A 57,277-nucleotide genomic window follows, 5' to 3' on the forward strand; every position below is an offset into this window, starting at 1 on the left:
GCCCTCGTAGCGGAGCTACTAGGGCATTTCGGCAACGCCGCGAGCGTGCGTGCCACGCCCCGCGAGCCCAGATCACAACCCCACACAGGCCCTAGACGCGGTCCCGCCCCTTCCCTTCCACACCCGCATCAGGAGACACACGTGGCCCGGCGACCACTCCCCCGCATCCTCACCAGCGGCAGCGTCCAGATCGCTCGCGGTCGCGATATGGCCCGCACGGCCGCCGACGGCGCCACCGATGTGCTCCATCCGCTGATCACGGTCTCCCGTGGTCTGCGGATGCTCGCCGGCGCCGGCCGCCGGCGGTGGGCCGGGACGCCCAAGGACCGGCGCGGTCCCGCGCTGTTCCTGGTCGCGGCCTGCGTGCTGGTGATCGCGCTCGTCCCGTACGGGCCGCTGCTGGCCCTGATCGGGGTGATGGCCGTGGCCGGCTGGAAGGGGCGGGACCGTACGCCCGTGAGCACCGGGCCCGACGAGGCGGAGGTGCGGCGTCTCCAGTCCCTCTACGAGGCGCTCGTACCGTACTTCTCCGTGCCGGAGGACCCGAGCCCGCTCTTCGCGCACGGCGGCGAGTGGAGTACGGCCTTCGACGGATACGCCTTCGACGACGGGGGCCGGCTCACCCGGCTCCGGCTGACCTACCCCCCGTACTTCCCGGACGGTGAGCCCGACGCGCGCGCCCGCGTCGAGCATCTGCTGCACGCCAAGTCCGGGCGGGGCCGCGAGTACCTCTTCGACTGGGACGAGGAGGCCAATCAGCTCGTGATGACGGTGCTGTCCCCGCTCCCCACCGCCATCGCGGCCCAGCACTTCGTGACCGGTCCCGGGGAGAGCGTGCTCGGCTTCACCGACGAGGGCGCGGTACGGCGCACCGTGCCGGTCGTGGCGGGCGGCGAGGCGCTGGACGCCTCTCCGGTGCTCTGGCGGACCGGCCCGCGCTCCACCGCGCCGCATCTGCTGGTCCTCGGCCGGCCGGGCAGCGGCGCCACCGCTCTGCTGCGCTCGCTCGCGCTCCAGGCGCTCCGCGACGGCGACGGCGACGTGCTGATCGTGGAGGGCAGCGGGACCGGTGAGTTCGCCTGCCTGACCGGGCGCGAGGGCGTCCTGGCCGTGGAGTGCGGGCTGTCCGGCGCGCTGGCGGGCCTTGAGTGGGCCGCGCACGAGACGCAGCGCCGGCTGATCGCCGCCAACCGGGCCCGGCAGTCCGGCCTTCCCGCGCCCCAGGACACCCGCAGACCGCTGTGGATCCTGCTGGACCGGCCGAGCGTCTTCGGCCATCTCGCGGCGGCCGACGGGCGGCCCGATCCGCAGGAGCTGCTCCAGATCCCGCTGCGGCACGGCGGGGCCGTGCACGTGACCGTGGTCGTGGCCGACCAGCTGGACGCGCCCGCCGCGGTCGCCGAGACGGTGCGGTCGCACACCCACGCCCGGGTCGTCCTCGGACCCGTCTCCCCCGCGCAGGCGGAGGCGGTGCTCGGGGCGCCGCCGCACACCACGCCCGTCCCTGACGTCCCGCCGGGGCGGGGTTACGCGCGCCTCGGCGGCGGCCCGGTGCTCAGGCTCCAGGTCCCGGCCACGCCCGACCCGTACGACGAGGCGACGAGCGAGGCGCACCGGCGCGCGGTCCTGGACCTGCTGCCGCCCCGGTCCGCGCCGCCCGCGCCGGTGTCACCGCCGGTTCCGGTGGCGGACGCCGTACCGGACGCGCATGTGGAGCAGGCGCAGGCGCCGGTGGGTGCGCCGGCCGAGGGCTGATCCGTACGGGACCGTCCGGGCACCGCGCCGTTACGCGACGAAGGTGCGCGGCGCGTCCGTGCCGGTGGTCGCGCCGGTCGCCACCAGGCGCGCCGCCGTCGCCAGCCGGGCCGCCGCCTCGACGGCGACCGGGCCGCCGACGGTGAACGGCAGCCGTACGTACCCCTCGAAGGCCCCGTCCACGCCGAAGCGCGGCCCGGACGGCACCCTTACCCCGACCCGCTCCCCCACCTCGGCCAGCCGCGAGCCGGACAGCCCGCCCGTGCGCACCCACAGGGTCAGCCCGCCGTGCGGCACGTGGAACTCCCAGTCGGGCAGCTGGTCCCGTACGGCGGCGACCAGCGCGTCCCGGTTCTCCCGCGCCTGCGCCCGGCGCAGCGCGACGGCCTCCTCCCAGCCGCCGGTCCGCATGAGCCAGTTGACGGAGAGCTGTTCGAGGACCGGGGTGCCGAGGTCGGCGTACGCGCGCGCGGAGACCAGGGAGCGGATCACATCGGGGGCCGCGCGCACCCAGCCGATGCGCATCCCCGCCCAGAATGCCTTGCTCGCCGAACCGACCGTCAGGACCGTGCTGCCGGCCGGGTCGAAGGCGCAGACCCGGCGGGGCATCGCGACATCCGCGTCGAGCGGCAGCTCCGACATGGTCTCGTCGACGACGAGCACGGTGCCCGCGGAGCGCGCCGCGTCGACCAGCTGCCGGCGCTGGTCCTCGTCGGCCAGCGCGCCGGTCGGGTTGTGGAAGTCGGCGACGACGTAGGCGAGCCGGGGCGCGGCGTCGCGCAGCACCTGGCGCCAGCGCGGCAGGTCCCAGCCGGTCAGCCCCTCCGCCATGGCGATCGGGACCAGCCGGGCGCCCGCCTCGCGCATCAGCTGGAGGATGTTGGCGTACGACGGCGACTCGACCGCGATCCGCTCGCCCCGGCCCGCGAAGAGATGGCAGATGGCGTCCATCGCGCCCATCGCGCCGGTGGTGACCATGATCTGTTCCGGCATGGTCGGGATGCCGAGGTCCGTGTAGCGGTCGGCGAGCATCCGACGCAGCGCGGGCAGTCCTGCCGGGTAGTCGCCGTGGGTGTGCGCGTACGGTGCCAGCTCCTCCAGCGCGCCGTGGACGCCCCGGGTGAGCCAGGGTTCGGGGGCCGGCAGGGCGGCGGTGCCGAGGTCGATCATGGAGCCGAGCGACTCGGGGGGCAGCGGTTCGAGGCCGCGCGCGGGCAGCGGGTTCCCCGCAGGTACGGCGGTCCAGCTGCCGGCGCCCCTGCGCGACTCCAGGAATCCCTCGGTGCGCAGCGCCTCGTAGGCGGCGGCGACCGTCGTACGGCTCATGGAGAGGGAGAGCGCCAGTTCGCGTTCGGCGGGCAGCCGGGCGGCGACGGGGACGCGGCCCTCCAGCACGAGCAGCCGGATACCGTCGGCGAGGGCGCGGTAGGCGGGCGGGCGCCGGGTGCCGGCTCCGGGAGGCCCGGTCCGCTGGGCCTGGAGCTGCCGCGCGAGCTGCGCGGCGCCGACCGCGGAAGTCCACTGAGCCATGGAAATCAGTCCACCTTCCCCGGATTGGCCATGGTTGGCGGAGACCGGCCAGCCACAGAGTGGTTTCTACCAGTCCACCATGGATCGGTCCAGGGGGATCGGTCCGGCGTGGAAAGGTCCGCACGGTCCCGCCACCGCACCGGTCCCGCACCGATCCCATCAGGGGGCAGTCTCATGTCCATCACCTCCGGCCCACGGAGTCCGTACCTCGCCCGGCGGCTCGCCCAGCTGTACATCGGGCTCTCGCTGTACGGGGCGAGCGCGGCGCTGATCGTGCGCGGCGGCCTCGGGCTCGAACCGTGGGGCGTGCTGGGGCAGGGGCTGGCCAAGCTGACCGGGCTGTCCCTGGGCGTGGTGTCGATCGTCGTGGGCGCCGTCGTGCTGCTGCTCTGGATACCCCTGCGGCAGCGGCCGGGGCTGGGCACGGTCTCCAATGTGTTCGTGGTCGGCATCACGATGGACGCGACGCTGGCGCTGGTCCCCGACGGCCACGGCCCGGCCGCCCGGATCCCGCTGCTGGTCGCGGGGATCGCTCTGAACGGGGTGGCGACCGGGCTGTACATCACGGCGCGGTTCGGTCCCGGTCCGCGCGACGGGCTGATGACCGGGCTGCACCGGGTGACCGGCCGTTCGGTGCGGCTGGTCCGTACGCTGATCGAGGTGGCCGTCGTCGCCGTGGGCTTCGCGCTGGGCGGTTCCGTGGGCATCGGCACGGTGGCGTACGCGCTGGCCATCGGGCCGCTGGCGCAGTTCTTCCTGCGCCTGTTCGCCATCCCGGAGGCGGCCGGTGGTGGCACGGCCGTCGCCACGGGGTCACCGGAGGGGGCGATACTGCCGCGGTGACCCGACTCCACCATCCCTATCTCGACCGGCCGGGCGCCGTCCGGCCAGGACCGATCGCGTTCGCCCACCGCGGCGGCGCGGCGGACGGCCTGGAGAACACGGCCGCCGCGTTCCGCCGCGCCGCCGCTCTCGGCTACCGCCACTTCGAGACCGACGTGCACGCCACCGCGGACGGCCGGCTGGTCGCCTTCCACGATCCGACGCTGGACCGGGTGACGGACGCGCGGGGCCGGATCGCGGACCTGCCGTGGGCCGAGGTCCGGCGCGCGTCGGTGGCCGGGCGGGAGCCGCTGCCGCTCTTCGAGGAGCTGCTGGAGGAGTTCCCCGAGGCGCGCTGGAACGTGGACATCAAGGCGGCGCCCGCGCTGGAGCCGCTGGTCGGGCTGATCCGCAGGACGGACAGCTGGGACCGGGTCTGCGCCGGCTCGTTCTCGGAGGCCAGGGTGGCGCGGGCGGCCCGTCTCGCCGGCCCCCGGCTGGCCACCTCGTACGGCGTACGGGGCGTGCTGGGCCTGCGGCTGCGCTCGTACGGGATCCCCGCGCCGGTCCGTCCCGGCGCGGTGTGCGCCCAGGTCCCCGAGGCGCAGAGCGGCATCCCGGTGGTGGACGAGCGCTTCGTCCGTACGGCGCACGCGCGCGGTCTCCAGGTCCATGTCTGGACGGTCAATGACGCGGACCGGATGGAGGCGCTCCTCGATCTCGGTGTCGATGGCATCATGACTGATCAACTGGAGACGTTGCGCACCGTGTTGACCGCGCGGAACGCCTGGGACTGAAGGTACGGGGAGGACACGCGGGTGAGCGCCGACACCATCGATACGGCCGGGGAGACGGCGGCCCGCAGACGCGAGCAGCGCGGCTGGTACTTCTACGACTTCGCGTGCTCGGTCTACTCGACGAGCGTGCTGACCGTGTTCCTCGGCCCGTATCTGACCTCGGTGGCGAAGGCCGCGGCGGACGCCGAGGGGTATGTCCATCCGCTGGGCGTGCCGGTCCGGGCGGGCTCGGTCTTCGCGTACACGGTCTCGCTCTCGCTGGTGGTGGCCATCCTGGCGATGCCGCTGGCGGGCGCGGCGGCGGACCGTACGGGGCGGAAGAAGCCGCTGCTGGCGGTCTCCGCGTATCTGGGCGCGAGCGCCACGGCGGGGATGTTCTTCCTGGACGGCGACCGCTATCTGCTGGGCGCGCTGCTGCTGATCGTGGCGAACGCCTCGCTGGCGGTCTCGATGGTGCTCTACAACGCCTATCTGCCGCAGATCGCCGGGCCCGACGAGCGGGACGCGGTCTCGTCCCGGGGCTGGGCGTTCGGCTACACGTCGGGCGCGCTGGTGCTGCTGCTCGATCTGGCGCTGTACACGGGCCACGAGTCGTTCGGGGTGTCGGAGTCGGTGGCGGTACGGATCTGTCTGGCGACCGCCGGGGTCTGGTGGGGTGCCTTCACGATCGTTCCGCTGCGCCGGCTGCGCGACCGCCGGGTGGAGCGCACGGCCGGCGAGGGGGCGGTGGGGACCGGCTGGCGGCAGCTGCTGGCCACGCTGCGGGACATGCGCCGCCATCCGCTGACGCTCTCCTTCCTGCTCGCGTATCTCATCTACAACGACGGCATCCAGACGGTGATCTCCCAGGCGTCGATCTACGGCTCTGAGGAGCTGGGTCTCGACCAGACGACCCTGATCACGGCCGTGCTGCTGGTGCAGATCCTGGCGGTGGCCGGGGCGCTCGGGATGGGCCGGCTGGCCCGGTCGTACGGGGCCAAGCGGACGATTCTGGGCTCGCTGGCGGTCTGGACGCTCATCCTGGCGGCGGGGTACTTCCTGCCGGCCGGCGCGCCCGTCGCGTTCTACGGGCTGGCCGCGGCGATCGGGCTGGTGCTGGGCGGCAGCCAGGCGCTGTCGCGGTCGCTCTTCTCGCATCTGGTGCCCAGCGGCAAGGAGGCCGAGTACTTCTCCGCGTACGAGATGAGCGACCGGGGGCTGAGCTGGCTGGGACCGCTCGTCTTCGGGGTGGCTTTTCAGCTCACCGGGAGCTACCGCGACGCGATCATCTCCCTTGTGGTCTTCTTCGCGCTAGGGTTCGGCCTGCTGGCAAGGGTCCCGATCGGACGGGCGATCGCGGCCGCGGGAAACCCCGTACCGGAGCGTATTTAGACGTTGAACTCAAAGGGCGGTAGTGTACGCGTTTGGCCTGCCAGGCGGACCGTTACTGCGTACTCGACAAACGAAATCGCTGGGTGACATCTCCTGTTAGATGTGACAAACCGGGCGCTGGTGGGTACGCAATCCTTGAAATAGCAACGGCACGACGGGCGACGCAGACCCGCAACGGGAATCTTTACCGCCGACCGGACGTTGACCGGATGACGACGACAGCGACACCTGTCCTGTGGGCGACAAGCCCGGGAGGCACGATTCATGAGTGAGCGAGCTCTCCGCGGCACGCGACTCGTGGTTACCAGCTACGAGACGGACCGCGGCATCGATCTGGCCCCGCGCCAGGCGGTGGAGTACGCATGCCAGAACGGTCATCGATTTGAGATGCCCTTCTCGGTAGAGGCAGAGATTCCGCCGGAGTGGGAGTGCAAGGCGTGCGGCGCCCTGGCACTCCTGGTGGACGGGGATGGCCCCGAAGAGAAGAAGGGCAAGCCCGCACGTACGCACTGGGACATGCTCATGGAGCGACGCACGCGTGAGGAGCTGGAGGAGGTGCTGGCCGAGAGGCTGGCCGTCCTGCGCTCCGGCGCCATGAACATCGCCGTGCACCCGCGGGACAGCCGAAAGTCCGCCTGACCGCGTACAACGCCAGTACCCAGCACAACGCCATACGCACAACAGCACAGAGCCGCGGGCCGCACCACACCTGATGTGGGCGGCCCGCGGCTCGTGCTGTCCCGCCGCTTTCCCGCCGCGGTCAGCGGCCCGGGTGGAGGCCCAGCCGGCCCGGCGACGGGCGGCCCCGGACCTCGCCGAAGTAGAGCGTCATGGTCTGCCGCAGCCGCTCGGCGCCCGCCCGGTCCTCCATGAACGACACGAATCCGTCCAGATGGGCGTTGGGGTACTCCCAGATCGGCTTGAGTCCGCCGGTCGGAGCGACATCGGTGCGTACGTTCCAGCCACCGCCGGCGCTCTGCACCTCCCGGGAGACCGCCCAGTTCAGATAGAGCCTGGCCGCGTGGGGGTGCTTGGCGCCCTTGAGGATCGCCGCCCGCTGGCCCCACGCCATGAACGGCTCGCCGTTCTTCGGCACGATCCAGGTCGCCTTCGCGCCGGGCGTCCGTACGGGTGAGCCGCCGGTCGCCAGCCCCACCGCGCTGGTCCCGGCGTCGACCGCGTCCGCCGGCGTATTGGAGCCGCGTCTGAAGCGCAGGTCCTGCTTGGCCAGCGCGGCCAGCCACTTCCAGCCGTAGGTGTCGACGTACTTCTTGTAGAGGAAGAGCGCGGCGTCGTCGTCATTGGGGTACGTCGAGGCGATCCGGCCCTTCCACTTCGGGTCGGTCAGCTCCCGGGCCGACCCGGGGGCGGCGGCGCCCACCTGGGCGTTGTTGTGGACGAGGCTGAAGGAGTACGCGCCGATGGCGGTCCAGGCCCCGTCCTTGTCCTTGAACTTCTCGTGGACCCGGGCGAACCCGGCGGGCTTGTAGGGCAGGAGCTTGCCCTCTGCCTTCCAGCGGGTGAAGTCCTGGAGGGTCTGGAGCTGCGTCACGTCCGGGACGAGGGTGTCCGTCGCCAGCTGGTTGTCGATCCGGGCGTCGTGGTACTTGCTGTAGTCCACGACCATGTTCAGCTTGATGTCCGGGAACCGCTTGGTGAAGGCGGCCTTCGTGGCGTTCTGCTGCGTCGGGGTGTCACCGCCCGCGTAGATGGTCAGCCGGCCGCCCTCGGCCTTCGCCGCCCGGTACAGCTCGTCCAGCGACCTGGTCTCCTCGCGGACGGCCGGGGCCTTCCCGCCGCTCCCGGTGTCCCCGCCGGTACGGGCCTTGGCCTCGGCACCCGGGGTATCCGCCGCCCCGCCGCCGGCACGGGCCCCGGCACAGGCGGTCGCGGCGAGGGCGAGTGCGGCGACGGCCGCGGTGGCGGTGAGCGCGGGCCGGGAACGGGGGGTGCGGGATATCGCGGGCATACGGGGGACTCCTGCCGGTCACGGTCGGGGAGCCGGCCCGGGGCGCCCGGGCCGGCTCCCCCAGTACCCCTTGAACCGCCCGGCCGGGCGACCTCGGCCGGGCGAACGGGTGACGGGACGGTGACCGTACGCGAGGTGCGTGGGTGGTACGTGGAGTTACGTGGAGTACGTGAGTCCGCTGCCGTCGGAGGGGTCAGGGAGTCAGCGGCGGGCGCGGGCCCTCGTCACCGGGGCGCTGGCCGCTCTGCCGCTCGTCGTTCTTGATGACCTCGCCCTGGACGACCTTGCCGTCGGGCTGGTGCATCCGCGCCTGCTGGTAGGCGTCGGTGAAGCTGCCGGGCACCGCCGCCGCCCTGACCCGCCGCTCCAGCGACTTCTCCGCGTAGCGGCCGAGCATCACCCGGACGAACGGGATCAGCAGGAGCAGGCCCAGGACGTCCGTGAGCACGCCCGGCACGATCATCAGCAGGCCGCCGAGCATCAGGAACCCGTTGCCGGTGGTCGGGGTGGCGCCGCCGACCTCCGGGGTGCCCTGCTGCTGGCGCTGCTGACGCTGGATGGTCTCGGTCAGATTCCGGAAGGCACGGCGTCCGGCGCTCTTGATCACGACGGCGCCGAGCACGATCGAGCCGGCGATCAGCATCAGGAGGGCCAGTGCGCCGGCGGTGTCGGCCACCACGGTGAGCAGCCAGATCTCCAGCACCAGCCAGGCGGCGATGGCCAGGGGAATCAGACTGCGGGCGCGGGAGCGCTTCGGACGGGGGCTGTGCGGCTGGGCGGTCGTCATACGTCCAGTGTGCCCGGTGCCGGATCCGGACGGCGTAAACGCGGGATCAGCCGGATTCAGGGGGATCGGGCGGGGGATCAGGGGCGGGCGGGGCCGGGCGGTCCCGCGGGCTTCCGGCCGAGGAGGCGGTTGGCGCGGGACTCGACGCCCCAGGCGGTGACCCGCCAGAGCGCCTCCACGAGGATGTCCTTGCTCATCTTCGAGTCGCCCAGCTCGCGCTCGACGAAGGTGATGGGCACCTCGACCACATGGCAGCCCGCCGCGACCGCGCGCCGGGCCAGATCGACCTGGAAGCAGTATCCCTGGGAGGCGACGGCGTCGAGGCCGAGGTTCTCCAGGGTCTCGCGGCGGAAGGCGCGGTAGCCGCCGGTGACGTCGCGGATCGAGACCCCGAGCAGGACCCGGGAGTACGTGGAGCCGCCGCGCGAGATCATCTTGCGGGTGGTGGGCCAGTTGACGACCCGGCCGCCAGGCACCCAGCGCGAGCCGAGGACGAGATCGGCGCTCTTGAGGGCGGTCAGCAGGCGGGGCAGCTCCTCCGGCTGGTGCGAGCCGTCCGCGTCCATCTCCACGAGCACGCCGTAGTCACGCTCGATGCCCCAGCGGAATCCGGCCAGATAGGCGGCGCCGAGCCCCTCCTTGCCCTTCCGGTGCAGGACATTGACCTGACTGTCCGCGGCGGCCAGCTCGTCGGCGATCTTTCCGGTGCCGTCGGGGCTGTTGTCGTCGGCGACGAGGATGTCGGCGGCCGGCACGGCGGCCCGCACGCGGGAGACGATCGACGCGATGTTCTCGGCCTCGTTGAAGGTCGGGATGATCACCAAGGCCGTGCCGAGGGGGCCGTACCGCCTCTGGTCACCGTCGTTCACTGCTGCCCCTATTGGATCGCCGTACGCAGAGCCGTACGCAGATGCACCAGCTTAGCGAGCACGCCGGGCCCGCCGACCACCTCGGCGGCAGGGTGTCGAGGGGGCGGTGAGCCCATTGGGGCGGCATTGGGCGGGCATGTCCGGAGATGGGCTGCGGATCGGGACCCGGCGTCCTTCGGGCCGACCTGGGACCCGCTGGCTGCGGGTCGACCGAAAGCCGTTGTCTACTGAACGCCGGGGCCCCATCCGGGTCGCACCCGCCGGCCGGCCGAATCCTTCCTTCGCCGACGAGACGCGGGCGCTGGACCTGGCTCCCAGTGGTGGTGCGCCGGTGCGGCACACCACCCCATGACCCAGCGGCGTTCGAGACTGCAGGGAAGTTGCCGGACGGACATCCATGGTGGACGCGGCCGAACCTACCCGCCGGTGGCGGCTCACTGTCAATAGCCGTTTGACCTGCGTTGTTGACCCGAATCACCAGGTCAGCGGGGAAGATCCGCAGGTCGTGGCGGAGGGTGGCGGACATCGAGCGGCGGTGCGAAATGTCCGTACGTCACTCGTTCGGTCCCACAAATACCGTTTGTCCGGAGACGACGGTCCGCAGGGCCTGGGGCAGCGGGCGTCCCGGCGTGAGATCGGGCAGTCCCGGTGTGCCGGAGCGCGGGTCGGTGGACCAGCGGGCCACCCGGTCGTCCGGCGCCTGGACCACCAGCTCCTCCGTCCGCCAGACCGCGTAGTCGGCGGGGGCGCCGGGCACCAGCGTCCCCGCGTCGTCCCGGCCGATGGCGCGCCAGCCGCCCCGGGTGTGCGCGGTGAACGCGGCGCGTACCGAGATGCGGTGCGCGGGCGTGCGGTGGAAGGCGGCGGCCCTGACCGTGCCCCACGGGTCCAGCGGGGTGACCGGGGCGTCCGAGCCGAAGGCCAGCGGCACACCGGCGCGCAGCAGCGCGGCGTACGGGTTGAGCGTCGCGGCGCGCCCGTCGCCGAGCCGGCGCGCGTACATGCCGTCAGGACCGCCCCAGGCCGCGTCGAAGGCGGGCTGGACGGAGGCGGTGAGCCCCAGGTCGGCGAAGGCGGCGAGGGTGGCGGGGGTGAGCATCTCGGCGTGTTCGACGCGGTGCCTGGCGGCCCGGACGCGGGCGATGCCGAGGCGCTCGGCCGCCGCCCGTACCCCGGCGGCGACGGCGGCGGTCGCCGCGTCGCCGATCGCGTGGAAGCCGGCCTGGAGTCCGGCCTCGGTGCAGGCCACGACATGGGCCTCGATCGCGGCGGCGTCCAGGTGGAGGGTGCCGGTACGGTCCGCGCCGGCGTCGGCGCGGTCGGCGTACGGGGCGCACAGGGCGGCCGTGTGGGAGCCGAGCGAGCCGTCGACGAAGAGATCACCCGCGGCGCCCTTCGCGCCCAGCTCACGGACGCGCAGGGCGCCCTTCGCGTCGCTGATGTGCTCGGCCCAGTAGCCGTGGATCCGGGGTCCTGGCTCGGCCGCCGCCAGGGCGAGCAGCGCGGTGAAGTCGTCCTCGTCGGAGATGTCGGGCCCGGCGCACTCGTGGAGCGTGCCGATGCCGAGCGAGGCCGCCCGCCGCCTGGCCGCCCGCTGCGCCTCGGCGCGCTGCCCGGGGGAGAGCGCGCGGTGGGCGGCGGCGCGTACGGCGTGATGGGCGACGTCGGTCAGCGGGGCGTCCTGGCGGTAGCCGGGCAGTCCGGTCACGCCGGGGACCAGGTCGAGCAGCGCGGTGGTCACCACGGCGCTGTGCACGTCGACGCGCGGCAGGTAGAGCGGCCGGCCGCCCGCGGCGTCGTCGAGTTCGGCGCGGGTCGGGGGGCGGCGCTCGGGCCAGCTGTCGGAGTCCCAGCCGTGACCGAGCAGCACGCCGCCCCCGGTGGCGGGGCGGGCTTCCCGGTGGGCCCGTACGAGGGCGAGCGCCTCCGGCAGGCTCCGCGCGCCGGACAGGTCGAGGCCGGTCAGCGCGAGGCCGGTGGCCGTGGTGTGGACGTGCGCGTCGGTGAACGCGGGGGTGACCAGGGCGCCTTCGAGGTCCATGACCTCGTCCACCCCTTCGGCGAACGAGTCGGCGGCGCCCTCCGAGCCGACCCAGGCGATGTGGCCGCGTTCGACGACCATCGCGGTGGCGAAGGGGTCGGCGGGGCTGTGGACTTCTCCCCCGCGGAGCAGAACGGTGCGGTCGCTGTCGCCGGGGGTGGTGTGCGAGGTCATGGGGACCAGTGTCGTGGGTACGCACACCCGGCGGCCGGGCGGGGCCGGGCAGACGCCGGGCGGAGGTCAGAAGGACGGGGGCCGGGACTCGTACGGTGTCGAGAGCACCACCGTCGTACGGGTGGAGACGCCCGCCAGGGAGCGGATGCGGGTCAGCAGGTGCTCCAGCTCCAGGGGGGTCGCGACACGGACCTTGAGGATGTAGTTCTCGTCCCCCGCCACGCTGTGGCACGCCTCGATCTCCGGCACCACCGCCAGCCGTTCCGCGATGTCGTCCGGCGCGCTCGGGTCGAACGGCTTCGCCGAGATGAACGCCGTCAGGGGCAGCCCCACGGCCTCCGGGTCGACGACCGCCGCGTACCCCCTGATGACCCCGCGCTGCTCCAGCCGCCGCACCCGCTGGTGCACCGCCGAGGTGGACAGGCCGGTGGCCTTGCCCAGGTCGGTGTAGCTCGTCCGGCCGTCCTTGACGAGCAACTCCACGATCTGTCGATCCAACTCCTCCATGCGCATCAACCTATTGCCCCGGGTCGCCTCCGGCACAGTCGGCGGGCGTGCGCGGGGGCACCTGCGGCGGGCATGTGACGAAGACCACAGGCCGCCGGCCGGGTCCGTCGAGACCTTACGGTTACCTGGCGTGCGCGACGGGAATTGCTTGCTGTGGTCGAGACCACAGCAGCCTGGTCGGCCCACCCGAGGGGGAATGTCTCCATGCAGAGCCTGAAGCACGAGTCCGCCGAGCCCGTCGAGTCCCTCGACGACCACGAGGCCGACGAGTACGACACTTACGAGATGTACCGGGTCGTCTGCCCGGACTGCGCGCAGCCGATCGCGCTGCTGGCGGACGAGGACACCCTGCCGGAGCACGCGCTGTGCCCGTCCCCGTGGAATCCGTTCGTGCTCTCGGTCTGCGCCGGTACGGGCCGCGCGGCGGCGGACGCCACGCCCGCCGACGAGGCGCCGGGCGTCCAGGAGCAGGACACCGCCCTGCTCCTGACGCTCCCTCAGGGTCTCGACTGGCGCACCCAGCCGTTCTCCCATGTCGGCGGCCCCGGCTCGCGGCCGGTCAAGGTCCCGAAGGTGCCGGCGCAGCGCCGGCACGCGGCCTGACCGGCCGGTCGCCTCAGCGGCTCTCCGGGCCCACCAGATGGCGCGCGATCACCATGCGCTGGATCTGGTTGGTGCCCTCGACGATCTGGAGCACCTTCGCCTCGCGGAGGTAGCGCTCCGCCGGGAAGTCGGCGGTGTAGCCGTATCCGCCGAGCACCTGGACCGCGTCGACGGCCACCTGCATCGCGATGTCCGTGCAGAACAGCTTGGCCATGGCGGCCTGCGGGGAGAACGGCCGGCCCGCGTCGCGCAGCCGCGCGGCGGCGAGGTAGAGCGAGCGGCCCGCCTCGATCCGGGTGGCCATGTCCGCGAGCAGGAAGCGCAGCCCCTGGAAGTCGGCGACGGGCCGGCCGAACTGGCTGCGCCCGGTGGCGTATTCGACCGCCGTGTCCAGCGCCGCCCGGGCCAGTCCGACGGCGCAGGCGGCGATGCCGAGGCGTCCCGAGTCCAGCGCGGACAGGGCGATGGCGAAGCCCTGTCCCTCGTCGCCGAGACGGCGGCTGTCGGCCACCCGTACGCCGTCGAAGTGGAGTTGGGCGGTGGGCGAGCCGTTCATGCCCATCTTCCGCTCGGGCGGGGCCGCGGTGAGTCCGGGGGCGTCGCCCGGGACGAGGAAGGCGGTGATGCCGCGCCCGCCGGGGCCGCCGGTGCGGGCGAGCACCGTGAGGAAGTCCGCGATCCCGCCGTGGGTGATCCACGCCTTGGTGCCGGTGATCACCCAGTCCTCGCCGTCCCGTACGGCCCTGGTGCTCAGTGAGGCCGCGTCGGAGCCCGAGGCGGGCTCGGAGAGGCAGTACGCGCCGAGCAGGCCGCCGCCCAGCATGGCGGGGAGGTGCTCGGCGCGCTGGGCCTTGGTGCCGTACCCGGCGAGCGCGTGGCAGGCGAGCGAGTGCACGCTGACGCCGAGGCCGACGGTGAGCCGGGCGGCGGCCAGCTCTTCGAGCACCTGGAGGTAGACCTCGTACGGCTGGTCCCCGCCGCCGTACGCGGAGTCGTAGGGAAGCCCGAGGAGGCCCGACTCCGAGAGCAGGGCGAAGAGTTCGCGCGGGAAGCGGCCCGCTTCCTCCTCCTCGGCTGCCGCCGGGACGATCTCCCGGCGGGCGATGTCGTGCACGAGCGCGAGGAGGTCCTCGGACTCCTCGGTGGGCAGCTGACGTTCCACCGGTCGCGGGGCGCGGTCGGACATGGCGGCGCTCTCCTCCCTGTCGGTCGCTACGGCGGTCGCGCGCGCAGGGTGAGGCGGCGCCGCCCACTGAAGTCCGGGGATGTCCCCGGACTGCGATTCTGCCCACTCGACGCCGGCTCCCGGATCACGGGAGCGCTTGATCGAATGGACAGTGGCGTCGAGTATGCCCGATGGGGCCCGGGCCGACCCGACGGATGCCCGGCCGTCGTCAGACACCGTCCGGGAGGCCGGTGAACGGCTTCCAGTCCGGATCCTGCGGCGGCGCCGGGCATTCCGGGGCGAACTCCTCGATCGTGTTCAGCGTGTGCCGCAGCATCCGTACCAGCAGGTCACGCGGGATCTCCCGGCGCAGCTCGTCCCGGTGCGCCAGCCATTCGAGGGTGAGCCACTCGACGCTGCTGAGCCAGCCGAGCAGCGCGAGCCGGGCGATCGGCGGAATGTCGTGGTGGCCGTAGGCGCCGTCGGCGACGGTCGAGACCAGGCCGGTGCGTACGGCGTCGCGGATCTCCTGCACCTGGGTGTCGAAGCCGACTCCCCCGGTGACGATCGTGCGGTACGCGGCCTCGTTGAACTGGGCGAAGCGCAGATACGCCTCGACGGTGCGCTGCACACGCTGGGCGCGCGGGAGGTCGGCGCCGCCGGAGGCGAGCGAGACGAGCTCCATGACCGAGTCCTCGACAATGGCGAGGTAGTAGCCGCGCTTGTTCTTGAAGTAGTAGTAGATCAGCCCTTTGGCGACCCCGGCGTGCTGGGCGATGTCATCGACCGACAGCGCGTCGTAGGAGGTGTTGGCGAACAACTTCCGCCCGGTCGCGATGAGTTCGGAGCGCCTCACCTGCGATCGTATGGATGAGCCACGCTGTTGAGCGCTCTTTAAATTCAACGTCCTGGTCTCCGGCCGCAACGGAATTCCGCAAGAATTCCCGCAGTATCGCAGAGACCCCAGGAGCGTTCGCGCGGTGGCCGCGGAAGCGGCTACAGCAGCCCTGCGTGGGACACGAACACCGCGAGCAGGACGACCAGCGTCCAGCCGAGCAGGTGCTCAAGCAGCTGCGGTTCGTCGTCCTTGGGGCCTCCGGTACGGGCCCGGTCGCGGACGCGGTCGAGCGCGCCGGTGACGGTGGTGAGTGCGGCGGTGGCGGTCATGGGCGTCCGTTCGCTCGTCGGTGACTGGTCCTCCCACGGTGCCAGCGTCCCGGGCCGCCGGGTAGAGACCTACGTCACGGACGCGCGGGCCGGTCGGGCCGGGGCCGGTGAATACGGGGGCGTACGGCACGAAATGTGCCGTACACCACACCGTGTCCGGTCAGAGCAGCCCCACCGACCGCAGTGCCCGGCGCTGGGCGGCGGACGGCTCGGCGGGCCAGTAGACGTAGCAGACGCCGCCGGTGCCCGACACGACCCGGCCCGAGGCGTTGTACCGCTTGGTGCGCAGCCAGATCGTCTCCCACTCGGCGCGGCGGTAGACGCGGCGGACGGACGGATTGTCGGGCGCGGCGGGGTCGTTGGCGATCACGTCGCCGTCGGCGGTGAAGCCGATCAGTGTCATCAGATGGCCCGCCGTGCCGTATCCGGCGCCGGTCAGCTCCTCCTGGAGGAAGGACTGCGAGGTGATGAGGGGGATTCCGGCGCGGACGAGGGTCTCCGCCTCGGTGAGCGAGCCGAGCCGGGTGACGGCGGCGGACATCTCCCGGTAGGTCGCGGCGTACGCGGCGTTGAACGGCCAGTTGCCGCAGCCCTCGTACTGGTGGTCGTAGGTGAACCGGGCCGCGTGGCAGACCTGCGGGTCGGCGAAGTCCGGGTTGACCCAGGCGAGTTCGGCGGCGGTGGGCCCGCGCCCCCAGTACTCGACGATCATCTGCGAGGAGGTGGGGCTGCACCACGCCTCTCCCCCGTTGTCGTACTCCGGGTACTGCCCGAGGTGGGTGTGCTGCGAGTAGCGCGGCACGGTCAGCTCACGGGCGGGCCCCGGCACGGAGGCCGGGACGGTGAACCGGTCGGGGATGTCGGAGGCCATCGCGCCGATCCGGTACACCGTGGGCGTGAGCCCGCTGCCGGGTCTGCGGTGGAGGGTGAGCCGCAGCCGGTACGAGACGATCCGCGTCCCGCTCGCCGTGTCGTCCACCGCGAGGGTGTCGGTCCAGACGCTGCTGCGCCCGTCGCCCTGTCCGTCGACGGAGGTGCGCCGGATGTCGCCGTCGCCGTCCCCGGCGGTCCAGCGGCCCATCACGTACCAGGGGGTGTCGGTGCCGTCCTCGTAACGGCCGCGCAGCTCGATCAGGAGCCAGGTGCCGGCCGGGGTGGCGGCGTTCCAGGAGGCGATCAGCTCGGTGGCGGGGACCCGGGAGCGGTGGGCGGGGCCGGTCCAGGTCGCGTACTCCCAGGTGGTGACCGTCCCGGTGTGCGGATCCTGGTAGTCGGTGGTGCCCGCCGGGGTGCCGATCACCAGCGCGGGACGGGGGCCGGGGACGGCCCGGGTGCCGCGGCCGGTGCCGGCGCGCCAGTCGGCGTACGAGGCCCAGAAGGCGTTCTCCACGAGGGGCTCGGCGAGGGGCTCGGCAAGCGGCTGGGCAAGCGGCTCGGCGCCGGCCGTTCCCGCGCCCGCGCCCGCGGTGACGGCTGCTGCGAGGGCGGCGGTGAGTACGGTCCTGCGCGAAGTGGGACTGGTCATGAGACCTCCGGATCGACAGCGGGGGCGGAAACGGCGGTGCGTGACAGTCGTCCACTATCGCGGCTCCCGTCCGGCGACGGGGGCGATTCGCGCCGCGTCGTGCGGCGAATACCGGGCTCGTAGGGTGGACGGTATGGACGACCTGCCCGATCTCGCCGCCGCGCTGCGCGCCCTGCCGCCCTCCTGCGGTCCCGTCCGGCTGATCGCCGTCGACGGCCACGCGGGCTCGGGCAAGAGCACCTTCGCGGTCCGGCTCGCGGCGGCGCTGGGCGGCGCGCCCGTACTGCGGCTCGACGATCTGGCCAGCCACGAGGAGCTCTTCGCGTGGACGCGGCGGCTGACGGAGCAGGTCGTGGAGCCACTCGCGCGGGGCGCGTGGGCGCACTACGGCGTGTACGACTGGACCGCGCGCCGGTTCGGTGCCTCACGCGCTCTGGAGCCGGCGCCCGTGGTCGTCGTGGAGGGCGTGGGGGCCGGGCGGCGGGCGCTGCGTCCCCGGCTCGCCCGGCTGTTCTGGATGGACCGGGGCGCCGAGGAGTCCTGGGAGCGGGGGCGCCGGCGCGACGGACCCGCGCAGTCGGCGTTCTGGGACGGCTGGACAGTGGCGGAGACTCGCCATTTCGCGACGGACCCCTCCCGGCCCTTCGCCGACGCGCTGGTACGGGAGGGACGCATGGGATACGAGGTGCTGCCGGGCCCCCGGAACACCCCCGGCCCCGACCGATTCATCACGCACGGTGATCACCGGCGACCGACGCGTTGAGCGGAAACAGCCGACTCCGAGTGTGTCCCCAACTCGGCTTGACCCAGGGGCCGTACAGGTCTTACGTTCTCAATGTGCGGCTTTTCGGAGCCGCCGCGGACGCGAAGCCCCCGATTGTTCCCCCGTGATCGGGGGCTTCGTTCTGCCCTTTTCGCGGTTTTTCGCGCGCCCGCGCGTCCGCTCCCGCTCACGGTGGGTCACTGCCCGAAGCGCGGCATCCGCCCTTAGTCGCACACACTCTGCGCAGGTACGATGCCTCTCAGTGCGGTCAATTCCCGTCCGCGACACAGTGGTTCGGTCCGCCGCCGACGGGCGTTCGCCCGGCGGGACATCACGGGGCACGGTTTGTGGGGGACCTGATGGACAGCGGCACGCAGGGTACGGGCGCCCCGGCCGACCTCGCCTGGGCGCGCGGCGTGGACGCGTACACCATGGGGGCGTATCCGCAGGCGGAGGACGAGTTCCGGACGGCCGTCAGGCTCGACCCCGGGATGGCCGACGGCTGGCTGGGGCTGCACGCGCTGCGCGTCGACACCACCTCCGCCCTGCTCCACATGTACCGGCACCGCGACCGCTTCGGCGAACAGCGCTCCCGGCACCGCCGTACCTTCAACTCCTGGTACTGGCTGGGCTGGTGGGTCCAGCCGGTGCTGGAGAGCGGCCGGGATCTGCTGCTCGCCCACGCCTCGCACTGGCTGGACGGCCGTCATGTCCCCGAGCTGGACCGGGCGTTGGCCGGGCTGCCGCCGGTCGACGCGGATCCGCAGGTGCGCTTCCTGCACGCCTGCCGGGCCTATCTGGTCAAGGACTGGGAGCAGTTGGTGCGCCACACCGAGCCGCTCGTGCACGATCCGCTGCTGGGGATCGAGTCGGGGCTCTTCGGCGGCATGGCCCGGGTCCGGCTGGAGATGTACGGGCAGGCCGAGCCGCTGCTCGCGACCTCCCTGATGCGCTGCCGCAGCGAGCAGCCCCAGCGCAAGGAGCTGCGCTACTGGCTGGCGCGCGCCCATGAGGGCACCGGGCGCTCCGCCGCCGCGCTGCCGCTCTACCGGGCGGTCCACCGGCTGGATCCCGCGTTCATGGACACCGCCGCCCGGCTCGCGGCGATCACCGACTCCGACGGATACGAGGGCCCCGACGATCCGATGGGGCTGGCCTCCGCCTCCGTGGCGCCGGCCAGGTTCGGCCAGGATCTCGCCGACGCGGAGGGCGCCCCGCCGCCCGAGCGGGGCGAGAGCGAGGGTCCGCCGCCGGGGCCCGACCCGCTGTTCGGACGGGAGGCGCCGCCGTATCCGGGGCCCGGTGGCGGCCCGGCGGGGAGCGGCCCGCCCGCCGCCGTACCCGACCCCATCAGGGAGAAGGCCCCGCCGTCTGCCGGGCCGCCGGCCGCCCCGCGCTTCCCCGAGGGACCGACCGATCCGGCGCTGCTCGCGCAGGCGCTCGCCGAGCTGGAGCGGATGGTCGGCCTCGAACCGGTGAAGCGCCAGGTCAGAGCGGTCTCCGCGCAGCTGAACATGGCCCGGCTGCGGGCCGGCGAGGGGCTGCCCGTACAGCCGCCGAAGCGCCACTTCGTCTTCTCGGGCCCGTCGGGCACCGGCAAGACGACCGTCGCCCGCATTCTGGGGCGGATCTTCTACGCGCTCGGGCTGCTCGGCGGCGATCATCTGGTGGAGGCCCAACGGGCCGATCTGGTGGGCGAGTTCCTCGGCCAGACCGCCGTCAAGGCGAATGAGCTGATCGACTCGGCGATCGGCGGGGTGCTCTTCGTCGACGAGGCGTACAGCCTCTCCAACTCCGGTTACAGCAAGGGCGACGCGTACGGCGACGAGGCCCTTCAGGTGCTGCTGAAGCGCGCCGAGGACAACCGCGACCACCTCGTGGTCATACTCGCGGGCTATCCGGAGGGCATGGACCGGCTGCTCGCCACCAATCCGGGGCTCTCCTCGCGCTTCACCAGCCGGGTGGACTTCCCCAGCTACCGGCCGCTCGAACTCACCGCGATCGGCGGGGTGCTGGCCGCCGAGAACGGGGACGTGTGGGACGAGGAGTCCGCCGACGAGCTGCGCTCGATCAGCGGGCACGTGGTCGACCAGGGGTGGATCGACGAGCTGGGCAACGGCCGGTTCGTCCGCACGCTGTACGAGAAGAGCTGCGCCTACCGCGATCTGCGGCTGTCCGGCTACAGCTCCCTGCCGACCCGCGACGATCTCGCGACGCTGCGGCTGCCGGATCTGATGCAGGCGTACGGCGAGGTCCTGTCGGGCCGCGGTCCGGTGGACCGCGGCCCGCAGGAGTAGGGCCTCCCGTTCGGGCGGGCGCGCGCCGGTGGTCAGCGGGCCAGCATCTGGCCCGCCCGGTCGGAGCGCTGCTCGCCCACGAGGGACGCCGGCGCGGTCACCGCCCGGTGGGAGGGGTCCCGTACCTCTCCGACGAGCATTTCGAGGACGTCCTCCAGCGCCACCAGGCCGAGCACCCGCCCGGACGCGTCCGCGACCTGGGCGAGATGGGTGGCCGCGCGGCGCATCACGGTCAGCGCGTCGTCCAGCGGAAGCTCCGCCCGCAGGGTCGCCATCGGCCGCCACACGCGCTGCGGTACGGCCTTCTCTGCGGCCTCCAGGTCGAGGACGTCCTTGACATGCAGGAAGCCCATGAAGGCGCCGCTGCCCTCCGCGCAGACCGGGAAGCGGGAGAAGCCGGTGCGTACCGTCAGCTCCTCGATCTCGCGCGGGGTGACCGCGGGGGTCACCGTGACCAGGGAGGCGCGGGTGAGAAGGACGTCGGTGACCGGGCGGCTGCCCAGCTCCAGCGCGTCCTCCAGCCGCTCCTGCGCCTCTGGTTCGAGGAGTCCCGCCTGGCCGGAGTCCTCGACGAGCCGGTTGAGCTGCTCGCTGGTGAAGACCGCCTCGACTTCGTCCTTCGGCTCGACCCGGAAGGCCCGCAGCACCAGCGTGGCGCAGGCGCCGAGACCGGCGGTGACCGGCCGGCAGAGCCGGGCGAAGCCGACCAGACCGGGGCTGAGCCAGAGCGCGGTCTTCTCCGGGGCGGCCATGGCGAGGTTCTTGGGGACCATCTCGCCGATGACCAGATGCAGGAAGACCACCAGCGCCAGGGCGATGACATAGCCCAGCGGATGGATGAGGCCCTCCGGCAGCCGGACCGCGTGGAAGACGGGCTCCAGCAGGTGCGCCACCGTGGGCTCGGCGACGGCGCCGAGCGTCAGGGAGCACATGGTGATGCCGAACTGGGCCGCCGCCATCATCTGCGGCAGGTTCTCCAGCCCGTACAGCGCCTGCCTGGCACGGGCCGAGCCGCGCGCGGCGTGCGGCTCGATCTGGCTGCGGCGTACGGAGACGAGCGCGAACTCGGCGCCGACGAAGAAGCCGTTGGCGAGGACCAGGAGCAGGGCGAGGACGAGTTGCAGGGCGCTCATCGGACGCCCTCCGCCATCGCCGGGGCGGGCGCCTGAGCCGGAGCCGCGCCGGACGGCACGTCCGCGGGCACAGCCTCGGGCGCTTCCACGGGCGCGTCCGCCGGTATGTCGGCCGGTACGTCCGCCGGTACGTCCGTGGGCCGTTCCGGCAGGCTGCCCGCAGGGGCGTCGCCGGTACGGACGAGCCGTACGCGTTCGGCCCGGTAGCGGTCCACCTGGCGTACGGAGAGCCGCCAGCCGGGCAGCTCCGCCCGGTCGCCCGGGGCCGGGATACGTCCCAGCAGGTCGGCGACGAGGCCGGCCAGGGTCTCGTAGGGCCCCTCCGGCACGTCGAGCCCGATCCGCCGCAGGGTGAGCACCCGGCAGCTGCCGTCGGCCTCCCAGGCGGGCCGGCCGTCCTCGGGGGCGACGGGCACCGGATCGGGCCTGCCGTCGCCCTCGGCGTCGTGCTCGTCGCGTACCTCGCCGACGAGCTCCTCGATGATGTCCTCCAGGGTGACCACCCCGGCCGTACCGCCGTACTCGTCGACCACGACGGCTATCGGCTGCTCGCTGCGCAGCCGCTCCAGCAGCTGCTGCACGGGCAGGGTCTCGGGGACGAGCAGCGCCGGGACGGCGATCCGTCCGGCGGGGGTGCGCTGCCGCTCGGCCACGGGTACGGCGAGCGCGTCCTTCAGATGCACCATGCCGACGATCTCGTCGATGCGCTCCCGGTAGACGGGGAAGCGCGACAGTCCGGTGGCCCGGGTGAGGTTGAGGACATCGGCGGCGGTCGCGTCGGTCTGGAGGGCGCTGACCTTCACCCGGGGCGTCATCACGTGCTGTGCGGTGAGCCGGCCGAGGGAGAGGGTCCTGACGAAGAGGTCGGCTGTGTCCTGTTCGAGGGCGCCGGCCCGCGCGGAGTGGCGGGCCAGGGAGACGAGTTCACCGGGGGTACGGGCCGAGGCCAGCTCGTCGGTCGGCTCCACGCCGAAGAGCCGGACGAGCCGGTTGGCCACGGCGTTGAGCAGCGAGATCACCGGCCGGAAGACGGTGGAGAAGCGGTGCTGCGGTCCGGCCACGAACCGGGCGACCTGGAGCGGTCTGGAGACCGCCCAGTTCTTGGGCACGAGTTCGCCGATCACCATCTGGACGGCGGAGGCGAGCAGCATGCCGATCACCACCGCGATCCCGGAGACGGCCCCCTGGGGCAGTCCGGTCGCGGAGAGCGGCGCGTCGAGCAGTTCGGCGAGCGCGGGCTCGGCGAGCATGCCGACGACGAGCGAGGTGATGGTGATGCCCAGCTGGGTGCCGGAGAGCTGGAACGAGAGTTCCCGCAGGGCCCTGACAACGGTACGGGCACGGCGGTCGCCCGCCGCCGCCGCACGCTCGGCGTCGGAACGGTCCACCGTGATGAGGCCGAATTCGGCGGCCACGAAGAACCCGTTGGCGAGGATCAGAAGGAACGCTGCGGCAAGCAGCAGAAGGGGGATGATCATGCCGCCGCCTCGTCGAAGGGGGCGGCGCAGGTACTACCGGACGATCCGTCCATTGCTGGAGGGAGTCACTCCTCGGGTCGCAGGATGCCCCGCCGGCCGGACGTGGCCGTCGAGTGCGGGGCGGGGCGCGCTCGGCGCCTCCGCCACCAGAGTAATCAAGAGGGAGCGGCGAGGGCAGTGCCGTGGGCGGTGAGTGACCCGGGGACGGTCACCCGGCGGATGGTCGGCGCCGGCTCCCGGCAGGGACCTTCAGCGCCCCGGCTCGCCGTCCGCGGCGGCGCGGGACTCCGTGAGGGCGCGCAGCGCGCGGGCGTCACGGATGGCGTGGTTCCTGGCCACACCGGGCTGGATGCCCAGGGCGGGCAGGCTGCTGCCGTCGCTGAGGTCGAGGAAGACCCAGGCGTCGCCGGGCCGCAGATTGACGCGCAGGATCTCGGCCCACTCCAGCCGCCGGGTGCGCGTGATGTTCACGACAGTCACCCCGGTCTCGTCGGCCACGACCTTGGGTCGGCTGAGCAGCGCCAGCACGGCGAAGAAGGCCAGGGCCGTGAGGACGAAGGTCAGCCGCTCCCCCGCGCCCAGCTGTTCCAGCATCAGGCCGATGGCCGAGATGACGGCGAACATGACCGCCCCGACGGTCAGCAGGACGGCCCGGGTGCGGGTCGGCCGGAAGGTGACCGGAAGGGCGGGCGGAGCCTGCTGGGGCGCGGGGGCGGCGTCGGACGCGGACATCAGTTCTCGGGCTTCCCGGTGGAGGTGGGTGGCGCGGGCGGGCGTCAGAGACGGCAGGCGTGGATGGCCGTGGTGAGGATCGCGCGGGCGCCCAGCTCGTACAGGTCGTCCATGATCCGCTGCGCCTCCTTGGCGGGGACCATCGCGCGGACGGCCACCCAGCCCTCGTTGTGCAGCGGGGAGACGGTCGGGGACTCCAGACCGGGGGTCAGGGCGACGGCGCGCTCCAGGTGCTCGGCGCGGCAGTCGTAGTCCATCATCACGTACGTACGGGCGACGAGGACGCCCTGGAGCCGGCGGAGGAACTGGCGCACCTTGGGCTCTTCGGCGTCGGCGCCGGTGCGGCGGATCACGATGGCCTCGGAGGTCATGATCGGCTCGCCGATCACTTCGAGGCCCGCGTTCCGCAGGGAGGTGCCGGTCTCGACCACATCGGCGATGATCTGGGCGACGCCCAGCTCGATGGCGGTCTCGACGGCGCCGTCGAGGTGGACGACGGACGCGTCGACGCCGTGGTCCGCGAGGTGCTTGGCGACGATGCCCTCGTACGAGGTGGCGACGGTCATGCCGCCGAAGTCCTCGACGCCGGCGGCGGTGCCGGGCTTGGTGGCGTACCGGAAGGTGGACCGGGCGAAGCCGAGCGGGAGGATCTCCTCCGCCTTGGCCTGCGAGTCGAGCAGCAGGTCGCGGCCGGTGATGCCGATGTCGAGCCGGCCGGAGCTCACGTAGATCGCGATGTCCCGGGGGCGGAGGTAGAAGAACTCCACCTGGTTGTCCGGGTCGACGAGGACGAGTTCCTTGCTCTCCTTGCGCTGCTGGTAGCCGGCCTCATGGAGCATCGCCGACGCAGGCCCGGAGAGTGAACCCTTGTTGGGGATGGCGATGCGCAGCATGAGGTCGGCTTCCTTCGTGCGGAATTCTTACGGAGAGGTGGAGATACGTGCTCGTACAGGCTCAGAGATGGGCGTACACGTCGTCAAGGGAGATTCCGCGCGCGACCATCATCACCTGGACGTGGTAGAGGAGCTGGGAGATCTCCTCGGCGGTGGCTTCCTTGCCCTCGTGCTCGGCGGCCATCCAGACCTCGGCCGCCTCTTCGACGACCTTCTTGCCGATGGCATGGACCCCCTTGCCGACCAGTTCGGCGGTGCGGGAGGTGGCGGGATCGCCGTGGGCGGCCTTGTGCTGGAGCTCGGTGAACAGCTCCTCGAACGTCTTCTTCGGCATGGTGGCGCCTACTTTACGCGGCCCGCCGGGGCCTGCCTGCGCCAGGGCTCCGCGATGGTGCGCAGGGTGGTGGCGGTGGCGACGGCGGCGGTGACGGCCTCGTGTCCCTTGTCCTCGTGCGAGCCTTCGAGGCCCGCCCGGTCGAGGGCCTGCTCCTCGGTGTCGCAGGTCAGCACGCCGAAGCCGACCGGGACTCCGGTGTCGATGGAGACCTGGGTGAGGCCCTGGGTGACGCCCTGGCACACATACTCGAAGTGCGGGGTGCCACCGCGGATGACGACTCCGAGGGCGACGACCGCGTCGTATCCCCGGTCGGCGAGCACCTTGGCGACGACCGGCAGCTCGAAGCTGCCGGGGACGCGCAGCAGGGTCGGTTCGTCGATGCCGAGGTCGCGCAGGGCGCGCAGGGCACCGTCCACCAGTCCGTCCATGATCTTCTCGTGCCACTGCGCGGCGATCACGGCGACCCGGAGGTCTCCGCAGTTCTCCACGCTCAGTACGGGTGCGCCGTTGCCGCTCACGTCTCTCCTCGGGGGTGGTGCGGGGTGTGGTGCCGGTCGTTGTGCCGGTCGTTGTGCCGGTCGGTCACTGGTTGCCGCAGGTGGTGGCCGCGGCCGGGTCGAGCCAGGGCAGGTCGTGGCCCATCCGGTCGCGCTTGGTGCGCAGATAGCGGAGGTTGTGCTCGCCCGCCTGGACGGGCATCGGCTCGCGTCCCAGGACCCGCAGCCCGTGCCGGACCAGCGCGTCCGTCTTCTCCGGGTTGTTGGTCATCAGGCGCAGGCTGCGGACCCCGAGGTCGTCGAGGATCCGCGCGCCGGCCGCGTAGTCGCGGGCGTCGGCGGGCAGGCCCAGCTCCAGATTGGCGTCGAGGGTGTCCCGGCCGCGCTCCTGGAGTTCGTACGCGCGCAGTTTGGAGAGCAGGCCGATGCCCCGGCCCTCGTGGCCGCGGAGATAGACGACGACGCCCCGGCCCTCGGCGTGGACGCGGTCCATGGACGCCTGGAGCTGGGGGCCGCAGTCGCAGCGCTGCGAGGCGAAGATGTCGCCGGTGAGGCACTCGGAGTGGACGCGTACCAGCACGTCCTCGCCGTCGCCGAGTTCGCCGTGGACGAGGGCGACGTGCTCGACGCCGTCGACCGTGGAGCGGTAGCCGTAGGCGGTGAACTCGCCGTGCGCGGTGGGGAGGCTGACCTCGGCCTCGCGCCGTACGGACGGCTCGGAGCCGGCGCGGTAGGCGATCAGGTCCTCGATGGAGATGATCGTCAGGCCGTGCTTGCGGGCGAACGGGATCAGCTCGGGCAGCCGGAGCATCACCCCGTCCTCGCCGGCGATCTCCACGATCGCCCCGGCAGGCCGCAGTCCGGCGAGGCGGGCCAGATCGACGGCCGCCTCGGTGTGGCCGTTGCGGACGAGGACGCCGCCCGGCTTGGCGCGCAGCGGGAAGACATGGCCGGGCCGGACGAAGTCGCCGGGCCCGGCGTCGCCCGCGGCGAGCAGCCGGAGCGTGGTGGCGCGGTCGGCGGCGGAGATACCGGTGGTGACGCCGTGCTCGGCGGAGGCGTCGACGGAGACGGTGAACGCCGTCCGCATCGACTCGGTGTTGTTGCCGACCATCTGCGGGAGTTCGAGCCGGTCCAGCTCCGGGCCCTCCATGGGAGCGCAGATCAGTCCGCGGCACTCGCTCATCATGAACGCGATGATCTCGGGGGTGGCCTTCTCGGCGGCGATGACGAGGTCGCCCTCGTTCTCGCGGTCCTCGTCGTCCACGACGACGACGGGGCGGCCGGCGGCGATGTCGCGCACGGCCTGCTCGACGGGGTCGAGGGAGAGGTCCTCGGCGTTGTCGGTGGAGTACCACCGGACGGGACGGGGGCTGGTGGTCATGCTGCTGCTCCTTCCAGGGACGGGGCGCCGGCGCGGGAGCGCTGCCACCAGTCGCGCATCCCCCACAGGACGAGGGCGAGGTAGATCACGTAGACCAGACCGGAGAAGGCCAGTCCGCTGCTGAAGGCGAGCGGTACGCCCACGACGTCGACGAGCAGCCAGGCGAACCAGAACTCGACGAGTCCCCGGGCCTGGGCGACCATCGCGGCGAGGGTCCCGACGAAGATGTACGCGTCGGGCCAGGGGTTCCAGGAGAGTTCGGGTACGGCGGTGAAGAGCCCGCCCACGGCGAGGGTGCCCACGGCCGTGCCGCCGAGCAGCACCCCGCGCTCGCGCCAGGTGGCGAACCGTACGGCGATCGAGCCGTCCTGCGCCTGCTGCCGGCCGCGCTGCCACTGGCGCCAGCCCCACAGCGCCACGCCGATGACCAGGAGCTGCTTGCCGATCCCGCCGCTGAGCTGGGCGGACGCGTAGGCGCCGACCAGGATCAGGCCGGAGAGGAACTGGGCGGGCCAGGTCCAGATCGAGCGGCGCCAGCCGAGCGCGAGGGCGGCCAGACCGATGATGTTGCCGATCATGTCGGACCACAGGATGTGCTGGCCGAAGGCGGCGAAGGCCTCGCCGTTCAGCCACGAGAGGGCGCTCACCGTTCGGACTCCTCGGCGGATCGGGCGCCGAGCAGGCGCTCCACGTGCTTCGCGATGATGTCGACTTCGAGGTTGACCGGGTCGCCGGGGCCCTTGAGGCCGAGTGTGGTCAGCGCGAGGGTGGTGGGGATGAGGCTGATGGTGAAGTGGTCGGCCGCCGCGTCGACCACGGTGAGGCTGACGCCGTCCACGGTGATGGAGCCCTTCTCCACGATGTAGCGGGTCAGGCCGGCGGGCAGCGAGACCTTGACGATCTCCCAGTGTTCGGACGGGGTGCGTTCGACGATGGTGCCGGTGCCGTCCACATGGCCCTGGACGAGATGTCCGCCGAGCCGGCCGCCGAGGGCCATCGGCCGCTCCAGGTTGACCCGGGAGCCGGGCACGAGGGCGCCGAGGCTGGAGCGCTTGAGGGTCTCGGCCATCACATCGGCGGTGAACTCGCCCTCGGCCAGCTCCACGACCGTGAGACAGACGCCGTTGACGGCGATGGAGTCGCCGTGCTTGGCGCCCTCGGTGACGACGGGGCCACGCAGCCGGAAGCGGGAGGCGTCGCCGAGGTTCTCGACGGCGGTGACCTCTCCCAGCTCTTCGACGATTCCCGTGAACATTCAGTGCTCCTTGGTGACAGGGGTGGTGGCCGGGGCGGTCTCGGGTACCGCGGTGATCCGCAGATCGGGTCCGATCCGTACGGTCTCGGTCAGCCGGAGTCGCAACGCCTCGGTGATCGTGGTGATTCCGGCGTCGGCGAGCGCCGCGGGGCCGGCGCCGAGCAGGACGGGGGCGAGATAGCCGATGACGCGGTCGACGGCGCCCGCGGCGACGAAGGAGCCGGCCAGCGCCGGGCCGCCTTCGAGGAGTACGGAGCGGACCCCGCGCGCGTGCAGGGCGGCCAGCAGCGCGGGGATGTCGAGGCCGCGTTCGGCGGCGCGGGGCAGTCGTACGGTCGTACGGTCGGGCGCGTCCGCGACGGCTGGGGCGGCGTCCTCGGCGATCGCGATCAGGGTGGGCGCGGCGTCGTCGAGGACGCGGGCGCCGGGGCGTACGGCGGTGGCGTCGGTGTCCACGACGACCCGCAGCGGCTGGACGGCGCCCTCGACGCCGCGCGCGGCGAGGTGCGGATCGTCGGTCCGTGCGGTGCCGGAGCCGACCACGACCGCGTCGGCCTCGGCGCGCAGCCGGTGGACGTCGGCGCGGGCCTCGGCGGAGGTGATCCAGCGGCTGGTGGCGTCGGCGGCGGCGCTGCGGCCGTCGAGCGTGGCCGCGTACTTCCAGGTGACATGGGGGCGGCCGAGCCGTACGGAGGTGAGCCAGGCGGCGTTGCCGGCCTCGGCCTCCTCGGCGAGCAGCCCCTGTTCGACGGTGACTCCGGCGGCCCGCAGGGTCTCGGCGCCGCCCCGGGCCTGCGGGGTCGGGTCGGCGACCGCGTACACGACCCTGGCGATGCCCGCGTCGATGAGCGCGCGGGCGCAGGGGCCGGTGCGGCCGGTGTGGGCGCAGGGTTCGAGGGTGACGTACGCGGTGCCGCCCCTGGCCAGGTCGCCGGCCGCGCGCAGGGCGTGGACCTCGGCGTGCGGGCCGCCGGCGCGGTGGTGGAATCCCTCGCCCGCGAGGTGCCCGGAGGCGTCGAGGACGACACAGCCGACGACGGGGTTGGGGCTGGTGGAGCCGAGTCCGCGCGCGGCCAGCGCGATCGCGCGGCGCATGGCGTCCGCGTCGGTGTCGGCGTCCGCGTGGGTGCCGGGTGCGGCTTCCGTGGCCACCGGGTCCTCCTGCCTCTTCGGGCACGGACTCCGGGGCCTGTCGATGACGACAGATGAAGCGGGAACGCACAGGGGAAACGCCAAGGCCGGGGCATCCTGCCGGTCCGCTGAGGGACCGGCGAATCACCGGCATCGACGTGCCCATGAGGACCCGCCGCGCACTGCCTCCCATCCGGACTTTCACCGTCGGTCCAGGAATCTCACCTGGTCAACCGGCCGCTGGATGCGGACGGGTCGCGGACTATAACCGCCGGTTCGGAATTGCACCGACCCCGGAGTGCGCTGCTGCTGATACCCGCCCAGTGTGCCACGGCCGCTCGTCGGCCATCCGGGTGAGCCCTGTGGCCTCGCTCACAGTGACATCCCCGTCTCGAAGCGTGGACAGACGCGTCCGGCACGGCCCCCCGGGCTCAGGAAGTGAACAGCTCGTCCTGGGCCGCCTCCCGCGCCGTCAGCAGCGCTCCGCGCAGGACGGCCGCGCCGCCGAGCGAACCGGCCCCGACCTCGGTGCGCAGCGGCGACATGGCGGCGAGCCGCTCCTCGACGCGGGCGGCCAGGGCCGTGCCGCCCGCGTGACCGACCTCGCCCGCGAGCACGATCAGGCCGGGGTCCAGGACCGCGGCGACCGCCGCCGTACCGAGGGCCAGCCGGTCGGCGAGGGCATCGAGGAACGCGCCGGACGCGGCCTCCCCGGCGCCCCCGAGGCCGACCACCGCGGCGCGCACCAGGGCGGCGGCGGGCGGCTCCTGGGGTCCGGCGGCGGCCGTCAGACCGTACTCGGCGGCGAGTTCGCACACGGCGGCCGAGCCCGCCAGGGAGTGGAAGCCGCCGTCGCAGCCGGTCGCCGACGGCAGCCGTACGGTGCCGGGCACGGGCAGGAAGCCGATCTCGCCCGCACCGCCGGAGGCGCCCCTGCGGAGCCGGCCGTCGAGCACGACGGCCGCGCCGACGCCGTGGCCGAGCCAGAGCAGGACGAAGGTCTCGTGTCCCCGGGCCGCGCCGAGGCGCTGTTCCGCGAGGGCCGCCAGATTGGTCTCGTTCTCCACCAGGACGGTGGCGGGCAGCCGCTCCTGGAGGACGGTGGTCAACCGCCGGTGCCAGGCGGGCAGTCCGGTGGTGTCGCGCAGTTCGCCCGTGCCGGGGTCGACCAGGCCGGGGGCGCCGATGCCGACGCTGTGCAGGGGGACGGCGCCGGCCTGCCCGGCCGTACGTTCCAGCAGGGCGACGGCGCGTTCGACGGCGGCCTCGGTGGCGGTGTCGCTGCCGATGGGCAGGACCGCCTCGGCGAGGGGCGTGCCGAGCAGGTCGGCGACGACGACGGCGACGCTGTGGGTGCGGACGTCGAGGCCCGCGAGATGGGCGCGGTCCGCGACGATCCCGTACAGCCGGGCGTTGGGGCCCCGGCGCCGGTCGCCGCTCTCGCCGACGATCCGGACCAGACCGGAGCCCTGGAGCCGCTCCACGAGATCGGCGACCGTCGGTCTGGAAAGCCCGGTCAGCGTCTTCAACTGCCCTGCTGTCAGGGGCCCTTCCTGCTGGAGCAGCCCGAGGGCGAGCCGGTCGTTGATGACCCTGGCGGTGCTCGGGGATGCGGCCATGCCGGGATCCTTCCAGATCGGGAGCGCGCGACGCTCTATTTATCAGGCAGGCTTCCTGATAGTTTACGGCGGCGCCGGAGGACGGCGCACCGACGCGAAGGACGGAACGGGATGGCGGCCGAAGTGGACGACGACAAAGCGCGGTTGCGGCGGGCCAGGATCGCCGTCGCCGCCGTCTTCTGTGTGCACGGAGCGGTCACCGGCAGCTTCGCCACCCGGATCCCGTGGATCCAGGACCACGCCGGGCTCAGCGCGGGCCAGCTCGGCCTGGCGCTCGCGTTCCCGGCGCTCGGCGCGTCACTCACCATGCCGGTGGCCGGCGCCATCGGCCACCGCTTCGGCGCGCGGACCGCGCTGCGCGGACTGCTCGCGCTGTGGACCCTCTCGCTGACGCTGCCGGCCCTGGCGCCAAATCTCGGCACGCTCTGCGCGGCGCTGTTCGTGTTCGGCGCGGCCTCCGGCATGTCGGACGTCGCGATGAACGCGATCGGGGTCGAGACCGAGAACCGGCTCGGCAAATCGATCATGTCCAGCCTGCACGGCATGTGGAGCGTGGGCGCGCTGATCGGCTCCGCGGCCGGCGCGGTGGCCGCGCATCTGGGCGGCGACGCCCGGCTGCACCATCTGCTCGCGGCCCTCACGCTGACCGTGCTGGGCGCCGTCCTCTGCCAGGGCACGCTGGACCCGCCCGCCGCACCCGACGCGGAGGCGCCGCCGGCCTTCGCGCTGCCGCCCAGGTCCGCGCTGCTGATCGGCGCGGTCGGGTTCTGCGCCGTCTTCGCGGAGGGCGCGAGCATGGACTGGTCGGCCGTCTATCTGCGGGACATTCTCGGCACCTCGCCCGGCATCGCGGCGGCCTCCACCACGGCCTTCGCGCTGACCATGGCCGTGGCGCGGCTGGCGGGCGACAAGGTGGTCGACCGGTTCGGCGGGGTACGGACCGTCAGGGCCGGCGGGGTGCTGGCCGCGGTGGGCGGGGTGCTGGTCGTCGTGGCCCCGCATCCGGCGCTGGCGATGGCCGGTTTCGGGCTGATGGGGCTCGGCGTGGCCGTGGTCGTCCCGCTCGCCTTCTCGGCGGCCGGGCGGTCGGGACCGAACCCGAGCCAGGCCATCGCGGGGGTGGCGACGATCACGTACACCTCGGGCCTGATCGCCCCCTCGGCCATCGGCGCGATCGCCGACGCGACCTCGCTGGTGGTGTCCTTCGGGCTGGTCACGGTGCTGGCCTGCGGGCTGGTGGCGGGCGCGGGGGTGCTGCGTACGGGCGACCGGCGGACGGCCTCCGGGGAGACCTCGGCGGCGAAGTCCGGCGCCGCGGGCCCTGCCTGACCGACCATCAGCCCTTCGCCAGGGCGTAGGCGTACTCCGGCGTGAACGAACCGGCCGCGCCCGCGCAGCCGTCCGACTCCCCCGGCAGCTTGATCCAGAGGTACGCGTCGACGCGGGCCTCGCCGGTGTCCGTCGTCGGTGCCCGGCCGAGCGCGCGGCCCGCCGGATCGCACCACTCGCCGTCGGGCGGCGCGCCGTTGCCGTTGCGGCTGGTGTCGATGACGGCGCCGAGCCGGTCAGGACCGCCGAGCGCGGCGAGCACCCGGCGGGCGTAGGCGGCCTCGTCGGCGGTGCGGTGGAAGTTGGAGACGTTGGTGAAGACGCCGTCCCCGCTCCCGGCCGCTCCTGCCGCGCGCAGCAGCGACGCCTGCTTGGGCGCGGCGTGCCAGCCGGAGTGGCCCGCGTCGAAGTAGACCTTCGCGCCGGGGGCGGCGGCGTGGATCGTACGGCCCGCGCGGGCCAGGGACGCGTACCGAGCGGCGCGCGCCGGGGCGTCGAGGCAGTCGGAGAGCGCGACCGAGTCCGGTTCGAGGATGACGATGGCGGGTCCTTCGCCGATGCCGGCCGCGAAGTCCCTGATCCAGCCGTCGTACGCGGCGGTGTCGGGCGCACCGCCCTGCGACGCGCCGCCGCAGTCCCGGTCGGGGATCGCGTACGGCACGAGCACCGGCACCCGCCCGGCCGCCGCGGCCCCCGACGTCACCTCGCGGACCTCGCCGGTGACGGTCCCGGGGTTGTACGAGGGGAACCAGACGGCGGCGGGCCGCGCCGCGATCCTGGACTCGATGAGCGGGCGCCGGGGGTCGTCGCGGTGCGCGCCCACCCAGTCGAGCACCTGGGACTCGGGGTGGCGGTAGAGCGGGGCCGCGGCCGGTTCCGTACGGGCCGCCGGCTTCGCCGTACGGGCCGTGGACGGCGCGGAGGCCACCGAGGGCGCGGGGGCCGACCCGGGCGAAGGGACCAGGCGCGCCGGTGACGCCGACGCGGCGGACGACGCCGGTACCGGCTCCGACGGCGACGGGGTGGTCGCGGGCACCGGGATCCCGGGCAGCGGCGCGAGCGACGGCGTCGCCCGCGCGACCTCGGGAAGCGCGGGTTCGCGCGCGGACCTGTCGCCCACCGCGGACATCATCCCGCTGACCGTACCGGCCACGACCACGGCCGAGGCCGCGACGGCCATGGCGTTCCTGCGGACCGCACGCCGCCGTTCCCGTTGTTCGGCACGCCGCCGAACGCGCGTTCCCGCCACGGATGTTCCCCTCCTCGTACCGGCCGCCGCCCGGTCACACTCCGGAACACACTCCGGTCCGGCGGCACCCGCGAGAGCCTACGTCCGGCGGACCGCCCGCACGGGCCCGGAGCGGAACGCCCACCCCCATATCGCCCCCGTTCCCCGCACGGACGCCGATCACGCTGGACATCTGGCGTAGATACGCCACCGACATCGCCAGGGCCGCGCCGGTGGACGTACCGGGGGCCACACCGGAGTCCGGTGCGGATCAGCGCGCCAACAGGCCTCAGTCCTCCGGCAGTTCGACCGGCGCGAGCGCGTCGTACAGATCGCCGGGCCCGGGGTTGGTGGCGTCGGTGGCGCCCCCGAAGTGCCGCATCACACCCCACACCGCGTTCAGCGCGGTCTGTACGGCGCCCTCGGCCCAGCCCGCCGTCCACGAGATGTCGTCCCCTGCCAGGAAGATCCCGCGCTTGCCGGCCGGCAGCCGGTCCTGCATGAAGTGCGTGAACAGGCGCCGCTGATAGCGGTAGTGGCCGGGCAGGTTCGCCTTGAACGCGCCCATGAACCAGGGCTCGTTCTCCCAGGAGACCGTCACCGGACTGCCGATCACATGGCGCCGGATGTCGACCTTCGGATAGATCTCGCGCAGCGACGCGAGCATGACCTCCATCCGCTCCTCGGCCGACAGCGGCAGCCACTTCAGACTGTCGTCGCACCAGGTGTACGAGAGGCAGATGACGGCCGGCCTGCCGGGCCCGTCGTCCAGCAGATACGTCCCCCGGGTCATCCGGTCGGTGAGCGTCATCGACATCACGTCGCGCCCGGTCTCCGCGTCCGTGTCCCGCCAGAACGGCCGGTCCACCGGCACGAACAGCTTGGTCGACTCCATGTAGTGGGTGCGCTCCATCGCCGTCCAGTGGTCGATCGGGAAGAGCGCGTCGTCGCAGGCGATCCGGGACAGCAGCAGCCAGGACTGCGCGGTGAAGACGGCGGCCCGGTACGTACGGATCCGCCCCGAGGCGTCCGTGACGGTGATCCGGTCGCCGGCCGTGCGGCGCAGCCCGGTGACGGCGGGCCGGGGCACGCCGTCGTGCAGCGAGGACAGCGACGTCCCGGCCGGCCAGTGGGTGAGCTTCCCGGGCTCCCGCTCCCAGAGCCGCAGCGGGAGCTGCTCGCTGCCGCCGACGATGGAGCGGTGGTGGTCGTCGGCCTCGGTGTAGACGATCCGCAGGATCTCCAGGATGGAGTTCGGGAAGTCGGTGTCCCAGCCGCCCGTGCCGAAGCCGACCTGGCCGAAGATCTCCCGGTGCCGGAACGAGGCGAACGCCGGGGAGTCGCAGAGGAAGCCGTAGAAGGTCTGGTCGTCGAGCTTCTCGACGAGCCGCGCCCAGATCTCCCGGATGCGCGGTACGTCGCGCTCGCGCAGCGCGCGGTTCATCGCGGAGAAGTCGGCGCCCTCCTCCAGGCAGGTGTTCCAGGCGTCCATCACCTCGCGGAAGACCGGCGGCAGTTCGTCGGCGGTCCGCGCGTAGTGGGACTCGCCCTTCAGATCGACGACGGTCGACGGGGTGCCGGGGGCCAGCGGGTTGGGGAACGGCCGGGTCTCCAGGCCCACCAGATCGATGTAGTGCTGGAGGGCGGTGGAGGAAGGGGGGAAGCGCATCGCGCCCATCTCGGCGGTGAGCGCGGGGTCGCAGCCGTCGAAGCCGGCCGTACGGAGCCGGCCGCCGATGCGGTCGGCCTCGTACACCACCGGCTTGAGCCCCATCTTCATCAGCTCGTACGCGGTGACGATGCCGGAGAGCCCGCCGCCGATGACGGCGACCTCGGTGCCGTGCTCGGTCGCCGGTATCTGGCCGAGCCCGGCGGGATGGGCGAGGAAGTCGTCGTAGGCGTACGGGAAGTCGGGGCCGACCATGGTGATGGGCGGCGGCGCGGACGTCATGAGGGAGGGCTCCTGGCGGCAGATCAGGTACGGGGAAGGGACGCGGTGGGAAAGGTCAGCCGAGGGCGCCGTACAGCCCCGGGCGCCGGTCCGCGAGGTACGGATTGGCCGCGCGCGAGGCGCTCAGCAGCCCCGGATCGACCTCGCCGAGCAGCAGTTCCTCGCCGTGCCCCGCGCGCACCCGGGTCGCGCCGTCGGGCGCGGCCAGACAGCTCAGCCCGATGAACTCGAACTCGCCTTCCTGGCCCGTCCTGTTGACGTACGCCACATACATCTGGCTCTCGAAGGCGCGGACCGGGACCATGGATTCGGCGACGAACCGGAACGGATGCATCTGGGCGGTGGGCACGAGCAGCAGATCGGTGCCCGCGAGCGCGTGTGCCCGGACGTTCTCCGGGAACTCGACGTCGTAGCAGATCATGATCCCGAGCCGCAGTCCGGCCAGTTCGGCCTGGACGACGGGGTGCTCCCCCGGGGTGAACCACTCCCGCTCGAAGCGGCCGAAGAGGTGGGTCTTGCGGTAGTTGGCGAGGCGGTTGCCGTCCGCCGCGACGAGCTGGGCGGAGTTGTAGATCTTCCGGCTGTCCCGCTCGCCGTCCCGCTCGGGGTAGCCGTAGAGCACCGCGATTCCGTGCCGTACGGCGATCCGGGCGACGGCCGCCGCCCCGGGCCCGTCCGCCGGCTCGGCCAGCCGGGGCACGGCGTCGCCGAGGGCGTAGCCGGTCAGGAACATCTCGGGGCAGACCAGCAGCCCGGCCCCTGCGCCGGCGGCGCGTCCCGCCGCCTCGTCCAGGACGGCCAGATTCCCGGCGACCGAGCCGGGCCGGCCGGAACTCTGGAGCAGGGCGGTGCGCAACGGCGGCATGGCTGACCTCGGGCGGTGCGAAGGGGGCTGGACAGGGCTGGACACGTGGGTCCGGGGGGATGTCCCGACCGTACGGTCCGGGCCGCGCGGCGGACAAGACACGGCTGTTGCGCGTACGCCGTCGATCCGTTGCGTCTTTCGCGGCCCGTCCGGTGATCCGTTGTCTCAGCCGGGGATGCCCGGGGAAATGCCCGAGGAGGACCGCCGCAGCAGCGGGGAGAGCACGAGCACGGACTTGGTGCGCTCGACGTACGGCTCGCCCGCGATCCGTTCGAGCACCTGCTCGAAGTGGCGCATATCGGCGGCGAAGACCTGCGCGATGGCGTCCGCCTCACCGGTCACGGTGGAGGCGGCCACCACCTCAGGCATCCGCTCCAGACCCCGGCGGATGGCCTCCGGCGAGGTGTTGCGGCCGCAGTAGATCTCGATGAACCCCTCGGTCGCCCAGCCCAGCGCCGCCGGGTCCACCCGTACCGTGAAGCCGGTGATCGCCCCGGCGGCCCGCAGCCGGTCGACGCGCCGCTTCACGGCGGGCGCGGAGAGCCCGATCCGGGAGCCGATGTCGGCGTAGGTGCGGCGGGCGTCCTCGGCGAGGGCGTGGACGATGCGTTCGTCGAGATCGTTGAGTCGCACTGCTGGTGGTTCTCTTCCGCGAGGCCGGCTCCGTGCGGGCCGGCGGGCCCGGGACGGGTACGTGCAGGTGTACGGGTACGGGTACGGGTATGGCGCGGACCCGGGCCCGCGCCGTTACACAGTGGACCACACCGCCCGGTCCCGGCCGGTCAGCTCCAGCTGGCGTGCAGCGGCTTGCCCTCGGCGTAGCCGGCGGCGCTCTGGACGCCGACGATCGCGTTCGCCGCGAACTCCTCCAGGGAGTTGGCGCCCGCGTACGTGCACGAGGAGCGCACGCCCGCGATGATCGAGTCGATCAGGTCCTCGACACCGGGCCTGGCCGGGTCGAGGAACATCCGCGAGGTGGAGATGCCCTCCTCGAACAGCGCCTTGCGCGCCCGGTCGTAGGCCGACTCCTCGCTCGTACGGTTGCGCACGGCGCGGGCCGAGGCCATGCCGAAGGACTCCTTGTAGAGCCGCCCGTCGGACGCCTGCTGGAGGTCGCCCGGGGACTCGTACGTACCGGCGAACCAGGAGCCGATCATGACGTTCGACGCGCCGGCGGCGAGCGCCATGGCGACATCGCGCGGATGCCGCACGCCGCCGTCGGCCCAGACGTGCTTGCCATGCTTCTTCGCCTCGGCGGCGCACTCCATGACGGCGGAGAACTGCGGCCGGCCCACCCCGGTCATCATGCGGGTGGTGCACATGGCGCCGGGGCCGACCCCGACCTTGATGATGTCCGCGCCGGCCTCGATCAGATCCCGTACGCCCTCGGCGGCCACGATGTTGCCCGCGACGACCGGCACCTTCGGGTCGAGCGCGCGGACCGCCCTGACGGCGGCGATCATCGACTCCTGGTGGCCGTGGGCGGTGTCCACGACGAGGGTGTCGACGCCCGCGTCGAGGAGCTGCGCGGCCTTGCCCGCGACATCGCCGTTGACGCCGACGGCGGCGGCTATCCGCAGCTTGCCGGACGCGTCGGTGGCGGGCGTGTAGAGGGTGGCGCGCAGGGCGCCCTTGCGGGTGAGGACGCCGACGAGCCGGCCGTCCGCGTCCACGGCGGGGGCGAGCTTGCGGTTGGCGTTGTCGAGCGTGGTGAACGCCTCGCGCGGGTCCAGGTCGGCGGCGAGGGACACCAGGTCCTTCGTCATCACCTCGGAGAGCTGGGTGAACCGGTCGACACCGGTCAGATCGTGCTCGGTGACGACCCCGACCGGCCGGCCCTCGCCGTCCACGACCACGCCCGCGCCGTGCGCCCGCTTGGGCAGCAGGGAGAGCGCGTCGCCGACGGTCTGGAGCGGGCTCAGCACGATCGGGGTGTCGAGCACGAGATGGCGCGTCTTGACCCAGGAGATGACGTCGGTGACGACCTCGATCGGAATGTCCTGCGGAATGACGACGAGCCCGCCGCGCCGGGCGACCGTCTCGGCCATCCGGCGGCCCGCGATCGCGGTCATGTTCGCGACGACGAGCGGGATGGTGGTACCGGTGCCGTCCTGGGCGGAGAGGTCCACCGCCTGGCGGGAGCCCACGGCCGACCGGCTCGGCACCATGAATACGTCGTCATAGGTGAGGTCGTACGGCGGCTGCTGGTCATTGAGGAAGCGCACGTGCTGGCATCCAGTCGATCGGAGGTGCCCCGGTCGGTGGAGCCGGGGAAAACGCACGTACTTGATTCTCCCACGGAGGGGTCCGTAACCGCCCCGGGACGAACCTCCAGCGTCGCGAGGGACGCTCTCGTGCGATCCACCAGACCGGTGGCCCCGGCCGCTACTCGGCGTCCGGGTCCATGCGCTCCAGCGCCGGCCGCGGTGCCGGCGTGAACTCCGTCAGCAGGAAGTCGGCCGCCGCCGTGTCCGTGACCAGGCTGGTGACCAGCCCGGAGCGGAGTACGGCACCGATCGCCTCGGCCTTGCGCAGCCCGCCCGCGATCGCCACGACCTCGGGGATCCGGCGCAGCCGGTCGGCCTCGACCGTGATGCACCGCTCGCCCAGATCGCGGCCGACGAGCCGCCCCTCGGCGTCGAAGAGGTGCGCGGACATCTCGGCGGCGACACCGAGCGTGGAGTAGTGGGTCCGCTCCTCGTCCGTGAGCATGTCGTGGACGGTGGAGATACCGGGCTCCCAGGAGCCGATGGAGACGGCCGCGACCGTGACCTTGTCGAAGTACGCGAAGGCCCGCGCGATGCCGGGCTGCGCGCGCAGCGCGGCGGCGGTGGCCGGGTCGGGCAGCAGCATCGGCGCGTAGATCGGGTGCGCCTCGCCGCCGGAGACCTGGGCGGCCCGCCGTACGGCCTCGACGGAGCCGCGCTCCGCGGTGCCCGCGTCGTACACGCCGGTGAGCTGGACGACCGTACAGGGCGGCAGCCGGTCGAGCGCGGCGGCCATATGGATGGTGGACCGGCCCCAGGCCAGGCCCAGCACATCGCCCTCGACCACCAGTTCGCCGAGGAGTTCGGCGGCGACCTCACCGAGGTTCTCCGGGTCGGGCGACTCGTCCTCGCCCTCGGCGGGCGACTCGACGACCACCGCGTGCCGCAGACCGTAGCGGGCGCGCAGCGCGTCGGAGCGCTCGGCGTCGAGTTCGGCGGGGACCCTGATCTCGATCCGTACGAGATCCCGTTCCAGGGCCGTCTCCAGGACCCGCGCCACCTTGAAGCGGCTGACGCCGAACTCCTCGGCGATCTGGATCTTGGACTTGCCCTCCAGGTAGAAGCGACGCGCCATGGCCGCCGCCTGCACCAGCTCCGCGGGTCCCATCCGCAGGGCCGGCCGACCTGCCGACATACCAGGCACCGCGATCTCCTCACTTCTGTTCACACTCTGGACTCGCCGTTCATCCTGTCAGATGGGGCAGCCTTGATCGGCCCGTGCGGGCCCTGTTCATGTTCCCGTACCCCGGCCGACGCCGCCGAGGCGTACCCGGCCGACGCCGCCGGGGCGGGCACTCAGTGTCCGCAGGCCCAGGAGGCCGCGCCGGTGGCCTTCGCCGCCTGCTCGCGCAGGGTCCGTACGGCCGCCGCGGGGTCGTCCGCCCCGTACACGGCGGAACCGGCGACGAACACGTCGGCGCCCGCCTCCGCACAGCGTTCGATGGTGGTGGCCGAGACCCCGCCGTCGACCTGGAGCCAGAGTTCGAGGCCGTGCTTGGAGATCAGCTCGCGGGTGCGGCGGATCTTGGGCAGCATGATGTCCAGGAACGCCTGGCCGCCGAAGCCCGGCTCCACCGTCATGATCAGCAGCATGTCCAGCTCGGGCAGCAGATCCTCGTACGGCTCGATGGGCGTCGCCGGCTTCAGCGCCATCGACGCCCGCGCCCCCTTGGCGCGGATCTCGCGCGCCAGCCGTACGGGGGCGGCGGCGGCCTCCGCGTGGAAGGTCACGGACCCGGCGCCCGCCTCGACGTACTGCGGGGCCCAGCGGTCCGGGTCCTCGATCATCAGATGGCAGTCCAGCGGGGTGTCCGTCGCCCGGCCGAGCGCCTCGACCACCGGGACGCCCAGGGTCAGATTGGGCACGAAGTGGTTGTCCATGACATCGACATGGAGCCAGTCGGCGCCTTCGACCGCTTTCGCCTCCTCGGCGAGTCGGGCGAAGTCGGCGGACAGGATGCTGGGGTTGATCTGGGCCATGTGCCAAGCCTGCCATGCTCCGGGCGTCCTCCGGACCGCGCGGTGGACGTCCGTGCGAATTCATACCTCGCAATCCGCGCGTCTCGCCGCACACTCCACGCGCGCTCAGGCGGTACGGCGGAGCACCGCGAGATACATGGCGTCCGTGCCGTGCAGATGCGGCCACAGCTGGACGTCGGGGCCGTCCCCCAGCGCCGGTACGCCCGGCATCAGCGGCCTGGCGTCGAGCCACTCGGCCTCGACGGCCGGCCCCCCGCGCCCCTTGAGGACGTCCTCGACGACGACCCTGGTCTCGGCGAGATGCGGGGAGCAGGTCGCGTAGCCGACGACGCCCCCGACCCGTACCGCCTGGAACGCCTCGCGCAGCAGCCCGCGCTGGAGCGGCGCGAAGCCCTCCAGATCCGCCGGGCGGCGCCGCCAGCGCGCCTCCGGCCTGCGCCGCAGCGCGCCGAGGCCCGAGCACGGGACATCGACCAGGACCCGGTCGAAGGAGCCGGGCGCCCACGGCGGCCGGGTGCCGTCCGCGGTGATCACCTGGTAGGGACCGGGGTTCCCGGCGAGCGCGCGCTCGACGAGCCGGGCCCGGTGGTGCTGCTTCTCTGCGGCCAGCAGGAAGGCGCCGCGCTCGGCGGCGAGCGCGGCCATCAGCGCCGCCTTGCCGCCGGGCCCCGCGCAGGCGTCGAGCCAGCGCGCGTCGGGGCCCTCCAAGGGCGCCCGGGCGACGGCCGCGGCGACCAGCTGGCTGCCCTCGTCCTGGACCCCGGCCCGGCCGTCCCGTACCGCCTCCAGCGCGCCGGGCTCGCCGCCCTCGGCGAGCCGTACGGCATACGGCGACCAGCGCCCCGGCAGCGCCGAGTCCTCGCCGAGCACGTCCATCAGCTCGTCGACGGTGACCCGGCCAGGACGGGCGACGAGTGTCACCTCGGGCCGCTCGTTGTCGGCGTCCAGGAGGTCCTCGATCCCGGCACGCCCGCCGCCCAGCGCGTCCCAGAGCGCGGAGACCACCCAGCGGGGGTGCGAGTGGACGACGGCGAGGTGCTCCTCGGCGTCGTCGTCGTACGGCGGCGCGACCCGCTCCACCCAGGTCTCCAGGTCGTCGCGGGAGATCTTCCGCAGGACCGCGTTGACGAACTTGGCCCGCCCGTCCCCGAGCACCACCCGGGCCAGCTCGACGCTCGCCGACACGGCCGCGTGGGTCGGGATCCGCGTGCCCAGCAGCTGGTGCGCGCCGAGGGCGAGCACATCGAGCACCGGCGGGTCGACCTCGCGCAGCGGCCGGTCGATACAGGCCGAGATGATCGCGTCGTACGTGCCCTGCCGGCGCAGCGTCCCGTACACCAGCTCGGTGGCGAGCGCGGCGTCGCGCGCCTCGAAGTCGCTCTTCTCGCGGGCCTTCTTGAGCAGCGGCGGCAGGACGAGGTTCGCGTACGCGTCCCGCTCGTCGACCGCCCTGAGCACCTCGAAGGCGAGGAGCCGCACGGGATCCTTCTTGGGGCGGCGGTACTGCTTGGCACGAGGGGCCTGCTGGTTCAAAGGTGCTCCGCGGTGAGAAGAGTCGAACCCGCCCACCTTACGTCGTCTTACATCGTCGGCCCCTGCGCCCCGGCGCCCAGCACCTCGCCCGGAGCGATCCGCACGCCGCGCGCCCAGTCGGCGGCGCGCATCGGCTTCTTGCCCTGGGGCTGGACCCAGAGCAGCTCGACCGCGTGCGACCCGGTGCCCACGTGCACATGGTTCTTGCCCGCGGACAGCTCCCCGGGCGCCAGCTCCGTCCGCTCCGGCACCGGCGCCGCCTGGACCAGCTTGAGCCGCTCCCCGCGGAAGACGCTCCACGCGCCGGGCGCGGGCGTGCAGGCGCGCACGACCCGGTCGACGCGCAGCGCGGGCGCCGCCCAGTCCACCTGTGCGTCCTCGACGTTGATCTTGGGCGCGAGCGAGACGCCCTCGGCGGGCTGCGGTACGGCCTGGAGCGTGCCGTCCTCGATGCCGTCCATGGTCGCGGCGAGCAGCCCGGAGCCGGCGAACGCCAGCCGGGTCAGCAGGTCGCCGCTGGTGTCCGTGGGCCTGACCTGCTCGGTGAGCACACCGTAGACGGGCCCCGAGTCGAGACCCTCCTCGATCAGGAAGGTGGCCGCGCCGGTCAGCTCGTCGCCGTGCAGCACGGCGTGCTGCACGGGTGCGGCGCCGCGCCAGGCGGGCAGCAGCGAGAAGTGCAGATTCACCCAGCCGTGCGCGGGGATGTCCAGCGCGGACTTCGGCAGCAGCGCGCCGTACGCGACGACCGGGCAGCAGTCCGGGGCGATCTCGCGCAGCCGCGCCAGGAAGTCCTCGTCGCGCGGCTTCGCCGGCCGGAGCACCTCGATGCCCGCCTCCTCGGCACGCTGCGCGACCGGACTGGCGACGAGCCGGCGCCCGCGCCCCGACGGCGCGTCGGGCCGGGTCACGACGGCGACGACGTCATGCCGGTCGGACGCGATGAGCGCGTCCAGGGCGGGTACGGCGACCTCGGGGGTGCCGGCGAAGACGAGCTTCATCGGTGGCTGACTGCCTCTCGTACGTACTGCGGGCTGACGCGGAGCGGCCCATCAGTCTAGTGGAGCGAGTCCGGGGTCCCGGCTGCCAGGCAGTGCCCGGCGGTGCCCGGCGGGGCCTCGTGCAGGGGGGCGTACGACGGCCCGTGCGCCCCGCGCATACGCGCATACGGCTCCGCAGCGTGACCAGATCGCCAGGTGGCGCGTTGTCAAGAGAGATTGACCACGTGGACCGCACGGGTGCGGTCCCTCCTTTTCAACGCCGGTTCGAGAGGCTTGTTCATGGCCGACCACGCAACCCACGACGCACAAGCCCGGGCAAGTCTGCACCTGTTGGTGCGGGACATCGAGCGCGTACGTCGGCAGGTGGACGCACTGCGCACGCTCACCGCCCAGTTGGGCAACGTCTACCGCCCGCGCCGTTCGGGCCCTTCCACGGGCTTCGTCGTCTACGGCAGGGCGCCCGCCCCGACCGTACGCCTCGCACAGGAGCTGAGGGACAGTGTCGAGACCCTGGTGACCGCGGCGGTGGACTTCGACCGCTCGCTGGGCTTCTCGTGGGACGCGGTGGGCTCGGCGCTGGGGGTCACCAAGCAGGCGGTGCACCGGCGTTACGGCACCCGGCGGGCCACCCCGCAGCCCACCGTGCCCGACCCGCTGCCCAGCGCCGCCCCGGCGGTCCCGGCCGCCCGCTCCATGCCGCCACAGCCCACCGCGGCCCTGCGGGAGGAGTCCCGTCCGACGGCCTTCCCGGGCCCGAGAGGAGGCTGACGGGCGCCGCCCCGGACCCGAGCGCCCGGTCCGGGCCCCGAGACCGGGCGCCGAGGCGCGCAGGGCCCCTTCCCGCCGGACCGACCGGACCACGGGCGGGAGGGAGCCCTCGCCCCACCCGCCCCGCCCCATCCCGGCCTCAGCTCAGCCGATGTCCGGCGGATCGATCCGCACGCGCACCGCCGCCACGTCACTGCCCGGACCGCCCGCGCCCCGGGCACCTCCCGCGCCCTGCGCACCCCGGGCGCCCCACCCGGCCCGCGCGGCCTTCAGCGCGGCTGCCAGTGCCGCCCCGCTCCCCGGCGGCACCCGCACCAGCGCCCGCTCCCAGCGCTCCCCGGCCGGCGGATCCCCCAGCCGCCGCGCCCGCGCCCGCGCGCCGTCGCCGAGGGGCGGCGCCACCGGCAGCGGCACCGGTCCCAGCACCTCCGCGTCCGGAGGAAGCTCCGCCGAGGCGAGGAACGGCCCGACCGCGTCCACAGGGCCCATCACCGCCGCCATCCGCGAGACCGGCGGGAAGCCGAGTTCGGCCCGCTCCGACAGCTCGCGCCGCGCGTGCCCGACCGGATCCCACCGTACGAGCGCCTGGACGGGCCGCAGCGTGGGCTCGGCGACGACGACCACCACACCGCCCTCGCTCTGCCCGCGCACCAGTGACCCGGCGTGCGTCCAGCGGCGCAGGGCCTCCTCACCGGCCCGCAGATCGGGCCGTCCGAGCATCGCCCAGCCGTCGAGGAGCAGGGCCGCCGCGTATCCGCCGTCGGCGACGGGTTCGGCGCCGGGGGTGCTGACGACGAGCGCGGGGCGGCCGGAGACTGAGTCGAGCACATGGTCCCGGCCCGAGGTGCGCACGGGCACGGCCGGGAAGGCGCGGCCCAGCTCCTCGGCCGTACGGCGGGCGCCCACGATCTGGGCGCGCAGCCGGAAGCCACCGCACTCCGCGCAGTGCCACCGGCCGGACTCCTCCCGCCCGCACCACCCGCACCACAACTCCCCTTCGCGCGGGGCCTCCAGCGGCCCGGCGCACTGCCCGCACCGGGCGGGGGTCCGGCAGCGTTCACAGGCCAGCCGGGGTACGTAGCCGCGCCGGGGAACCTGGACGAGCACCGGCCCCGATCTGAGCCCGTCCCTGACGGCCTGCCAGGCGAGGCTGGGCAGCCGGGCGGTGCGCGCCGCGCCGTCCCGCGCGAGTTCGCCGTCGCCGATCGTCCGGACGAGCGGTGCGGCGGCCCGTACCGTCTCCCGGTCGGCGGCCAGCGGCAACGCCCAGCCGGTGGCGACGAGTTGGGCGGCCTCGACGGTGCAGCCCGTACCGCCGACGAGGAAGGCGCACGCGGCGTGCGCGGCGCGCAGCAGTAGCACTTCGCGGGCGTGCGGCTGCGGGGCGTGCGGTTCGCTGTGGCTGCCGTCCCCGTCGTCCCAGATCACCACGAGCCCGAGGTCCCGTACGGGCGCGAACATGGCGGCGCGGGTGCCGACCACGGCCCGGACGGAGCCGCGCCGCACGGCCAGCCACTCGCGGTAGCGCTTCTCGGGCCCGGCGTCCGCCGTGAGGAGCGCGTGCCGGCCGTCCCCGAGCAGTTCGGTGAGCGCGGCGTCGACCCGCGCGGCGGCCCGCCCGTCCGGTACGACGACGAGCGCGCCACGCCCGGAGGCCAGCGCCGCGGCGACGGCGCGCGCCAGCTCCGCGGCCCAGTGCGGGCCGGGCAGCGCGGTCCATACGGCCCGGGGCGCGCCGCCCGAGGCGAGCGCGCCGAGAAAGGCGGGCCCGTTCGCGTACCGCTCCCAGGTGCCCGCCTCCGGCGGCTCCGGCGGCGGCAGCGGCTCCGGCGAGGGCTTCGCCTCGGCCCGCGCGTTCCGCGGCGGAACCGCGAGCTGGAGCACGTCCGCGAGGCTGCCCGCGTACCGGTCGGCGACGGCCCGCGCGAGCCCGAGCAGCTCGGCGCCGAGCACCGGCTCCGGCGACACGACGTCGGCGAGCGCGGCGAGCGGCCCCGAGTAGTCCGACTCGGCCCGCCGCTCGACCACGAACCCGTCGATCAGCCGCCCGCCCTCGCGCCGCCCGCCCCGCACCCGGTGCGCCCCGGCCCCGAACCGCACCCGCACCCGCACCCCTGGCTGCGCGGCCTCGTCCAGCTCCTCGGGCACGGCGTAGTCGAAGAACTGATCGAGGTGCAGCACCCCCTTGTTCACCACCACCCGCGCCACCGGCAGCTCCCCCGCCAGCGCGGCCCCCCGCCACGTCCGCGGCTTCGCCCGCGGCACCTTCGCCTGCCGCACGCTCTCCCGAATCAGCGCAAGCTGCTCAGGCCCACCCCCGGCGGGCCCCTCGGACTGCCTGTCGTCGCTGCTCACAGCCCCATACCTACCAGACCCCTCGGACACCGGCCCCCACAGGACGGCATGGGGCCCCGGACACCAGCAACGGTGTCCGGGGCCCCACGGTGTGCCGGAGCGGGATCAGACTCCCGCGGCCTTGCGCAGCGCGTCCACGCGGTCGCGGCGCTCCCAGGTGAAGTCCGGGAGTTCGCGGCCGAAGTGGCCGTACGCGGCGGTCTGGGCGTAGATCGGGCGGAGCAGTTCGAGGTCGCGGATGATCGCGGCCGGGCGGAGGTCGAAGACCTCGGCGATGGCCTGTTCGATCTTCTCCGTGTCGACCGTGGCGGTGCCGAAGGTCTCGACGAAGAGGCCGACCGGCTCGGCCTTGCCGATCGCGTAGGCGACCTGGACCTCGCAGCGCGAGGCGAGGCCCGCGGCGACGACGTTCTTGGCGACCCAGCGCATGGCGTACGCGGCGGAGCGGTCGACCTTGGACGGGTCCTTGCCGGAGAAGGCGCCGCCGCCGTGGCGGGCCATGCCGCCGTAGGTGTCGATGATGATCTTGCGGCCGGTGAGGCCGGCGTCGCCCATCGGGCCGCCGATCTCGAAGCGTCCGGTCGGGTTGACCAGCAGGCGGTAGCCCTCGGTGTCGAGCTTGATGCCGTCGTCGATGAGGCCCTTGAGGACGTGCTCGACGACGAATTCGCGTACGTCGGGCGCGAGCAGCGAGTCCAGGTCGATGTCGGACGCGTGCTGCGAGGAGACGACGACCGTGTCGAGGCGTACCGGCTTGTCGCCGTCGTACTCGATGGTGACCTGGGTCTTGCCGTCGGGGCGCAGGTACGGGATGGTCCCGTTCTTGCGGACCTCGGAGAGGCGGCTGGAGAGCCGGTGCGCGAGGTGGATCGGGAGCGGCATCAGCTCGGGGGTCTCGTCGCAGGCGTACCCGAACATCAGACCCTGGTCGCCGGCGCCCTGCTTGTCCAGCTCGTCCTCATCGCCCTCGACACGGTTCTCGTACGCCGTGTCGACGCCCTGCGCGATGTCGGGCGACTGCGCGCCGATGGACACCGAGACACCGCAGGAGGCTCCGTCGAAGCCCTTTTTCGAGGAGTCGTAGCCGATCTCCAGAATCTTGTTCCGGACGAGCTGCGCGATCGGCGCGTAGGCCTTGGTGGTCACCTCTCCGGCGACATGCACCAGGCCGGTGGTGATCAAGGTCTCCACGGCTACCCGGGAGGACGGGTCCTCTTCGAGGAGGGCGTCGAGAATGGTGTCGCTGATCTGGTCAGCGATCTTGTCGGGGTGACCTTCGGTCACTGACTCCGAGGTGAAGAGACGGCGGGACACATCGCTCCCTGTGGTTGCAGCGGCTGCTGGCTGATCATTGGCGGACCGGCGGGGGGCTGCGGCCCCAAGACGATCCTCTCGACCACTTTATCGGTCGAATCGGGCCACGGGGGCAAGTGTCTCGTTCTGTGGGAGTCACGTTCCGCCCGCGGCACTGCATTATGGTGCACATCCGATGCCCGCGGCCAGAGCGTTCCGCGCCGTTTTCGGGTGTTCCGGCCAATCACCGGCCGGATATCCCGGAACGTGACGAAGGACGCGTCACAGAGATTTCATACGGGCCACGCGGTTTTTCATACGGTCGGGCCGGAGGTTCCGGCCGGAAGCCTGGGCACCACCAGATCCCAGACGGTGTCCGCGAGGGCCTCCTTGGGCCCGTACGGCACCGGCGTCTCGCCGCCGTCCGCCGCCAGCACGACGGCTTCGCTCTCCTCGGCGCCGAAGGTCTTCCGTTCCCCGACCTCATTGACGACCAGCAGGTCACAGCCCTTGCGCCGGAGTTTGTGCCGGCCGTTGGCGAGGACGTCGTCCGTCTCCGCCGCGAAGCCGACGACCACCTGTCCGGAACGCGCCCGCTCGGCAGAGATCTCAGCGAGGATGTCCGGATTGCGAACCAGGGCGACGGGCGCGGGCTCCTCGCCGTCCTTCTTCTTGATCTTGCCCTCGGCGTAGGAGAGCGGCCGGAAATCGGCCACGGCCGCCGCCATGACGACGGCGTCGGCGTCGGCCGCCGCCTTCAGTACGGCTTCGCGCAGCTGTACGGCGGTCCCCACGTGGACCACGTCGACGCCGGCCGGGTCGGTCATCCCCGTATTGGCCTCGACGAGGGTGACCCGCGCCCCCCGGGCGGCGGCGGTACGGGCCAGGGCGTACCCCTGCTTCCCCGAGGAGCGGTTCCCGAGGTAGCGCACCGGATCGAGCGGTTCACGCGTGCCGCCCGCGCTGATCACGACGTGCCGGCCCGCCAGGTCGGGGGCGGCGGCCCCGCGCGCCAGCACCCGGCGGCAGACCTCGAAGATCTCCCCGGGGTCGGGCAGCCGGCCCTTGCCGGTGTCGGCGCCGGTGAGTCGGCCGACGGCGGGCTCGATGACGACGGCGCCACGGCGGCGCAGCGTCGCCACGTTCTCCCGGGTGGCGGGGTGCTCCCACATCTCGGTGTGCATGGCGGGCGCGAAGACGACCGGGCAGCGGGCGGTGAGGAGGGTGTTGGTGAGCAGGTCGTCGGCGAGCCCGTGCGCCGCCCTGGCGAGCAGGTCGGCGGTGGCCGGGGCGACCACGACCAGGTCGGCCGCCTGTCCGATCCGTACGTGCGGTACCTCGTGGACGTCCGTCCAGACCTCGGTGGAGACGGGGTGGCCGGAGAGCGCCGACCAGGTCGCGGCGCCGACGAAGTGCAGTGCCGAGTCGGTCGGTACGACCCGTACGTCGTGGCCGGTCTCGGTCAGCCGGCGCAGCAGCTCGCACGCCTTGTACGCGGCGATGCCGCCCGCGACCCCGAGTACGACCTTCGGCCCGCCGCTCCGCCCCGCCCGCTCGGTCTGGTCCACCACGTCTCGTCTCCCCTCGACACATCCACGGCCCGTACCTACCCTCCCCATGACACACCACAGGCCCGGCGGTCGCGCCGCCGGGCCCGTATGAAGAGTGGTATGTCCTACTGAGCGGGGCCCTCGATGGCCTCGGAGGTCAGCAGGCCCGCGTTGATCTCACGCAGGGCGATCGAGAGCGGCTTCTCGTGGACGTGGGTGTCGACCAGCGGACCGACGTACTCCAGCAGGCCCTCACCGAGCTGCGAGTAGTACGCGTTGATCTGGCGCGCGCGCTTGGCCGCGTAGATCACGAGGCTGTACTTCGAGTCCGTGGCTTCGAGCAGCTCGTCGATCGGAGGGTTGATGATGCCCTCGGGCGTGGTGATGGAAGAGGACACTCTCTTGCCTTCCGGAGATAATTCAGGGAAACACAGGGAAATGCGGGTGAACGGGTAACGCGGGAAAAGCGATGGATCACGGATCGCGGTGATGTGATGCCACAGAAGAGGGCATCATAAATCAAGCAATCGCGACCAAGGCTAGCAGCTCGCGCGCGACGTCCTCGACCGACGTGTTGACCAGCGTCGTATCGAACTCCGACTCGGCGGCCAGTTCCACCTTCGCGGCGGTCAGCCGGCGCTCGATCACCTCGGCCGACTCGGTGCCCCGTCCGGTGAGCCGGCGCACCAGCTCGTCCCAGCTCGGCGGCGCCAGGAAGACCAGCCGCGAATCGGGCAGGGACTCCTTGACCTGCCGGGCGCCCTGGAGATCGATCTCCAGGAGTACCGGCTCGCCCGCCGTCAGCCGGTCGAGGACCGCCTGACGGGGGGTGCCGTACCTGTTGCCCGCGAACTCCGCCCATTCCAGCAGTTCGCCGTTGGCGACCAGCTTGTCGAACTCCTCGTCGGAGACGAAGAAGTACTGGACGCCGTGGCGCTCGCCGGGGCGCGGTTTTCTCGTGGTGGCCGACACCGAGAGCCATACCTCGGGGTGGACCTTGCGCATATGGGCGACGACCGTGCTCTTGCCGACCCCGGAGGGGCCGGAGAGCACGGTCAGCCGCGGTCGTACCTCTGCTGCCATGCAGCGATTATCCAGCTTCCCGGGAGTGCCCGGGAACGTCAGGCCGGCTTACCGCCGAACTCGCGCTCCAGGGAGGCGATCTGGTTGGAACCCAGACCGCGGACGCGGCGGCTTTCGGAGATGCCGAGCCTCTCCATGATCTGCTTGGCGCGGACCTTGCCGACGCCGGGGAGCGATTCGAGCAGCGCGGAGACCTTCATCTTCCCGATGACGTCGTTCTCCCGGCCCTGCTTGATCACGTCGTGAAGCGACGCGCCGGAGTGCTTGAGTCGATTCTTGACCTCGGCCCGCTCCCGGCGAGCCGCGGCGGCCTTTTCGAGCGCGGCTGCGCGCTGTTCAGGGGTAAGGGGCGGAAGAGCCACGCCTACGTCACCTCGGATGTCGAAACTGTCGGATACGGACCGGTGAGGAACTGATCGCCCCACACCAGGGGAGCAACGGGCAACGCACTGCACGTTGGCTCTCGACGGAGACTAGCGGCCAAGGCGGCCCGAGTCAGCGAGAACAGACGAAAAGTCCTGGTCAGCATCGACCGGAGGTAAGATTTGGGGGATTTTGCCCAAGATTTTGGGTGAGAACCCGGTCATCGGCCGTCGCCCCGAATCGCTCCCGACCGCTCCCCCGATCGCGCCCGGACCACTCCAGGACCGCTCCAGGACCACCCCAGGACCGCTCACCACCGCCTCACACGCCGCCGACCGCCGCCCGCACCTCGTCCGCGAAGCGCTCCGCCGCCGACCGCAGGGCGGCCACATCGGGTCCGTGCCGGAGCACGCCCCGGCTGACGCTGGGCACCACATTGCCGACCGCGGCGCCGAATACGCCGGGCAGGTCGGCGGGGGTCGCGCCCTGCGCGCCGATCCCGGGGGCGAGCAGCGGCCCGTTGACGGCGAGATCCACGCCGGCGTCCCCGAGCGTCGCCCCGACCACCGCGCCGACCGAGCCGAGCGGCTCGGCGCCCGCGTTCTCCGCGGCCATGTGGTCCAGCATCACCTGCGCGAGCGAGCGGCCGTCCGCGACGGTGGCGCGCTGCACCTCGGCGCCCTCCGGGTTGGACGTCAGCGCGAGGACGAAGACCCCGGAGCCGGCCGCGGCGGCGGCGTCCAGCGCCGGCCGCAGGGATCCGAAGCCGAGGTACGGGGAGACCGTCACCGCGTCCGAGAAGAGCGGCGCGTCCGGGGCGAGGTAGGTCGCCGCGTACGCGCCCATGGTCGAGCCGATGTCGCCGCGCTTGGCGTCCATCAGGACCAGCGCGCCGGCCGCCCTGGCCTCCGCGACGGCCCGCTCCAGGACGGCGACCCCGCGCGACCCGAAGCGCTCGAAGAACGCCGACTGGGGCTTGAGCACGGCGACCCGGTCGGCCAGCGCCTCCACCACCGTGCGGGTGAAGCGCTCCAGGCCCGCGATGTCGTCGTTCAGGCCCCAGTCCGTGAGCAGTGAGCCGTGCGGGTCGATGCCGACGCAGAGCGGCCCGCGGGTGTCCATGGCGTGGCGCAGCCGCGCCCCGAAGGGGGCGGAGGGGGCGGAGGGGGCGGGGGTGGTCATGCGGTCACCTTCCGGGTGTCGGCGCCGACGGCCTCGGCGAGGGTCGCGTACGGGCTGACGGCGAGCCGCGCCGCGAGCCCCTTGTGGACGGAGCGGCTCCAGAACGGGCCCGCGTAGATGAAGGCGCTGTAGCCCTGGACCAGCGTGGCGCCCGCCAGGATGCGCTGCCAGGCGTCCTCGGCGTTCTCGATGCCGCCGACCCCGACCAGGGTGATCCGGTCGCCCACGCGCGCGTACAGCCGCCGCAGGACCTCCAGGGAGCGCGCCTTCAGGGGCGCGCCCGACAGTCCGCCGGTCTCGGCCGTCAGGGCCGGGTCGGAGACGAGGCCGAGCGTGTCCCGGGCGATGGTGGTGTTGGTGGCGATGATGCCGTCGAGGCCCAGCTCCACGGCGAGGTCGGCGACGGCGTCGATGTCCTCGTCCGCGAGATCGGGCGCGATCTTGACGAGGAGCGGGACGCGCCGCCCGGTGACGGTACGGTCGGCGGCCTCCCGTACGGCGGTGAGCAGCGGCCGGAGCTGGTCGACGGCCTGGAGGCTGCGCAGCCCCGGGGTGTTGGGCGAGCTGACGTTGACGACGAGATAGTCGGCGTGCCGGGCGAGCCGCTCGGTCGACAGCACGTAGTCGCCGGCCGCCTCACTCTCCGGGACGACCTTCGTCTTGCCGATGTTGACGCCGACGGTGGTGCGGAAGACGGCCCTGCGGGCCGCCAGCCGGGCCGCCACGGCCGCCGAGCCCTCGTTGTTGAAGCCCATCCGGTTGATGAGCGCGCGGTCGGGCACGAGCCGGAAGAGCCGCTTCACGGGGTTGCCGGGCTGGGGCTCGCCGGTGACCGTACCGATCTCGACGTGGTCGAAGCCGAGCATCGCCATGCCGTCGATCGCCACGGCGTTCTTGTCGAAGCCGGCCGCCAGCCCGAAGGGGCCGTGCATGCGCAGCCCGAACGCCTCGGTGCGCAGTGCGCGGTACCGGGGTGCCAGGACGGCGGCGACGAAGGTGCGCAGGACGGGGATCCTGGCGGCCAGCCGGATCCACCGGAAGGCCAGGTGGTGGGCGCGTTCGGCGTCCATCCGGCGGAAGAACAGCTGGAAGAAGAGCGAGTACATGCGTGTTTGTCCTCTGGGACCTCATGAAGGAGGGGGACACCGGTTCCGGTGTCCCCCTCTTCGAGCCGGCTAGTCCTGGCGTGCCGCGATCAGATGGTCCGCGTGTTCCTGGAGGGAACGCACGCCCACCTCGCCGTGCTTGAGGGCGTCGATGCCCTGGACGGCGGCGGCCAGCGCCTGGACCGTCGTCAGGCACGGGACGCCGCGTGCCACGGCGGCCGTACGGATGTCGTAGCCGTCGAGCCGGCCGCCGGTGCCGTACGGCGTGTTGACGATGAGGTCGACCCCGCCCGCGTGGATGAGCTGGACGATGGTCTGCTCGCCGTCGGGGCCCTCGCCCTCGCTCTGCTTGCGCACGACGGTGGCGTTGATGCCGTTGCGCCTGAGGACCTCGGCGGTGCCCGAGGTGGCGAGCAGCTCGAAGCCGTGGGCGACCAGCTCGCGCGCCGGGAAGATCATCGAGCGCTTGTCGCGGTTGGCGACGGAGATGAAGGCGCGGCCCTTGGTGGGCAGCGGACCGTAGGCGCCGGCCTGCGACTTGGCGTACGCCGTGCCGAAGGCGGAGTCGATGCCCATGACCTCGCCGGTGGAGCGCATCTCCGGGCCGAGGACGGTGTCCACCCCGCGGCCGTGGATGTCGCGGAAGCGCGACCACGGCATCACGGCCTCCTTGACGGAGATCGGCGCGTCCAGCGGCAGGGTGCCGCCGTCGCCGTGGGCGGGCAGCAGGCCCTCGGCGCGCAGCTCGGCGACGGTCGCGCCGAGCGAGATACGGGCGGCGGCCTTGGCGAGCGGTACGGCGGTCGCCTTCGAGGTGAAGGGGACCGTACGGGAGGCGCGCGGATTGGCCTCCAGGACGTACAGGATGTCGCCGGCCATCGCGAACTGGATGTTGATCAGTCCGCGGACGCCGACCCCGCGCGCGATGGCCTCGGTGGAGGCGCGCAGCCGCTTGATGTCGTGTCCGCCGAGCGTGATGGGCGGCAGGGCGCACGCCGAGTCGCCGGAGTGGATACCGGCCTCCTCGATGTGCTCCATGACGCCGCCGAGGTACAGCTCCGTGCCGTCGTAGAGCGCGTCCACGTCGATCTCGATGGCGTCGTCGAGGAACCTGTCCACCAGGACCGGCCGGCTGGGACTGATCTCGGTGGACTCCGCGATGTACGACGAGAGCCGCGTCTCGTCGTAGACGATCTCCATGCCGCGTCCACCGAGGACGTACGACGGCCGGACGAGGACCGGGTAGCCGATCTCGTCGGCGATGGCCTTGGCCTGGGCGAAGGTGGTGGCGGTGCCGTGCTTGGGCGCGGGCAGTCCGGCCTCGGCGAGCACCCGGCCGAAGGCGCCGCGGTCCTCGGCGGCGTGGATCGCCTCGGGGGGCGTGCCGACGACGGGGACGCCGTTGTCCTTGAGCGCCTGCGCCAGGCCCAGCGGGGTCTGGCCGCCGAGCTGGACGATGACGCCCGCGACCGGCCCGGCCAGCGTCTCGGCGTGCACGATCTCCAGGACGTCCTCCAGGGTGAGCGGCTCGAAGTAGAGCCGGTCGGAGGTGTCGTAGTCGGTGGAGACGGTCTCCGGGTTGCAGTTGACCATCACGGTCTCGTAGCCGCCGACCGGGTTCGGCGCGGCGCTCAGCGCGAAGGAGGCGTGGACGCAGGAGTAGTCGAACTCGATGCCCTGGCCGATGCGGTTGGGGCCCGAGCCGAGGATGATCACGGCGGGCCGCTCGCGCGGCGCGACCTCGCTCTCCTCGTCGTACGAGGAGTAGAAGTACGGGGTCTTCGCGGCGAACTCGGCGGCGCAGGTGTCGACCGTCTTGTAGACGGGGCGGATGCCGAGCGCGTGCCTGACCTCCCGTACGACGTCCTCGCGCAGCCCGCGGATCCCGGCGATCTGCGCGTCGGAGAAGCCGTGGCGCTTGGCGTCGGCGAGCAGCTCGGGGTCGAGCTTGTCGGCGGCGGCCAGCTCGTCCGCGTACTCCTTGATCAGGAACAGCTGGTCGACGAACCACGGGTCGATCTTCGTGGCGTCGAAGATCTCCTCGGGGGTGGCGCCGGCGCGCATGGCCCGCATGACGGTGTTGATCCGGCCGTCGGTGGGGACCTTGGCGGTCTCCAGCAGCGCGTGCTTCTCCGCGTCGCCACCCGGGTCGCCGGTGAAGTCGAACTGGCTGCCGGTCTTCTCCAGGGAGCGCAGCGCCTTCTGGAGCGCCTCGGTGAAGTTGCGGCCGATGGCCATGGCCTCGCCGACCGATTTCATGGTGGTGGTGAGGCTGGCGTCGGCGGCAGGGAACTTCTCGAAGGCGAAGCGCGGCACCTTGACGACGACGTAGTCGAGGGTGGGCTCGAAGGACGCCGGGGTCTTCTCGGTGATGTCGTTGGGGATCTCGTCCAGCGTGTAGCCGATGGCGAGCCGGGCGGCGATCTTGGCGATCGGGAAGCCGGTGGCCTTGGAGGCGAGCGCGGAGGAGCGGGAGACGCGCGGGTTCATCTCGATGACGATGACGCGGCCGTCGTCGGGGTTGATCGCGAACTGGATGTTGCAGCCGCCGGTGTCGACGCCGACCTCGCGGATGACGGCGATGCCGACGTCGCGCAGGATCTGGTACTCGCGGTCGGTGAGCGTCATGGCGGGCGCGACGGTGATCGAGTCGCCGGTGTGCACGCCCATCGGGTCGAAGTTCTCGATGGAGCAGACGACCACGACGTTGTCGTGCTTGTCGCGCATCAGCTCCAGCTCGTACTCCTTCCAGCCGAGGATGGACTCCTCCAGGAGCACCTCGGTGGTCGGGGAGAGCATCAGGCCCTGTCCGGCGATCCGGCGCAGGTCCTCCTCGTTGTGCGCGAAGCCGGAGCCGGCGCCGCCCATGGTGAAGGAGGGGCGGACGACGACGGGGTAGCCGCCGAGCGTCTCCACGCCGCCGATGACGTCGTCCATGGTGTGGCAGATGACCGAGCGCGCGGACTCGCCGTGGCCGATCTTCTCCTTGACGGCGGCGACGACGCCCTTGAAGAGGTCGCGGTCCTCGCCCTTGTTGATCGCCTCGACATTGGCGCCGATCAGCTCGACGCCGTACTTGTCGAGCGTGCCCGCGTCGTGGAGGGAGATCGCGGTGTTGAGCGCGGTCTGGCCGCCGAGGGTCGGCAGCAGCGCGTCGGGGCGCTCCTTGGCGATGATCTTCTCGACGAACTCGGGGGTGATCGGCTCGACGTAGGTGGCGTCGGCGATCTCCGGGTCGGTCATGATCGTCGCCGGGTTGGAGTTGACCAGGATGACGCGCAGGCCCTCGGCCTTGAGGACGCGGCAGGCCTGGGTTCCTGAGTAGTCGAATTCAGCGGCCTGGCCGATGACGATCGGTCCTGAACCGATGACCAGGACGGACTGGATATCGGTGCGCTTAGGCACGCTGGTCCTCCATGAGCTGTACGAAGCGGTCGAACAGGTACGCGGCGTCGTGCGGGCCCGCGGCTGCCTCGGGGTGGTACTGGACGCTGAAGACCGGCCGGTCGAGCAGCCTGAGCCCCTCGACGACGTTGTCGTTGAGGCAGACGTGCGAGACCTCGGCGCGGCCGTAGGGGGTGTCGGAGACGCGGTCGAGCGGGGCGTCGACGGCGAATCCGTGGTTGTGCGCGGTGACCTCGACCTTCCCGGTCGTACGGTCCTGGACGGGCTGGTTGATGCCGCGGTGGCCGTACTTCAGCTTGTACGTGCCGAAGCCCAGCGCGCGGCCGAGGAGCTGGTTGCCGAAGCAGATCCCGAAGAGCGGGGTGCCGCGCTCCAGGACGCCCTTGACGACGGTGAGGTCGGCGGTGGCCGGGTCGCCGGGGCCGTTGGAGAGGAAGACGCCGTCGGGGGCGGTGGCGTAGACCTCGTCCAGCGTGGCGGTGGCGGGCAGGACGTGCACCTCGATGCCGCGCTCGGCCATCCGGTGCGGGGTCATGCCCTTGATGCCGAGGTCGAGGGCTGCGACGGTGAAGCGCTTCTCGCCGATCGCGGGGACGACGTACGCCTCGGTGGTGGAGACCTCGGCGGAGAGGTCGGCGCCGGTCATCTCGGGGGCCTGCTGGACGCGGGCGAGCAGCGTCGCGCCGTCCGCCAGGGACTCCCCGGAGAAGATGCCGACGCGCATCGCGCCGCGCTCGCGCAGATGGCGGGTGAGGGCGCGGGTGTCGATGCCGCTGATGCCGACGACGCCCTGGGCGGTCAGCTCGTCGTCGAGGGTGCGCCTGGAGCGCCAGTTGGACGGGGTGCGGGCGGGGTCGCGGACGACATAGCCGGAGACCCAGATGCGCCGGGACTCGGCGTCCTCGTCGTTGACGCCGGTGTTGCCGATGTGCGGGGCGGTCATGACGACCACCTGGCGGTGGTACGACGGGTCGGTGAGGGTCTCCTGGTAGCCGGTCATGCCGGTGGAGAACACGGCCTCGCCGAAGGTCTCCCCCACGGCCCCGTAGGCACGGCCGCGGAAGGTGCGGCCGTCCTCCAGGACGAGTACGGCGGGAGACGCCTGGGCGCGGGCGGTTCCGCGGGCGGTTCCCCTGGTGGAGGTGGTCATCGTGCGGGGCCTTCCGTCGTGATCATGTGGTTCATGGAGTTGATGGCCTCGACCCAGGCCGTGTGGTCGGCCGAGTGGTCGGAGCGGAAGCCGGAGTCGAGCAGCGTGCCGCCGTGTTCCCACGTGACGACGAGCAGCCCGCCCTCGGCGAGGACCTTGCCGGCGATGCCCTTGTCGAGCCGGGCCTCGCGGAGCTGGTCCGCGGGGATGAAGAAGTCGTTCGCCCCGGGGCGTACGACGTCCAGACCGGCGTCGGTGAGCGTCAGC

At 72.8% G+C, this 57,277-nt stretch carries 51 protein-coding genes and 1 riboswitch (1 of these 52 cut by a window edge); of the genes, 10 read left to right on the forward strand and 41 right to left on the reverse strand.

All coding sequences use genetic code 11. The features are described 5' to 3' along the window. The first annotated feature begins 141 nt into the window (after positions 1-141). Positions 142-1,755, forward strand: coding sequence for a hypothetical protein (locus tag AB0389_RS04305; protein WP_366393785.1), 1,614 nt, complete (start codon positions 142-144; stop codon positions 1,753-1,755). A gap of 30 nt (positions 1,756-1,785) precedes the next feature. On the opposite strand, the gene AB0389_RS04310 is transcribed toward AB0389_RS04305, so the two are convergent. Then, a complete protein-coding gene (locus AB0389_RS04310) occupies positions 1,786-3,285 on the reverse strand; it encodes a PLP-dependent aminotransferase family protein (RefSeq protein WP_366393786.1) in 1,500 nt (499 codons plus the stop codon). A 174-nt stretch (positions 3,286-3,459) separates the two neighbouring features. Here AB0389_RS04310 and AB0389_RS04315 point away from each other — a divergent pair, with 174 nt between their 5' ends. The 4 genes from AB0389_RS04315 to AB0389_RS04330 all read left to right on the forward strand — a co-directional run bounded on the left by AB0389_RS04315 (position 3,460) and on the right by AB0389_RS04330 (position 6,914). Continuing rightward, positions 3,460-4,128, forward strand: coding sequence for a hypothetical protein (locus AB0389_RS04315; RefSeq protein ID WP_366393787.1), 669 nt, complete (start codon positions 3,460-3,462; stop codon positions 4,126-4,128). Beyond that, positions 4,125-4,904 carry a glycerophosphodiester phosphodiesterase family protein gene (locus tag AB0389_RS04320; protein ID WP_366393788.1) on the forward strand — a complete coding sequence of 260 codons (780 nt, stop codon included), beginning with the start codon at positions 4,125-4,127 and terminating at the stop codon, positions 4,902-4,904. The genes AB0389_RS04315 and AB0389_RS04320 overlap by 4 nt, the downstream gene beginning before the upstream one ends. A 21-nt stretch (positions 4,905-4,925) precedes the next feature. Further along, complete coding sequence (locus tag AB0389_RS04325; protein ID WP_366393789.1) at positions 4,926-6,275, forward strand: MFS transporter; 1,350 nt, start codon at positions 4,926-4,928, stop codon at positions 6,273-6,275. Between the two features lie 264 nt (positions 6,276-6,539). Continuing rightward, complete coding sequence (locus AB0389_RS04330) at positions 6,540-6,914, forward strand: RNA polymerase-binding protein RbpA (RefSeq protein ID WP_114627560.1); 375 nt, start codon at positions 6,540-6,542, stop codon at positions 6,912-6,914. Positions 6,915-7,035: 121 nt separating this feature from the next. Here the strand turns inward: AB0389_RS04330 and AB0389_RS04335 are convergent, their stop codons facing one another. From AB0389_RS04335 to AB0389_RS04355, 5 genes are all read right to left on the reverse strand, one after another. Next, positions 7,036-8,244, reverse strand: coding sequence for an extracellular solute-binding protein (locus AB0389_RS04335; RefSeq protein WP_366393790.1), 1,209 nt, complete (start codon positions 8,242-8,244; stop codon positions 7,036-7,038). Positions 8,245-8,437: 193 nt separating this feature from the next. Continuing rightward, complete coding sequence (gene fxsA, locus AB0389_RS04340; protein ID WP_366393791.1) at positions 8,438-9,031, reverse strand: FxsA family membrane protein; 594 nt, start codon at positions 9,029-9,031, stop codon at positions 8,438-8,440. Between the two features lie 77 nt (positions 9,032-9,108). Next, on the reverse strand, positions 9,109-9,900 hold the full coding sequence (locus AB0389_RS04345; protein WP_366393792.1) for a polyprenol monophosphomannose synthase: 792 nt from the start codon (positions 9,898-9,900) through the stop codon (positions 9,109-9,111). A 553-nt stretch (positions 9,901-10,453) separates the two neighbouring features. Then, a complete protein-coding gene (locus AB0389_RS04350) occupies positions 10,454-12,115 on the reverse strand; it encodes an amidohydrolase family protein (RefSeq protein WP_366393793.1) in 1,662 nt (553 codons plus the stop codon). A 66-nt stretch (positions 12,116-12,181) separates the two neighbouring features. Then, positions 12,182-12,622 (reverse strand): Lrp/AsnC family transcriptional regulator, encoded by a 441-nt coding sequence (locus tag AB0389_RS04355; protein WP_366393794.1) that lies wholly within the window; start codon positions 12,620-12,622, stop codon positions 12,182-12,184. Positions 12,623-12,826: 204 nt separating this feature from the next. On the opposite strand from AB0389_RS04355, the gene AB0389_RS04360 reads away from it, so the two are divergent. Next, a complete protein-coding gene (locus tag AB0389_RS04360; protein WP_366393795.1) occupies positions 12,827-13,225 on the forward strand; it encodes a hypothetical protein in 399 nt (132 codons plus the stop codon). 13 nt (positions 13,226-13,238) lie between these two features. Here the strand turns inward: AB0389_RS04360 and AB0389_RS04365 are convergent, their stop codons facing one another. The 4 genes from AB0389_RS04365 to AB0389_RS04380 all read right to left on the reverse strand — a co-directional run bounded on the left by AB0389_RS04365 (position 13,239) and on the right by AB0389_RS04380 (position 17,082). Next, positions 13,239-14,411 carry an acyl-CoA dehydrogenase family protein gene (locus AB0389_RS04365; protein WP_366393796.1) on the reverse strand — a complete coding sequence of 391 codons (1,173 nt, stop codon included), beginning with the start codon at positions 14,409-14,411 and terminating at the stop codon, positions 13,239-13,241. A gap of 208 nt (positions 14,412-14,619) precedes the next feature. Further along, positions 14,620-15,246, reverse strand: coding sequence for a TetR/AcrR family transcriptional regulator (locus AB0389_RS04370; RefSeq protein ID WP_366393797.1), 627 nt, complete (start codon positions 15,244-15,246; stop codon positions 14,620-14,622). A gap of 140 nt (positions 15,247-15,386) precedes the next feature. After that, positions 15,387-15,557, reverse strand: coding sequence for an SCO1431 family membrane protein (locus tag AB0389_RS04375; RefSeq protein ID WP_366393798.1), 171 nt, complete (start codon positions 15,555-15,557; stop codon positions 15,387-15,389). A 160-nt stretch (positions 15,558-15,717) separates the two neighbouring features. Then, positions 15,718-17,082 carry a peptidase C39 family protein gene (locus AB0389_RS04380; protein ID WP_366393799.1) on the reverse strand — a complete coding sequence of 455 codons (1,365 nt, stop codon included), beginning with the start codon at positions 17,080-17,082 and terminating at the stop codon, positions 15,718-15,720. A 133-nt stretch (positions 17,083-17,215) separates the two neighbouring features. Between AB0389_RS04380 and AB0389_RS04385 the strand changes: the two genes are divergently transcribed. Next, positions 17,216-17,845, forward strand: coding sequence for a hypothetical protein (locus AB0389_RS04385; RefSeq protein WP_366393800.1), 630 nt, complete (start codon positions 17,216-17,218; stop codon positions 17,843-17,845). 359 nt (positions 17,846-18,204) lie between these two features. Further along, entirely contained in the window at positions 18,205-20,142 is a 1,938-nt protein-coding gene (locus AB0389_RS04390) for an AAA family ATPase (RefSeq protein ID WP_366393801.1), read from the forward strand. Between the two features lie 32 nt (positions 20,143-20,174). On the opposite strand, the gene AB0389_RS04395 is transcribed toward AB0389_RS04390, so the two are convergent. From AB0389_RS04395 to AB0389_RS04445, 11 genes are all read right to left on the reverse strand, one after another. Then, positions 20,175-21,275 carry a hemolysin family protein gene (locus AB0389_RS04395; protein WP_366393802.1) on the reverse strand — a complete coding sequence of 367 codons (1,101 nt, stop codon included), beginning with the start codon at positions 21,273-21,275 and terminating at the stop codon, positions 20,175-20,177. Next, positions 21,272-22,753, reverse strand: a complete 1,482-nt coding sequence (locus tag AB0389_RS04400; protein ID WP_366393803.1) for a hemolysin family protein — start codon at positions 22,751-22,753, stop codon at positions 21,272-21,274. The genes AB0389_RS04395 and AB0389_RS04400 overlap by 4 nt, the downstream gene beginning before the upstream one ends. Positions 22,754-23,002: 249 nt before the next feature. Continuing rightward, positions 23,003-23,485 (reverse strand): PH domain-containing protein, encoded by a 483-nt coding sequence (locus AB0389_RS04405; RefSeq protein WP_366393804.1) that lies wholly within the window; start codon positions 23,483-23,485, stop codon positions 23,003-23,005. 44 nt (positions 23,486-23,529) lie between these two features. Then, on the reverse strand, positions 23,530-24,378 hold the full coding sequence (gene hisG, locus AB0389_RS04410) for an ATP phosphoribosyltransferase (protein WP_366393805.1): 849 nt from the start codon (positions 24,376-24,378) through the stop codon (positions 23,530-23,532). 61 nt (positions 24,379-24,439) lie between these two features. Continuing rightward, on the reverse strand, positions 24,440-24,712 hold the full coding sequence (locus AB0389_RS04415) for a phosphoribosyl-ATP diphosphatase (protein WP_114658215.1): 273 nt from the start codon (positions 24,710-24,712) through the stop codon (positions 24,440-24,442). Between the two features lie 8 nt (positions 24,713-24,720). Then, a complete protein-coding gene (gene ribH, locus AB0389_RS04420) occupies positions 24,721-25,233 on the reverse strand; it encodes a 6,7-dimethyl-8-ribityllumazine synthase (RefSeq protein ID WP_366393806.1) in 513 nt (170 codons plus the stop codon). 64 nt (positions 25,234-25,297) lie between these two features. After that, positions 25,298-26,596 carry a bifunctional 3,4-dihydroxy-2-butanone-4-phosphate synthase/GTP cyclohydrolase II gene (locus AB0389_RS04425; RefSeq protein ID WP_366393807.1) on the reverse strand — a complete coding sequence of 433 codons (1,299 nt, stop codon included), beginning with the start codon at positions 26,594-26,596 and terminating at the stop codon, positions 25,298-25,300. Further along, a complete protein-coding gene (locus AB0389_RS04430; protein ID WP_366393808.1) occupies positions 26,593-27,243 on the reverse strand; it encodes a nicotinamide mononucleotide transporter family protein in 651 nt (216 codons plus the stop codon). Before AB0389_RS04430 ends, AB0389_RS04425 begins: the two co-directional genes overlap by 4 nt. Further along, positions 27,240-27,851 carry a riboflavin synthase gene (locus AB0389_RS04435; protein ID WP_366393809.1) on the reverse strand — a complete coding sequence of 204 codons (612 nt, stop codon included), beginning with the start codon at positions 27,849-27,851 and terminating at the stop codon, positions 27,240-27,242. The genes AB0389_RS04430 and AB0389_RS04435 overlap by 4 nt, the downstream gene beginning before the upstream one ends. Further along, positions 27,852-29,003, reverse strand: coding sequence for a bifunctional diaminohydroxyphosphoribosylaminopyrimidine deaminase/5-amino-6-(5-phosphoribosylamino)uracil reductase RibD (gene ribD, locus AB0389_RS04440; RefSeq protein WP_366393810.1), 1,152 nt, complete (start codon positions 29,001-29,003; stop codon positions 27,852-27,854). A gap of 154 nt (positions 29,004-29,157) precedes the next feature. Then, positions 29,158-29,288, reverse strand: a riboswitch (FMN riboswitch). 125 nt (positions 29,289-29,413) lie between these two features. Continuing rightward, a complete protein-coding gene (locus AB0389_RS04445) occupies positions 29,414-30,601 on the reverse strand; it encodes an ROK family transcriptional regulator (RefSeq protein ID WP_366393811.1) in 1,188 nt (395 codons plus the stop codon). 111 nt (positions 30,602-30,712) lie between these two features. Here AB0389_RS04445 and AB0389_RS04450 point away from each other — a divergent pair, with 111 nt between their 5' ends. After that, positions 30,713-31,930, forward strand: a complete 1,218-nt coding sequence (locus AB0389_RS04450) for an MFS transporter (RefSeq protein ID WP_366393812.1) — start codon at positions 30,713-30,715, stop codon at positions 31,928-31,930. A 7-nt stretch (positions 31,931-31,937) separates the two neighbouring features. On the opposite strand, the gene AB0389_RS04455 is transcribed toward AB0389_RS04450, so the two are convergent. The 9 genes from AB0389_RS04455 to fmt all read right to left on the reverse strand — a co-directional run bounded on the left by AB0389_RS04455 (position 31,938) and on the right by fmt (position 42,755). Further along, on the reverse strand, positions 31,938-33,110 hold the full coding sequence (locus AB0389_RS04455; RefSeq protein WP_366393813.1) for a glycoside hydrolase family 6 protein: 1,173 nt from the start codon (positions 33,108-33,110) through the stop codon (positions 31,938-31,940). A 337-nt stretch (positions 33,111-33,447) separates the two neighbouring features. Further along, positions 33,448-35,109, reverse strand: coding sequence for an NAD(P)/FAD-dependent oxidoreductase (locus AB0389_RS04460; RefSeq protein ID WP_366393814.1), 1,662 nt, complete (start codon positions 35,107-35,109; stop codon positions 33,448-33,450). Positions 35,110-35,164: 55 nt separating this feature from the next. Continuing rightward, positions 35,165-35,974, reverse strand: a complete 810-nt coding sequence (locus AB0389_RS04465; RefSeq protein WP_366393815.1) for a carbon-nitrogen hydrolase family protein — start codon at positions 35,972-35,974, stop codon at positions 35,165-35,167. A gap of 165 nt (positions 35,975-36,139) precedes the next feature. Next, on the reverse strand, positions 36,140-36,607 hold the full coding sequence (locus tag AB0389_RS04470; protein ID WP_366393816.1) for an Lrp/AsnC family transcriptional regulator: 468 nt from the start codon (positions 36,605-36,607) through the stop codon (positions 36,140-36,142). Positions 36,608-36,756: 149 nt separating this feature from the next. Further along, on the reverse strand, positions 36,757-38,199 hold the full coding sequence (locus AB0389_RS04475; RefSeq protein ID WP_366393817.1) for a GuaB1 family IMP dehydrogenase-related protein: 1,443 nt from the start codon (positions 38,197-38,199) through the stop codon (positions 36,757-36,759). Between the two features lie 160 nt (positions 38,200-38,359). After that, entirely contained in the window at positions 38,360-39,409 is a 1,050-nt protein-coding gene (locus tag AB0389_RS04480) for a sugar-binding domain-containing protein (protein ID WP_366393818.1), read from the reverse strand. 128 nt (positions 39,410-39,537) lie between these two features. After that, positions 39,538-40,221 carry a ribulose-phosphate 3-epimerase gene (gene rpe, locus AB0389_RS04485; RefSeq protein WP_366393819.1) on the reverse strand — a complete coding sequence of 228 codons (684 nt, stop codon included), beginning with the start codon at positions 40,219-40,221 and terminating at the stop codon, positions 39,538-39,540. 105 nt (positions 40,222-40,326) lie between these two features. Then, entirely contained in the window at positions 40,327-41,754 is a 1,428-nt protein-coding gene (locus AB0389_RS04490; protein WP_366393820.1) for a transcription antitermination factor NusB, read from the reverse strand. 47 nt (positions 41,755-41,801) lie between these two features. Beyond that, on the reverse strand, positions 41,802-42,755 hold the full coding sequence (gene fmt / locus AB0389_RS04495; RefSeq protein WP_366393821.1) for a methionyl-tRNA formyltransferase: 954 nt from the start codon (positions 42,753-42,755) through the stop codon (positions 41,802-41,804). Between the two features lie 279 nt (positions 42,756-43,034). Here fmt and AB0389_RS04500 point away from each other — a divergent pair, with 279 nt between their 5' ends. Continuing rightward, positions 43,035-43,523: a hypothetical protein gene (locus AB0389_RS04500; protein ID WP_366393822.1), complete on the forward strand. Its 489-nt coding sequence runs from the start codon at positions 43,035-43,037 to the stop codon at positions 43,521-43,523. 144 nt (positions 43,524-43,667) lie between these two features. Here AB0389_RS04500 and AB0389_RS04505 read toward each other — a convergent pair whose 3' ends face one another. The 11 genes from AB0389_RS04505 to AB0389_RS04555 all read right to left on the reverse strand — a co-directional run. Continuing rightward, positions 43,668-45,878, reverse strand: coding sequence for a primosomal protein N' (locus tag AB0389_RS04505; protein ID WP_366393823.1), 2,211 nt, complete (start codon positions 45,876-45,878; stop codon positions 43,668-43,670). Between the two features lie 105 nt (positions 45,879-45,983). After that, on the reverse strand, positions 45,984-47,192 hold the full coding sequence (gene metK / locus AB0389_RS04510; RefSeq protein ID WP_366393824.1) for a methionine adenosyltransferase: 1,209 nt from the start codon (positions 47,190-47,192) through the stop codon (positions 45,984-45,986). Between the two features lie 293 nt (positions 47,193-47,485). After that, positions 47,486-48,739: a bifunctional phosphopantothenoylcysteine decarboxylase/phosphopantothenate--cysteine ligase CoaBC gene (coaBC, locus tag AB0389_RS04515; protein ID WP_366394078.1), complete on the reverse strand. Its 1,254-nt coding sequence runs from the start codon at positions 48,737-48,739 to the stop codon at positions 47,486-47,488. Between the two features lie 107 nt (positions 48,740-48,846). Continuing rightward, entirely contained in the window at positions 48,847-49,119 is a 273-nt protein-coding gene (rpoZ, locus tag AB0389_RS04520) for a DNA-directed RNA polymerase subunit omega (protein WP_003970369.1), read from the reverse strand. A 121-nt stretch (positions 49,120-49,240) separates the two neighbouring features. Next, the gene (gene gmk / locus AB0389_RS04525) at positions 49,241-49,804 is read right to left on the reverse strand and encodes a guanylate kinase (protein WP_366393825.1); all 564 of its coding nucleotides are present in this window, start codon (positions 49,802-49,804) and stop codon (positions 49,241-49,243) included. A 38-nt stretch (positions 49,805-49,842) separates the two neighbouring features. Continuing rightward, a complete protein-coding gene (locus tag AB0389_RS04530; protein ID WP_366393826.1) occupies positions 49,843-50,166 on the reverse strand; it encodes an integration host factor in 324 nt (107 codons plus the stop codon). Positions 50,167-50,488: 322 nt separating this feature from the next. Further along, positions 50,489-51,349, reverse strand: coding sequence for an orotidine-5'-phosphate decarboxylase (gene pyrF / locus AB0389_RS04535; protein WP_366393827.1), 861 nt, complete (start codon positions 51,347-51,349; stop codon positions 50,489-50,491). Next, complete coding sequence (locus AB0389_RS04540; protein WP_366393828.1) at positions 51,346-52,455, reverse strand: quinone-dependent dihydroorotate dehydrogenase; 1,110 nt, start codon at positions 52,453-52,455, stop codon at positions 51,346-51,348. The genes pyrF and AB0389_RS04540 overlap by 4 nt, the downstream gene beginning before the upstream one ends. A 69-nt stretch (positions 52,456-52,524) precedes the next feature. Further along, the gene (gene carB / locus AB0389_RS04545) at positions 52,525-55,860 is read right to left on the reverse strand and encodes a carbamoyl-phosphate synthase large subunit (RefSeq protein ID WP_366393829.1); all 3,336 of its coding nucleotides are present in this window, start codon (positions 55,858-55,860) and stop codon (positions 52,525-52,527) included. Continuing rightward, positions 55,853-57,010: a glutamine-hydrolyzing carbamoyl-phosphate synthase small subunit gene (gene carA, locus AB0389_RS04550; RefSeq protein WP_366393831.1), complete on the reverse strand. Its 1,158-nt coding sequence runs from the start codon at positions 57,008-57,010 to the stop codon at positions 55,853-55,855. The genes carB and carA overlap by 8 nt, the downstream gene beginning before the upstream one ends. Beyond that, positions 57,007-57,277, reverse strand: partial view of a hypothetical protein gene (locus tag AB0389_RS04555; protein ID WP_366393833.1) — the final stretch only. It continues 392 nt past the right edge of the window; the window shows 271 of its 663 coding nt (coding positions 393-663); the start codon falls outside the window, past its right edge — the gene reads right to left on this strand; its stop codon occupies positions 57,007-57,009. Before AB0389_RS04555 ends, carA begins: the two co-directional genes overlap by 4 nt.

It is taken from the genome of Streptomyces sp. NPDC093109, assembly GCF_040701725.1.
In the GTDB taxonomy this organism is placed as follows: Bacteria; Actinomycetota; Actinomycetes; order Streptomycetales; family Streptomycetaceae; genus Streptomyces.

Coding starts and splice junctions, on each gene's coding strand:
- AB0389_RS04385 (WP_366393800.1), top strand. CDS start 17,216: ATGGACGACCTGCCCGATCTCGCCGCCGCGCTGCGCGCCCTGCCGCCC.
- AB0389_RS04435 (WP_366393809.1), bottom strand. CDS start 27,851: ATGTTCACGGGAATCGTCGAAGAGCTGGGAGAGGTCACCGCCGTCGAG.
- AB0389_RS04350 (WP_366393793.1), bottom strand. CDS start 12,115: ATGACCTCGCACACCACCCCCGGCGACAGCGACCGCACCGTTCTGCTC.
- AB0389_RS04450 (WP_366393812.1), top strand. CDS start 30,713: ATGGCGGCCGAAGTGGACGACGACAAAGCGCGGTTGCGGCGGGCCAGG.
- fmt (WP_366393821.1), bottom strand. CDS start 42,755: ATGAAGCTCGTCTTCGCCGGCACCCCCGAGGTCGCCGTACCCGCCCTG.
- AB0389_RS04330 (WP_114627560.1), top strand. CDS start 6,540: ATGAGTGAGCGAGCTCTCCGCGGCACGCGACTCGTGGTTACCAGCTAC.
- AB0389_RS04310 (WP_366393786.1), bottom strand. CDS start 3,285: ATGGCTCAGTGGACTTCCGCGGTCGGCGCCGCGCAGCTCGCGCGGCAG.
- AB0389_RS04445 (WP_366393811.1), bottom strand. CDS start 30,601: ATGGCCGCATCCCCGAGCACCGCCAGGGTCATCAACGACCGGCTCGCC.
- AB0389_RS04360 (WP_366393795.1), top strand. CDS start 12,827: ATGCAGAGCCTGAAGCACGAGTCCGCCGAGCCCGTCGAGTCCCTCGAC.
- AB0389_RS04400 (WP_366393803.1), bottom strand. CDS start 22,753: ATGATCATCCCCCTTCTGCTGCTTGCCGCAGCGTTCCTTCTGATCCTC.
- fxsA (WP_366393791.1), bottom strand. CDS start 9,031: ATGACGACCGCCCAGCCGCACAGCCCCCGTCCGAAGCGCTCCCGCGCC.
- AB0389_RS04365 (WP_366393796.1), bottom strand. CDS start 14,411: ATGTCCGACCGCGCCCCGCGACCGGTGGAACGTCAGCTGCCCACCGAG.
- carA (WP_366393831.1), bottom strand. CDS start 57,010: ATGACCACCTCCACCAGGGGAACCGCCCGCGGAACCGCCCGCGCCCAG.
- AB0389_RS04380 (WP_366393799.1), bottom strand. CDS start 17,082: ATGACCAGTCCCACTTCGCGCAGGACCGTACTCACCGCCGCCCTCGCA.
- AB0389_RS04540 (WP_366393828.1), bottom strand. CDS start 52,455: ATGTACTCGCTCTTCTTCCAGCTGTTCTTCCGCCGGATGGACGCCGAA.
- pyrF (WP_366393827.1), bottom strand. CDS start 51,349: ATGACCACCCCCGCCCCCTCCGCCCCCTCCGCCCCCTTCGGGGCGCGG.
- gmk (WP_366393825.1), bottom strand. CDS start 49,804: ATGGCAGCAGAGGTACGACCGCGGCTGACCGTGCTCTCCGGCCCCTCC.
- AB0389_RS04405 (WP_366393804.1), bottom strand. CDS start 23,485: ATGTCCGCGTCCGACGCCGCCCCCGCGCCCCAGCAGGCTCCGCCCGCC.
- AB0389_RS04315 (WP_366393787.1), top strand. CDS start 3,460: ATGTCCATCACCTCCGGCCCACGGAGTCCGTACCTCGCCCGGCGGCTC.
- AB0389_RS04335 (WP_366393790.1), bottom strand. CDS start 8,244: ATGCCCGCGATATCCCGCACCCCCCGTTCCCGGCCCGCGCTCACCGCC.
- rpe (WP_366393819.1), bottom strand. CDS start 40,221: ATGGCCCAGATCAACCCCAGCATCCTGTCCGCCGACTTCGCCCGACTC.
- AB0389_RS04355 (WP_366393794.1), bottom strand. CDS start 12,622: ATGGAGGAGTTGGATCGACAGATCGTGGAGTTGCTCGTCAAGGACGGC.
- hisG (WP_366393805.1), bottom strand. CDS start 24,378: ATGCTGCGCATCGCCATCCCCAACAAGGGTTCACTCTCCGGGCCTGCG.
- AB0389_RS04425 (WP_366393807.1), bottom strand. CDS start 26,596: ATGACCACCAGCCCCCGTCCCGTCCGGTGGTACTCCACCGACAACGCC.
- AB0389_RS04375 (WP_366393798.1), bottom strand. CDS start 15,557: ATGACCGCCACCGCCGCACTCACCACCGTCACCGGCGCGCTCGACCGC.
- AB0389_RS04415 (WP_114658215.1), bottom strand. CDS start 24,712: ATGCCGAAGAAGACGTTCGAGGAGCTGTTCACCGAGCTCCAGCACAAG.
- AB0389_RS04500 (WP_366393822.1), top strand. CDS start 43,035: ATGGCCGACCACGCAACCCACGACGCACAAGCCCGGGCAAGTCTGCAC.
- AB0389_RS04465 (WP_366393815.1), bottom strand. CDS start 35,974: ATGCCGCCGTTGCGCACCGCCCTGCTCCAGAGTTCCGGCCGGCCCGGC.
- AB0389_RS04395 (WP_366393802.1), bottom strand. CDS start 21,275: ATGAGCGCCCTGCAACTCGTCCTCGCCCTGCTCCTGGTCCTCGCCAAC.
- AB0389_RS04455 (WP_366393813.1), bottom strand. CDS start 33,110: ATGGCCGTCGCGGCCTCGGCCGTGGTCGTGGCCGGTACGGTCAGCGGG.
- AB0389_RS04390 (WP_366393801.1), top strand. CDS start 18,205: ATGGACAGCGGCACGCAGGGTACGGGCGCCCCGGCCGACCTCGCCTGG.
- AB0389_RS04460 (WP_366393814.1), bottom strand. CDS start 35,109: ATGACGTCCGCGCCGCCGCCCATCACCATGGTCGGCCCCGACTTCCCG.